Origin of the sequence: Aurantiacibacter hainanensis, from assembly GCF_036321025.1 — a bacterium.
In the GTDB taxonomy this organism is placed as follows: Bacteria; Pseudomonadota; Alphaproteobacteria; order Sphingomonadales; family Sphingomonadaceae; genus Alteraurantiacibacter; species Alteraurantiacibacter hainanensis.
This window is the reverse complement of the sequence record NZ_JAZAPB010000002.1, coordinates 838,388-894,585: the sequence shown is the minus strand read 5'-3', so window position 1 is coordinate 894,585 and position 56,198 is coordinate 838,388. Positions and strand designations below refer to the sequence as shown.

Below are 56,198 nucleotides of genomic sequence, written 5' to 3'. Positions count from 1 at the left end.
CGCGGATCGTCTCCCTTGTCCAGAGCGGCGACGGTCCGCCACCCCTGTCCGCGCAGTTCCGCTGCCGCGGCAAGATCGTGATCCAGCGGCAGGAACAGCTTGTCGCCCAGCTGCTCGTCGGCCTTCACCGATTCCACCAGTTCTTCCGGGTAAAGGGAAAAGCCCGTGGCAGGCTCCTCGCTGCCGCCGATGCAGTAGGTGCCGCCCCGGCCAAGTTCGCCGCGCACCCCTTCGGCATAGAGGGTGAAACCGAACCAGCTCTGGTATTCGAAACCGTGCCGCTCGCTGGGGTCCAGCGTCAGGCGCGCGCGCTGGCCGATGCGGCTGGCGATCTGGCGCAGGCCGTCGATACGGGACTCGAGAACGCCGGTGCTGTCCAGCGCTGCCAGCTTGTCCGCCGCTTCGGGGAACGGGCCGGTCGCGTGGATCAGCGGCAGGTAGGCCTCACCGCCCGCTTCCACCAGTCCGCCCGCATCCTTGGTATCCAGCTCGCGGCGCACGCGCGCACGCTGATCGGGGGTAAGCGGCAGGGGGCCGTCGGCCAGGGTATCGACCAGGTCGGGGAGCGTGAAATCGACCGAGATGCCTGTCGCGCCCGACGCCTCCAGCGCGGCGATGGCCAGTTCCACGATCTCGCCCGCGGCGGCCACGGTATCGCGGCCGATCAGCTCGGCGCCGATCTGCAGGTTCTCGCGGCGCGGCTCCAGCTTGCTGCCGGTGATGCGGGCGACCTGACCGGCATAGCACAGCCGCAGCGGGCGCGGCGCGTCCGCCAGGCCGGTGGCGGCGATGCGGCCGACCTGCACCGTCATGTCGCTGCGCAGCGCAAGGGTGCGCAGGCTTGCCGGATCGACGAAGCGGAACAGGTGGCGCGTCATCACCCCGTCCATGCGGCGACCCATCGAGCGTTCGAACTCGATCAGCGGCGGGCGCACGCGGTCGTAACCGTGCGCGCCCATCACTTCCAGCATCGCGCGTTCGATACGGGTGGCCGCCGCCGCGCTTTGCGGCAGGCGGTCTTCCAGCCCCTCGGGCAACAGGTCCTGCGTCGGATCGGTCATGCGCGAGGCCCTAGTCCGAAAGGCGTCAGAACGAAAGCGCCCTGACCACCTTCACGCCGTCCAGCTTGCAGGCCTTGTCGATCACTTCCTGCGGGATCGGCTGATCGACGCTGAGCAGGATGATCGCCTCGGAGCCGCTGTCGCGCCGACCCAGGTGGAAGGTGCCGATGTTGATGTCGTATTCGCCCATCAGCGCGCCGACGCGGCCGATGAAGCCGGGTGCGTCCTGATTGACGATGTAGAGCATCTCGCCGGCAAGCTCGGCCTCGATACCGATGCCGAAGATTTCCACCAGCCGGGGATCGGAGTTGCCGAACAGCGTGCCAGCGACCGAGCGATTGCCCTGGCTCGTTGCCACGGTAACGCGCACCAGCGTCTGGAAGGTGCCCTCGCGCTCGTTGCGGATCTCGCGCACCTCGATCCCGCGTTCCTTCGCCATGAAGGGCGCGTTGACCATGTTCACGCTTTGCGAATAGCGCTTCATCAGGCCGGCCAGCACCGCGCCGACGATGGGCTTCTGGTTCAGTTCGGCCGCGTGACCTTCGGTCTCGATGCTGATCTTGGGCAGTTCGCCGTGGGCCAGCTGGCCAACCAGCGAACCGAGGTTTTCCGCCAACGCCATGTAGGGCTTCAGCTTCGGCGCTTCCTCGGCGGACAGGCTGGGCATGTTGAGCGCGTTGGTGACGCCTCCGTCGACCAGGTAGTCGCTCATCTGCTCCGCCACCTGCAGCGCCACGTTCACCTGCGCTTCGGTGGTGGATGCGCCCAGGTGCGGGGTGCAGATGAAGTTGGGCGCGTCGAACAGCGGGTTGTCCTTCGCCGGTTCCTCCAGGAACACGTCGAGCGCGGCGCCTGCCACGTGGCCGCTTTCCAGCATGTCCTTCAGCGCGACCTCGTCGATCAGGCCGCCGCGCGCGCAGTTGATGATGCGCACGCCGGACTTGGCCGCTTCCAGCCGCTCGCGCGAGAGGATGTTGCGCGTCTCGTCGGTCAGCGGGGTGTGCAGGGTGATGAAGTCGGCCCTTTCCAGAAGCTTGCCGAGGTCCACCTTCTCCACGCCCAGTTCAACCGCGCGTTCGGGGGTCAGGAAGGGATCGTAGGCGATCACCTTCATGCGCAGGCCCAGAGCGCGGCTGGCGACGATGGCACCGATGTTGCCCGCGCCGATCAGGCCCAGCACCTTGCCGGTGACTTCCACGCCCATGAAACCGCTCTTGGGCCATTCGCCCGCCTTTGTGCGGGTGTTGGCCTCGGGAATCTGGCGGGCCAGCGCCATCATGAGGGCGATGGCGTGTTCGGCGGTGGTGATCGAGTTGCCGAAAGGCGTGTTCATCACCACCACGCCGCGTGCGGAGGCGGCGGCGATATCCACGTTGTCCACGCCGATGCCGGCGCGGCCGATCACCTTCAGGTTGGTGGCAGCCTCGAGGATATCGGCAGTCACCTTGGTGGACGAGCGGATGGCGAGGCCATCGTATTCGCCGATGATTTCCTTCAGTTCTTCCGGCGTCTTGCCGGTGATCACGTCGACGTCGCAGCCACGCTCGCGGAAGATGCGGGCGGCGTTTTCGTCCATCTTGTCGGAAATGAGGACTTTGGGCTTGGTCATGTGTTGCACTCCGTCATCCCGGACGGACCGGGACCTTTGGCCGCATCGGGCCAGTCATGGGGAAAGCGGTCCCGGACCTGGCGTCCGGGACTTCGCCAATTCAGAGGCTGCCGGCCTTGAGCTCTTCGTAGGCCCATTCGATCCACGGCAGCAGGCGCTTGATGTCCTCGCTCTCCAGAGAGCCGCCGCACCAGATGCGCAGGCCCGGAGGGGCATCGCGGTAGCCGTTGAAGTCGTAGCCGATGTCCATCTCTTCGAGTTTCGAAGCGATCTTCTTCGGCACGGCGGCGGCATCCTCGGCTGAAAGGCCGTCGATGTAGTCGCCCTGGAATACCATGCACACGCCGGTGTTGGTCTGCTTGGCCGGATCGCTCACCATGTTGCGCAGCCAGGGCGTCGCTTCAATCCAGTCCTTGACGATCCTGGCGTTGGCATTGGCGCGCTCGATCATCGCCTTGCGGCCGCCGATCGACTTGGCCCATTCCAGCGCCCAGATGTAATCCTCTGTCGCCAGCATGGAGGGGGTGTTGATCGTGGCCCCTTCGAAGATGGAGCGGTTCAGCTTGTCGCCCTTCTTCAGGCGGAACAGCTTGGGAAGCGGCCACGGGGGATCGTAGCTCTCGATCCGCTCCACCGCCTTGGGCGAGAGGATCAGCATGCCGTGCTGGGCTTCGGAGCCCATCACCTTCTGCCAGGAATAGGTCGTGGCATCGAGTTTCGGCCAGTCCATTTCCTGCGCGAAGATGGCACTGGTGGCGTCGTTGATCGCCAGCCCTTCCCTGCCCGGTGCCAGCCAGTCGGTGTTCGGGATCCTGGCACCCGAGGTCGTGCCGTTCCAGGTGAAGACCACGTCGTTTTCCTGCGGCACCTGCGACAGGTCGGGGATCTCGCCATAGTCGGCGTCCAGCACCTGCAGGTCCTTCAGCTTCAGCTGCTTGACCGCATCCTGGATCCACACGTTGCCGAAGCTCTCCCATGCGGCCACCGTCGCGGGTCGCGCGCCCAGCATGGTCCACATGGCGCATTCCAGCGCGCCGGTATCGGAACCGGGCATGATGCCGACGAGATAGTCGTCGGGGATGCCGAGCAGTTCCTTCGAAAGGTCGATGGCGTACTTCAGCCGGCCCTTGGCATATTTGGAGCGGTGCGAGCGGCCCAGGCTCTTGGTGCTCAGCTTGTCGAGCGACCAGCCGGGAGGCTTGCAGGTGGGTCCGGATGAAAAGAAAGGGCGCTCCGGACGGAGCGTCGGTTGTGCAGTCATGTATTCTCTCCTTGCAGAGAGCTCGCGCGGCGTTGGGACCGCGTGGCCCGGAGCGCGAACTAGAGATTGCCCGGCCCGAGTCAAACGAAATTGCGGTTTCTCGTGTAACCGGTGGGGTGGATGCCGTGCATCCGAGGGGTTGCCGGCATTGCCGTATTCACCGGGTGTTAGGTATAAGCATTTACGCTCATCGATGATGGAGACCGCGATGAAACGGACAGTCGTTCTGGCGCTGGCGACGCTGGGCCTATCCGCCTGTTCGCTCGTGCCTCAGGGGTCGGGCGACGACTACGGCTCCACCAACCGCTCCGACACCACCGCCCGGTCCGCCACGGTGAACGCGCCGCCTCCCCTTGCCCGCGATGCGACAGAGCGCCAGTGCCTTTCGGAACTGGGCGCGGCGGGGGCGTCGTTCGATGCCCTGCCCGATCGTTACCTGGGCCAGGGGTGCAGCAACCTCAACACCGTGCAGATGCATGCCCTGGCGCGCGACGATGGCCGGCTGGACGTTCGCAACCTCGGGCCGGTCACCTGCCCGGTCAGCGCCGCCTTTGCCGCCTGGGCCCGCTTCGGCGTCGACCGCGCGGCGCAGCAGGTGTTCGGATCGCCGCTGGCCAGCATCCAGACCATGGGCAGCTTTTCCTGCCGGAACGTTGCCGGCACCTCGCGCCGATCCGCCCACGCCAGCGCCGATGCCATCGACATCGGCGGCTTCGTGCTGGCCGATGGACGACGGATCAGCGTGAAGGACGGCTGGCGCGGAAGCGCGCAGGAGCGGGAGTTCCTGCGCATCGTCCAGCGCAGCGCGTGCCGCCGCTTCGACACGGTGCTGGGGCCGGACTACAATTCCGACCACAGCGACCATTTGCACGTGGAAGGCGTGATCAAGGGCAATTCCTACTGCCGGTAGCACCCTGGCGCTTCAAACCCCTCGATCGACCATGCCGGAAGCCGCCGCTCGCCCGGTAGAGGCGGTGCCGGTGCGGGTCGCTTCGGGCTTTTCTGGCCCGCTCCGCTTTCCCCTGCCTGCGCCGTCTGGAAAGGCCGCTTCCAGTCTCAGCCGCACCGCGTCCGCCGCGTGGCTGGCGCCGAGCTTGTCCATCATGTTGGCGCGGTGAATTTCCACCGTCCGCGGGCTGATCTTGAGGTTGCGGGCGATGGCCTTGTTCGAACACCCTTCCGCCAGCCAGTCGAGCACCTCGCGCTCCCGTTTCGACAGGGCACCGATGCGCAGGCGCGCCTCGATCAGGCGGCGACGCGCTTCTGCGTGCTGTCCGGCATCGGTTTCGAGATGGGCGATCATGCGTTCAAGCTCTCCCTCCGACAGCGGAAGGGTCACGAAGTCGAGCGCTCCGGCCTGGATCGCCGCAACGACTTCGTCGACTCCGGGATCGGTCTTGGCGGCGACCAGCGGCGTCCAGATGCCGCCCCTGGCAAGTTCGTCGAGCAAGGCGGAGACACCGTTTTCCAGCACGTCCTCGCTGGCGATGATGACCCCCGAGCGCGGTGGCCTGTCGATCAGCTCCACGAGGTCGGAATAGACTTCCGCATGGTGCCCCATGTCCATGACGAGGCGGGATTGCTGGGCGCGCGAGCGGCTGTTTCCGCCCACGATGTGGATAGAAATACGCTGTTCCATGGACCAGCTTCTGCGCAGGAATCCCGCATGGAACCAATCCGTAGTACTTCGGAATCCCACCTATAACGGATTGATGTATCGTGAAATGTCCGCCCGCGCGCCGCGTGGTTAACATCCATTTACGATGTTTCTCCGGGGCCGTTGCCGCAATGCGGGCAATTCCCGACCCTCCGGCCCTGCCCCTATCCGCGCAAACGGCTAGGTAGTTTCCCCCTGGTAGAAGCTGTAATCGGGCAGCGAGTGGAAAGCGGCGCGCAGCGCCTCGCTCCAGCTGTCGCTGATTGCGTTGAAATAGGAGTCGGTGCTTTCGATGCGCCGCTCGTGCTTGGCCGCGAAGCCATCGCGCTCGATCACCATCAGATCCAGCGGCAGGCCGACCGAGAGATTAGCCTTGAGGGTGGAATCGAAGCTGACCATCAGCAGCTTCACCGCGTCCTCGAAACTCATCTGCCGGTCATATCCGCGAAGGATGATCGGTCGACCGTACTTGGTCTCGCCGATCTGGAAGAAGGGGGTGTCGAAACTGGCCTCGATGAAGTTGCCTTCGGGGTAGATCATGAACAGGCGGGGTTCCATGCCCTTGATCTGCCCGGCCAGGATGATGGAGGCCGTGAAGCGTCCCTTGCCGCGCTGGGCGTTATCGTCCTGCGTTTCGGCGATCACCTCGCGCAGCAGCTTGCCCGTCTCACTGGCCACCTGGAACATGGTCTGCAGTTCCATCAGCGAATTCTGCCGTTCCGACGGTGCCTTCGTCCGCTCCTCCAGCCGGCTGATCACCGCCTGCGTCGTGGCAAGGTTGCCCGCCGTCATCAGGGTGATGATCCGCTCTCCCGGAACGGTCCAGTGAAACATCTTGCGGAACACGGATATATTGTCGACGCCCGAATTGGTCCGGGTATCGCTCATCAGAACGAGGCCCTTGTCGAGCACCATTCCCACGCAATAGGTCATTGTTGTTGTTGCTCTTCCGTTTGCTGTTCGACGGCCAGATCGACCGACAGGTCTTCCGTTACCGCACCATAGCTGATTCCGGTAACAGGGGCGGCATCGCGATAATCGCGCCCGGTTGCAACGCGCACGTAGCGCGGATCGGGACTGATGCCGTTCGAGATGTCGAAACCGACCCAGCCGAGACCCTGCACGTAGGCTTCCGCCCAGGCGTGCGTCGCCTCCTGCTCGATACGGTCGTTCATCATCAGGTATCCGCTGACGTAGCGCGCCGGTATGTCAAGCGAACGCGCGGCGGCGATGAAGATATGCGCGTGGTCCTGGCAGACGCCCATGCCTTCCTCCACCGCTTCTTCGCCGGTGGTGGCGACGCCGGTGCTGCCGGTGCCGTACTCCACGTTGTCGCGGATCACGTTGGAAAGGTTGTGCAACGTTTCCACCATGCCCTCCTCGCTGCGTTCCACGTCGGCGATCAGCGCCTTGATCCGGGGGCCCGGGCGGGTGAGCTCGGTCTGGCTGAGAAAGGCCCACAGCGGCAGGTGCCCGGCGTGCTGGCCGATGACTCCCGCGTGGTCCTGCGTATCAACCCTGCCGGTGCACGACACGACCACTTCCGTCGCGCCCTCGTCCACCGATACCAGCGTGACGTGGTTGAAGTTCTGGTCGTCGTAGGTCAGCTGCTCGCGCGCGCCCTGGAATTCCATGTTCCATTCCAGGATTTTCTGGCCCTGCGTTTCCTTCGGCGTCAACCGCAGGCGCTGGATCCCGTGCGCCACGGGACTGGCGAAGCGGTAACGGGTGGTATGGCGGATCGAAAGGCGCATGGTTTTTTCCCGTCAGGAGACGAAGCGATAATCCTCGGCCACGGCACCGGCCAGCGCCTGGTTGCCGGCGATGAACTCGAGCAGGAACTGGTGCAGCCCCTGGTCGAAGATGTCTTCCACCGTTTTGCCGCTCAGTTGCAGATCGGCCTCGCGCATGGCGGCGTGGCAGGTGCCTTCCTCGCCGTGTATCTGAGCAAGGTCCGACAGGTTGGTACGCATCGCGGAATAGCAGAAAACCAGGCTGCGGGGAAAGCGGCCGTCCAGGATCAGGAAATCGGCGATGGAGCGGGCGTCCATGCGCCCGGCGTTGAGCCACCGGTAGGCGCGCTCCGCCGACAGCGAACGCAGCACGTTGTCCCACTGCCCGGTGTCAAGCGGAGTGCCGACGTAGGACAGCGAGGGCAGCAGCAGGTAATACTTCACGTCGAGGATGCGGGCGGTGTTGTCGGCCCGCTCGAGGAACGTGCCCAGGCGCGAGAAGCTGTAGGTCTCGTTGCGCAGCATCGAGCCGTGCGAGGCACCGCGTGCCAGTGTGCTCTCGCGGCGGATGGCAGCCAGCGACATGTTGAGGTTGGAATTGCGAACCGGGCGCGCCAGCAGGTCGCGCAGGGTCATCCAACCCTCGTTCACCGCTTCCCACACCTCGCCCGTGATTGCCGAGCGGCAGGCGCGGGCGTTGGTTCGCGCGCGCTCCACCATCGACAGCACGCTTTCGGAATTGTGCTTGGATCGCAGAACGAAGTCGCAGACGTGGGCGCCTTCGTAATCGTCGAAGTGCTCCTCGTAAGGCTTGCGCAGGCCCAGGGTGGTCAGGATCGATTTCCATTCCTGGTCGGCCATGTCCTGACCGCGGGTCAGTGCCATGCGCTGCCCGGCGGCGAGCAGGCGCGCGGTGTTCTCCGCACGCTCAAGATAGCGGTACATCCAGAAGATGCCGTGGGCGACGCGTCCCAGCATTACGAGGTTTCTCCGCTGTGCATCAGTCCTCCAGCACCCAGCTGTCCTTGGTTCCGCCACCCTGGCTGGAATTGACCACCAGCGATCCCTTCTTCAGCGCAACGCGCGTCAGGCCGCCGGGCGTGATGTCCACGCCATCGGGCGAGCAAAGCACGAAGGGCCGCAGGTCCACGTGGCGGGGGGCAAGCCCCTTCTTGGTGAAGATCGGGCAGGTCGACAGCGACAGCGTGGGCTGCGCGATGTAGTTATCCGGCCTCGCTTCAAGCTTGGCGCGAAACTCGGCGATTTCCTTTTTCGAGGCGGCCGGCCCGATCAGCATGCCGTATCCGCCCGAGCCGTGGACTTCCTTCACCACCAGCTCCGCCAGGTTGTCGAGCACGTATTTCAGCGCGTCCGGATCGGCGCAGCGGAAGGTTTCCACGTTGGGCAGCAGGGGTTGCTCCCCGGTGTAGAATTCCACGATCTCCGGCATGAAGGAATAGATCGCCTTGTCGTCCGCCACCCCGGTGCCGGGGGCGTTGGCGATGGTGATGTTGCCCGCGCGGTAGACGTCCATGATACCCGGCACGCCCAGCACGCTGTCGCGGTTGAACGTCAACGGATCGAGGAAATCGTCGTCCACCCGGCGGTAGAGCACGTCGACAGGGCGAAAGCCGACGGTGGTACGCATCTGCACCTTGCCGTTCACCACGCGAAGGTCGCTGCCCTCCACCAGCTCGGCGCCCATCTGGTCGGCCAGAAAGGCGTGTTCGTAGTAGGCGGAATTGTAGATGCCCGGCGTGAGCACGGCGATGCTGGGATTGCCATCCACTCCCTCGGGAGCGCAGGCGGCAAGACTCTTGGCCAGGCGACGCGGATAATCGGAAACGTCGCAGACCTTCACCTTGCTGAACAGCTCGGGGAACATGGCCATCATCGTCTCGCGGTTCTCCAGCATGTAGGAGACGCCGCTGGGCGTGCGGGCATTGTCTTCCAGCACCATGAACTCGTCCGGCCCGGTACGGACCAGGTCGATGCCGACGATGTGGGTGTAGACCCCGCCGGGCGGCGTGAAACCGACCATTTCCGCAAGCCAGGCGGCATTGTCGCGGAACAGGCGTTCGGGCAGGCGACCGGACCGGATGATTTCCTGCCGGTGGTAGAGATCGTGCATGAACGCGTTCAGTGCCCGTACGCGCTGCTCGATCCCGCGTGCCAGCCGACGCCATTCGCCGCCGGAAATGATGCGCGGCACCATGTCGAAGGGGATCAGACGCTCTTCCGCGTCATCCTCTCCATAGACGTTGAAGGTGATGCCCGTCTTGCGGAAGAAGCTCTCGGCCTCGAACGCCTTGCGGCGCATCCAGCCGTCGTCCTGCTGCTCCAGCCATTCGTTGTAGCCGCTGTAGGCCTCTCGCACCGAACCGTCGGGCTGGTGCATTTCGTCGAACTTGTCCGTGTCGGACGCGGTCACATGGGTCCCCTCGCTTGTGCCGGAATCAGCAGCCTTCGCAATCGCAGCATGCGCGAAAGCTGGCCAGTAATCAAAGCCTGATTACCGCTTGAGTTCCTGATCAAGCGCGATGATGACCTCGCTGGAGTTGCAAAAACCCATGTGCGTGCAACGCAACGCCACCGTGCGATCGCGCTCGCCGGGCAGGCCGCAGGCGCTGCGGCGCGAGATTGCTCCGTCGCGCGGACTCCAGAAGGCGACCGTTTCCATCGGCGGCTTTTCGGCCGTGTTCGCCTTTATCGGCGGCTGTTCCACATGGTGCCCGGCGGTGAACTGGTAGATGCGCCACATGTTGTTGGAATAGGGAGTGTGACTGAAGGGCGTGCCCATCGTCACGACCTTGGCCACGCAATGCGGATGCAGCTTGGCCACTTCGCGCGCGAAGATGCCGCCCAGGCTCCAGCCCACCAGCACCACCCTCTGCCCATAGCGCTCGCGCACCGAACACACGCGGTTTGCAAGTTGCTCGAAGTTCTCGGGCGTCGGTCCGTAGTTGTAACCCAGGCCCCAGCGCTTCACCGTGTGGCCGGCGCGCTCCAGTTCCTTGGCCATGTACTTCATGCGCCAGGGATGGGTGGCGAAGCCCGGCAGCAGGATCACGACCTTGGGATTTTCCGCCTTCTCGATAGGGATCGGCGGCTTGAAGAGCCGGAATGCCGGCGCGAACAACTGGCCGAATTCCGCGAAGAACAGGCGCAACGGTGGAGCATGGGCATCGGGCGGCGGTTCTCCGCGCAGCAATTCCAGCCGGCGGCGCACCGAATAGATCGCGCCGCGAACGGCATCCAGGATGCGCCCGGAGAACGGCGAGAAGAGGGATCCGACGGATGACATTGCGCTCACTGTAACAATTCCGACTTGTTACACAATGAACGCGGCAGGCCGCTCAGGTTCCCGGCTCGCCCTCGCCCCCGGTTTGCGGACATTCGCCGAACCGCTGCGTTTCCACAGCCAGCGTGAATTGCAGCTCGCCGCCCGGCAGGGCGGCAGAGCGCTGCACGACTCTCGTTTCGAGCCGCGACGACTGCCTGCCCGCCTCGCCCCGCAGCGCAACGTCGGATGTCGTCCCCCCGTCCGCTTCGCAGCGCATCGAGGCGTCCAGCCTATCCTCGCTCGTCTCGAAGCGGGAGAACGTGCAATTCCCGTCCTTCATCGCCTCGATCAAGGGAAGGAAACCGCGCACGGCCTCGCGTCGCGACAGGCAGCGCTGCGCCTCCTGCGGTTCCGCGAAACCGAGTTGCGCACGGACGCGCGCGGCCTCCTGCTCGCTGGCACCCGGCATTTCGAAAGCGCCCAGGCTGGTGGTGGTTCGGTATAGCCCCGGCTCGGGCGTCACCAGGCGTTCGGCCCGCGTCAGGATTTCCGCCTCGTCGAGCGGCTGCTCCGGCCCTGCCGAACAGGCCGCGAGTGCCAGCACGGATACCACACACGAAATCAAACGTTTCGACAGGAGCATTTCACCGCTCCTATCGAGTGCGGATATCAGCCGCAATCGCCGGTGCGCTGGGTCTCCACGGTCATCACGACATTGGCGTCACCCATGCCGGGGATCGGCTGGGTGAAGGTCATCTCGAGGTCGGAATAGGTCTCTCCGGCGGTGCCGGTCATCACGATGCGACCCTGCGGCCCCTCTTCCGCCTCGCATGTCATGGAGAGATCGAGCGCATCGCCTTCGGCAGTTAGCGAGGAGATCGTGCAGCTGTTGTCGGTCATCGCGGAAATCCACGATTCACGGTCCATCGCGTCGGTCACGCAGAAGCTGGTCTGCTCCTGCGCGCCCTCGGCGAAAGCGGCTTCGAGCGCGGCCATGTCGCGCACCTGGCCTTCCACCATGTCGAAAGAGACAAGGTCGTAGGAGGCGCTGTATTCGCCTGGCTGCGGCATCACGCCGTTGTCGCGGAAGTCCGCCATCACCTCGTCCATCGACAGGGCTTCGTCGGAGAGATCCTCGTCCGAATTGTTGCAAGCGGCCAGCGCCAGGCCGACGGCCAGTGGCAGGCAATGGATCAGGCGCATGGTTTTCCCCTGTATTCGATGGCGGCCATGCCGCCGGAAATGCGGGCACGGATACCAAGCGGCCAGGGGCCTGCCAATTGCGGGAGGGCGAGCGCAAGAGGCCCGTCCCATTTCGGGTCGGGCCGCAAGCGCACGGGTTAGCCGGCCTGTTCGGCGCAGTCGCCGATGCGTTCGGACGTGGTGCGCATGACCATGCGCACGCTCTGCCCCTCCATCGCGCTATCCATGTCCATGCTGACGGTCATGTCCTGCGAGGTTTCGCTGATGGTGCCGGCAAAGCCCATGGTGCCGGTGGAGCCGGAGCCGTCGTCGCAGCTCATCGTGGCGTTTAGCGAATTGCCCGACACGGTGAACTCGGTGAATTCGCACTCGTCGGAGCCTTGCTGAAGGTTCTCGAGAAATTCGCGATAGCCGCTGTCCGCTTCTTCCTGCGTCATGCAGAAGGTGCGTTCCTGCGTGGCGCTCGTTTCCATGAAGCCGCGCAGCATCTGCATCTCCTCTTCCGATGCGCCGGGCATCTGGAATTCCACCAGTTCGCCGCTGGTGCGGTATTCGCCCGCCTGCGGCTTGGGCAGGTCGCGCGTCGCGGCCTCGATCTGGGCGGGATCGGACGGGTCCTCGACCGTGCCGGAATCGCCGCAGGCGACAAGGGCGAGGCCCGCGATCAGCGGGGCGGTATGGATCAGGCGCATGCGGAATTCCTTCGCTGGCGGGGGCTCGCAGCCTCCCGTTGGGTTCAGGTGCCCCGTGTAACGGCTTGATCCCGATATGCCAATCCGCCCGGGGCGTTCGCTCAGCAATCGCCGGTGCGGGCGCCCTCCTGAACCGCGATGATCTTAAGGTAGTGCGTGCCCTGGCCGGGGATTTCGGCAGAGCCCTCCATGCTCACCACCATCCGATACGATAGTTCGCGCTGGACGACGGAGGCATCGAACCTGGGGTTGAAGGTGGCCATGTTGCCCACGCGCTCGCAGCGACCCGCGGCGGTGATGCGCGCCCCGTTCACGTCGTAGGTTTCGAACGCGCAGTCGCCACCCGCACGCCAGTCCAGCACGTCCTGCTGCTTGTCGCGATCGGTGAACACCGGCTCGCCGCATTGGCTGGCCGACTGCTCCAGGTTGCGGATTTCGGGCGGAAGCTGTTCCGGCGGCACGATGGTGCCGTCGATGGTCAGGCTGTCGAGCTTGGTGGTCATCTGCCAGTTGCCGCGCAACGGGATGTTGTCGGGGTTGTCGGAAAAGCACGACGCCAGCAGCGGGGCGGCCAGCAACAGCAGAACGGGTGTGCGCATCGAAATCCCCCTCGAACACGGATGCAGCATGATAGCGGCGATTGGTAAAGATCGGGCAAACCGCGTTGCCAATCCGTTCCGCTGCTCCCATATCTCCGCGCATGGCCGAACTCGTAATCCGTCGCGGACTGGAGGAACCCGATACCTCCGGCGAATTCACCCCCCACAAGCCCGCGAGGCCGGAGAAATCCGACGACCAGAAACCGTTCAAGCTGGTTTCCGAATACGAACCCGCCGGTGACCAGCCAACGGCCATCGCCGAACTGGTGAAGGCAGCGAAGGACGACGAGCAGACGCAGGTGCTGCTGGGCGTGACCGGCAGCGGCAAGACCTTCACCATGGCCAAGGTGGTGGAGCAGTTGCAGCGCCCCGCCCTCGTGCTGGCCCCGAACAAGATCCTCGCCGCGCAGCTCTACGGCGAATTCAAGAGCTTCTTTCCCGAGAACGCGGTCGAGTATTTCGTATCCTATTACGATTACTACCAACCCGAAGCCTACGTCCCCCGCTCCGACACCTACATCGAGAAGGAAAGCTCGGTGAACGAGGCGATCGACCGGATGCGCCACTCGGCCACGCGCGCCCTGCTGGAGCGGGACGACGTGCTGATCGTCGCCTCGGTCTCGTGCCTCTACGGCATCGGTTCGGTCGAGACCTATTCGGCCATGGTGTTCGACATCAAGGCCGGCGAAACGGTCGACCAGCGCGAACTGATCCGCAAGCTGGTCGCCCTGCAGTACAAACGCAACGACACCGCCTTCGCGCGCGGCTGTTTCCGGGTGCGCGGCGACAACCTGGAAATCTTTCCCAGCCATCTGGAAGACACGGCCTGGCGCATCAGCTTCTTCGGCGACGAGATCGAGGACATCGCCGAGTTCGACCCGCTGACAGGCAAGAAGGGCGAGAACCTCGGCAAGGTGCGCGTCTATGCAAACTCGCACTACGTCACGCCCGGCCCGACGATGAAACAGGCGAGCGAGGCCATCAAGTTCGAGCTGCAGGAACGGCTGAAGGAACTGCACGAGGAAGGCCGTCTGCTGGAAGCCCAGCGGCTTGAACAGCGCACCAATTTCGACCTCGAGATGATCGCCGCCACCGGCAGCTGCAACGGGATCGAGAACTACTCACGCTTCCTGACCGGTCGCCTGCCCGGCGAACCGCCGCCCACGCTGTTCGAGTACCTGCCCGAGAACGCGCTGCTGTTCGTGGACGAGAGCCACCAGACCATTCCGCAGATCGGCGCGATGGCGCGCGGCGACCACCGCCGCAAGCTGACGCTGGCCGAGTACGGCTTCCGCCTGCCCAGCTGCATCGACAATCGCCCGCTGCGCTTCAACGAATGGGACGCGATGCGCCCGCAGACCGTCGCCGTTTCCGCCACGCCCGGGCCGTGGGAACTGGAAAGGACCGGCGGCGTGTTTGCCGAGCAGGTGATCCGTCCCACCGGCCTGATCGACCCGCCGGTCGAGATCAAGCCGGTCGAGGACCAGGTGCAGGATTGCATCGCCGAGGCAAAGGCCACCGCGCAGAAGGGCTATCGCACACTCGTCACCACCCTCACCAAGCGCATGGCGGAGGACCTGACCGAATTCATGCACGAGCAGGGCGTTCGCGTGCGCTACATGCACTCCGACGTGGAGACGCTGGAGCGTATCGAGCTGATCCGCGACCTGCGCCTTGGCGTGTACGACGTGCTGGTGGGCATCAACCTGCTTCGCGAGGGGCTCGACATTCCCGAATGCGGCCTCGTGGCCATCCTGGATGCCGACAAGGAAGGCTTCCTGCGGTCCGAAACCAGCCTGATCCAGACCATCGGCCGCGCCGCGCGCAACGTCGATGGCCGGGTCATCCTCTATGCCGACCGGGTGACCGGCAGCATGGAACGCGCCATGGCGGAAACCGAGCGTCGGCGCGAGAAGCAGCGCGCCTACAACGAGGAACACGGCATCACGCCGCAGACCATCCGCCGGGCCATCGCCGACATCGTGGCCCACACGGCCTCGCAGGACGGGGTGACGGTGGATACCGGCGACGAGGACGTGAACAACCTCGTCGGCCACAACCTGCGCGCCTATATCGAGGACCTGGAAAAGCGGATGCGCGACGCCGCCGCCAACCTCGAATTCGAGGAAGCAGGCCGCCTGCGCGACGAGATCCGCCGCCTGGAGAACGACGAACTCGGCCTCGGCGATGCCGAGAAGAAGGCTCCCGTCGTGGGCCGGTCCAACGAAGGCAGGCCGGGCACGCGCAAGCTGCGGTACGGCAAGACCCAGCGCAAGTTCGGGAAGAAGTAGGGCCGAGCATATCGGAACGGCGCAAGGGGCGCATCCGTTGGCGCGGGAGAAGGAGGTTTCCCTTGCGTCACTATCTCACCCCGCTCGCCGCAGTCTCCATGCTGACCCTCGCCGCCTGCTCCGGCGATGCCCCTGCCGATGGCCCCGAGGATGAAAGCACGCAGGTTGCCGCGGACCCGACCCCTTCCCCCGCCGGCGACGAAGCGGTGCGAGAGCCCGCCGGCGACATGGAGGGAGAGCCCGATGCCGAGGGCAACCGCTGGTTCTACAAGGCGGACAGCCGCATGGCGTTGTTCGGACCACCTCAAAGCGAGGGCGTCCTTGGCATCACCTGCGGCCAGTCAGCCGCCGGCAACCCGGCCGTCCGCGTGACCCGCTATACCGCCGCCGAGGAAAGCGGCACGCAAGCGCTGCAATTCATCGGCCCGGACGCCGATTTCACCATGCAGGTTTCCGCGGAGGGGATGGAGCTTGGCCCCGACTTCGTCTGGCAGGGGACCGTGCCGCTTCCGGCCACCGGCCTTCGCGACGTTTTCGCCGGGGACGAGGGGCCCATCAGCGTGCAGCTCGAATCCGGCAACGCGCTCGAGGTACCGGCATCCGAGGAAGTGGTGCGGGCGATCGACGCGTGCTCGTGACCGGCAAAGATCAGGCCTCGGAGCGCGTGATCCCCAGACTATAGCGCAAGGCCGCTTGCCTGCCGGGCGTTTTGCGGACTAGCGGTGCAGACATGCGCGCCCTCGCCATCACATTGATTTTGGCCCTCACCGCCTGCGAGCGGCAGGACGCCGCCCCGCAGAACGTGCAGCGCGTCGAACTGGATTCGACCGGATCTCGCCCCGCGCCCGCCGATCCATCGCCCGATACCTCCGCCGCGCGCTGGACGGTGTCCGACGATGGCCAGGCGATCCGTTTCGGCAACGCCGACGAGGCGTCGCTGATGTCGCTGGCCTGCGACGTCGAGGCAGAGCCGCCGCAGCTGGTGATCATCCGCCACGCCCGCGCCTATCCCGGACAAGGCGCGCTGTTCCCGGTCATCGGCAACGGGATGACCAGCCGCTTCCTGGTGGATGCCGTTCTGGCCGACGGGGAATGGCACTGGGAAGCGCGGCTGCCGGCCGACGATCCGCAGCTGGACGTCTTCGGCGGCACGCGCGACCTGATCGCGACCCTTCCCGGCCGCGGCATGCTGGAAATCGAAGGAAGCCGGATCACCGGCGAATTCGTGGAGTGGTGCCAGGCCGGCGGCACGCCGGATGCCGTCGAGAGCGACATCCCGGAGGACGAGGCCGAGGGCGAACCCGAAGCCTAGTCCGTGCCAGCGGCCAGATCGCCCAGAAGGTCCGGCGTCAGCACCTGCGGCAGCTTCTCCCCCTCGCCCCCGCCGGGATACCAAACGTAAAGCGGAACGCCCGCCGATTCCCATTCCTCCAGATACCGCGTGATTTCCGGGTCGCGCCGGGTCCAGTCGCCGCGCATGGCCACGACGCCCGCCTCCTCGAAGGCCGCCCGCGTTGCGTCGCGCTCGATGGCGACCTGTTCGTTGACCTTGCAGGTCAGGCACCAGTCGGCGGTGAACCACAGGAATACAGGCGCGCCGGAAGCGCGCGCCTCGGCCAGCGCCGCTTCGGAATAGGCGACGGGTTCCAACACGCTCTCGCTGCCGTCCGCCACCTGCTCCACCTCGCGGAAGGGGAGCGATGCGGCGAAATAGAGCGCGGCGACCACCGCGATCGCGGCCACCAGTCGGTTGCCGTTGCGCCGCGCGGTCAGGGCGACGACCGGCAGGATGGCCAGCGCTGCGGCGGCAAAGGCGAAGCTCGCTCCGCCAAGGCGCCACGAAAGCCACACGAGGGCCAGCGCCGTCAGCCCCATGGGAATGGCCAGCAGGCGGCGGAACGTCGCCATCCACGCGCCGGGCCTGGGCAATATGCGCCGCAGCGCGGGCACGAAGCCCAACAGCAGGAATGGCAGCGCAAGGCCAAGCCCCAGCGCCCCGAACAGCAGCAGCGCCTGCGCGGCGGGAAGCAGCAGCGCGGCCCCCAGCGCAGCGGCCATGAAGGGACCGGTGCAAGGCGTCGCCACCACGGCGGCCAGCAGGCCCGTAGCAAAGGCCCCGCCCTCCCCGCGCGTGCGGATGGGAAGGTTCGGGATCTCGAACAGGCCCATGAAATTGGCGGTAATCAGCGTGGCGATCACCAGCAGGCCGGCGACCACCAGCGGCTCCTGCAACTGGAAGGCCCAGCCCACCTGCGTACCGCCCGCCCGCAACGCCAGCACCAGCGCGCCCAGCGCAAGGCAGGCAAGGACGACGCCGGCGGTATAGGCCAGCCCCTCGATCCGCGCCTGCTTCTCCTCACCCCCGGCGCGCGCCAGAGTCAGCGCCTTGAGGCTGAGGATGGGGAACACGCAGGGCATCAGGTTCAGCAGCAGGCCGCCCAGCAGCGCGCCGCCCAGCAGCAGGGCCAGCGGGGTATCGACCGTGCGCGGGCCGATCCGCGTGCCGCCTGCGGGCACCTCTCCCGGTACGGCCTCGAAACGCACGCCCTCGCCCTCGTCGGCAAAGGCCAGGATACCGCGCAGTTCGCCGGGCTCGACGCGAAGGCCGCCGCGCGCGATCTCGGCGACAAGCATGTCGCCCTGGCGGTAGAAGGTCTGCGGCGCGGCATAGTCGATCACGTCCTTCTGCTCGATGAAGACGTGCGGATCGGCCAGGTCGAGGCTGGCGGGCAGCGGGATGGCGAGGCGCAGCGTGTCGGACCGAACCTCGAAGCTTCCCGGGGAGTCGATCAGCGCCGGGATCGCCGCGCGATGCTCGTCGAACTGCGCGGCAAGTTCCGGCGTCTCCTGCGGGAAGCGCAGGGTGAGCGTGGCCTGTTCCGGCACGCAGAGCCTGTCGGAACAGGCGAGCCACTGGGCATCGACCGTGATCGGCGCGATGTTGGCGACACCAGCCGATTGCGGCACCTCGATCGGCACCAGCACCGCATAGGGATCGGAGTAGGTGTGATTGATGAGGCCGAGCAGCTCCAGCTCCTCCGGCACGGGATAGAGCGGTTCGCCAGCCTCCCACCCATCCGGCAGTTGCCAGTCCAGCCGCATCCCCTCGCCCGCGTCGCCGGGATTGGCCCAGTATCCGTGCCAGCCTTCCTGGGGCCGGAAGCGCAGCGCCACGGTCAACGTTTCGCCGGGAACGGGGTCGCCCTCGGCCACCAGGTCGGCGGCGATGTAATTCTCGCGCTGCGCCGTGACCGGTGCCGCCAGCAATGCAGCCACCAGGACACATATGCCCGCGAGATACCGGAAAAGGGCCAGATAGTGTGATGGCGTGCTTGCCTGCATATCGCCGGACAACTAGTGACCGATGATATGGCGGACAAGCGCGATCTCCTCATTCTTGGCGGCGGCCTCGTAGGCATGACGCTGGCCCTCGCTGCGGCGAAAAAGGGCATGTCCAGCCACGTGGTCGACCGGGCCGACCCGGCAGACCTGACGGCGGAAGGCTTCGACGGGCGCGCGTCGGCCATTTCCACGGCCAGCTGGAACCTGTTCACCAACATCGGCCTGGCGCAGGCGCTGGAGCCGCACGGCTGCGCCATCGCCTCCATCGCGGTGACCGACGGGATGAAGCCTGGTCGCATCGATTTCCAGCCCGAGCCGCACGAGGGCACCCTGGGCCGCATGTTCCCCAATCGGCAACTGCGCCTGTCGCTGTTCGAGGCGGCGAAGGACGAGCCGCTGATCGCCTGGCATTCCAAGGCGAACGTGGTCAGCCGCGATCGCAAGGAGCACGGCGTCACCGCCACGCTGGACGATAGCATGGTGCTGGAGGCCGCGCTGCTGGTGGGTGCGGAAGGTCGCGGCTCGCCCACGCGCGAGGATGCGGGCTTCACCATGGCGCAGTGGGAATACCGCCACCGCGCGATCATCGTGGGCCTCACCCACGAAAAGCCGCACGAGAACGTGGCCTGGGAAATCTTCTATCCCGACGGACCCTTCGCCCTGCTGCCGCTGCTGGATGACGAGCAGGGGCGTCATCGTTCCGCGCTGGTCTGGACGGTCGACGAAAAGGATGCCGAAGGCGTGATGGCGCTGGGCGAGCGCGCCTTCCAGCGCGAGGTTGAGAAGCGCATGCACGGGATTTTCGGCGACATCTCGGTCGTCGGGCAGCGGTCGTCCTATCCGCTGGGATTCCAGCACACCGCGTCCATCGTCGATCACAGGCTGGCGCTGGTCGGCGATGCCGCGCACGGCATGCACCCCATCGCGGGACAGGGCCTGAACCTGGGCCTGCGCGATGTCGGGGCGCTGGTGGACGTGCTGGCCGAAGGTCGCCGTCTGGGCCTGGACCCCGGCGATGCGCAGATGCTGGCGAAATACGAGAAGTGGCGGGCGATGGATTCGCTGATGGTGATGGGCGCGACCGATACCCTCACCCGGCTGTTCGGCGTACCCGGCAAGCTGGCGAGCGCAGCGCGCCGTTTCGGCATGGCGGGTGTCCAGCGCACCCCGGCGCTGAAAAGCTGGTTCATGGACGAAGCCCGCGGGATGAGCGGCGACCTGCCCGAATTGCTGAAGGGCTAGTTCACGCCTTCGCGCCCGGGCAGCGCCGGGCTCAATTGCTGCACCTGTTCGCCTTCGCTGTCGCGCAGGCCCCGCGGATCGAGCACGGCCGCGGTCTCCAGCGTCTCGAGCGCGCGCTGGGCTGCGGCGAAGCGTTCAGCATCGGCAATCCAGCCTTCGGCGACAGGAGCGTTGGGCATGCTGCGAACTTCCTGCACGGCAGCCTCTATCCGGCCGCTTTCCAGGAACAGGCGTGCACGCTCCAGCCGTCGTTCGGCCAGGGGCGAAGGGGTGTCCTCGCGGCGTACGACGAACAGTGAGGAAAGCTCACGACCCAGGCGGGTGAATACGTCCTCGCTCTCGGGCGCGTCGTCCAGTTCAGGGGCAATCCCTTCCAGACGGGCGATCAGTCGGTCCAGCGTCACGGGTTCCTGCGCCGCGTCGATCACGGTTTCAACCGCATTGGGGCGCGCTTCACCGAACCGCAGCCGCAACTGGTCTGCCAGATATCCCAGCGGCGCCCCGCGCTCGATGGCGCGGCGGCTGGCAAAGGCAATCAGGAGCCCTTCGGCACGGGCGGCATTGCCGGCTGCGGCCTGCGACTGGAGATCCAGCCGGGTCAGGCGCTGTTCCATGGCCGCAACGCGGCTGTCGAGACCGCCCTGCTGTTCCACCACCTCCTCCACGCGCTGCACCGCCTCGCGGGCTTCCTCCGCCACGGCGCCGGCGCTTTGCGACGCACTGGGCGTGGGCTGCGGACTCTCCATGCCTTGTCCCGCAAGGGCGACCCCGTCTGTCGACGGCGCACTGGTGGTGGTGGCACTATCGTCGCTGCGTACGCTGAAGAGATCGCCAAGACCGAGACCGCCGTCGCGGGCGAACATCAGGGTCAGCGAAATTCCGAGGACGAAGGCGAGAGCGAGCGCAATCAGCGCCGAGCGCACGGAAATGCTGTGCTTCCGGGCCCCGACACGGGAAAACTGGTGGCTCTGGTCCATATAGTCCTTCGGGCGGCCCGTCGCAGGCTTCGCTCGGCCTGTCCTATGGGCTTGTCAGATTAATGGCACATGTCGCGCGCCAACGCCAATAAGGCACTATCGCTAGGTTGTGGAGCAGATTCCACCGAGGCCCAACCGCTGCCGGCGGCATCGGCCACCCGCTGGCCGATACAGGCGAGGTGGATGGCGCCGCGATCGAGGCCCGTGCGATCGATCTCTGCCGCGAAATGCCGCGCGGCGGCGGCGCTGTGCAGCAGGATGCACGATTTGCCCGTTCGCAGTCCAACCTGCGAACTGCCGGTGATCGGCAGGGGGCGCACCTCGTATACGTCGCGCTCCGCCACCGTGTGGATGCCGGGCTTCAGCGCAACCTTTTCCACTCCGCCCAGCCGCAGGTACCGGGTCGGCGTGTCGTTGGCATCCAGCACGGCTTGCAAGCCGCCCTCGCCCACCCGTTCGACGGTGAAACCCGCCTCGCGCGCAGCCTCGGCCGTGGCTTCGCCCACCGCGTGCACCGGCAGGCTCTGGTATCGTTCCAGCGCGGCGCCGCCGTGGCGCACGGCATTGGCGCTGCCCAGCAGCAGGGCGTCGAAACCGTCCGCATCGGGCGCGTCCCACCGGCGCGGCATGACTTCGAACAGGGGCAGTCCGATTGCCGCCAGCCCCATGTCCCGCGCGCCCTGCAGGGTGGATTGCAATCCGGGTTCGGGCCGGATGACGAAGATCATCGCGCGCCCTTCATTGCGGCCCGGCGAACACGGCGGCGATGCCGGAACCCGCGCGCTTCAGCAGATCGGCGGCCAGCTCGGCGGGAGCGTGCATGTCTCCCGCGGCGAATTCCGCCTCGCCTTCCACCCGCTCCTGCCCGGCGGGGCTGAATATGGCCGCCCGCATCGAAAGCCGCCCGTCGGCAAAGGTGCAGCGCACCGCCACGGGCGAATGGCAGCTGCCTCCCAGCGCCAGCAGCAGGGCGCGTTCGGCCATGACTTCGGCATGGCTGGGCGCGTGGTCCAGAGGATCCAGCAAGGCGCGGACACGCTCATCGTCCGTCCGGCATTCCACCGCGATGGCACCCTGCGCGGGGGCAGGCAGCCATTCTTCGGGATCGAGCACGGTGCCCACGTCGTCCTGTCCCAGCCGCGATAGGCCCGCGGCGGCGAGGAAGGTGGCGTCGGCTTCTCCCGCTTCCAGCTTGGCAAGCCGCGTGGCGACATTGCCGCGGAAGGTCACGACACTGCAGTCCGGCCGCACGTGGAGCGCCTGCGCCGCGCGGCGCGGGGCGCTGGTGCCGATCACCGCGCCTGTCGGCAGGTCGGCCAGGCTCTTCGCACCGATCAGCCGGTCGCGCTTGTCGGCACGCGGCAGAATGGCGGCCAGGGTGAAGGCGGCGGGGCGGATAGTCTCGACATCCTTCAGCGAATGCACCGCTGCGTCGATGTGGCCATCAGCCAGCCAGACATCGAGTTCCTTCGTCCACAGCGCCTTGCCGCCGATTTCGGCCAGAGGGCGATCCTGCACCTTGTCGCCGCTCGCCTCGACGAGGACGAGTTCGACGGCATTTGCGTCCCAGCCGTGCGCCGCGCACAGCCGCGCGCGGGTCTCTTCCGCCTGTGCGAGTGCCAGCGGCGATCGCCTGGTTCCGAGCTTGAGTAGGGGTTGCTGGGTCATGCGTCTGCTTGCCCTAGCGGCGTGAAAGTCTAAGGGGAAGCGGGATGACTGTGGTTCTGGGGATCGAAAGCAGCTGCGACGAGACGGCAGCGGCGCTGGTGACGGACGGACGCGCCATTCTTGCACAGGCCGTGGCCGGGCAGGAGGCGGAGCATTCGCCCTATGGCGGCGTCGTGCCCGAAATCGCTGCGCGTGCCCACGCCGAACGGCTTGCCCCGCTGGTGGAAAAGGTGCTTGCCGAAGGCGGCGTGACGCTGGCCGAATGCGATGCGATTGCAGCCACCGCCGGGCCAGGCCTGATCGGCGGCGTGATGGTTGGCCTTGTCACCGCCAAGGCCCTGGCAATGGCCAGCGACACACCGCTGATGGCGATCAACCACCTTGAGGGCCACGCACTGTCGCCGCGCCTTGCCGACGCGAGCCTGGAATTTCCCTACGCGCTGCTGCTGGTGAGCGGCGGACACTGCCAGATCCTGCGGGTCGAGGGCGTGGGCCGGTATCGGCGCCTTGCCACCACCATCGACGATGCACTGGGAGAGGCCTTCGACAAGACCGCCAAGATCCTGGGCCTGGGCTATCCCGGCGGTCCGGCGGTGGAGAGGCTGGCGCGCGAAGGCGATCCGCAGGCCGTTCCCCTGCCCCGCCCGCTCGTGCACAGCAAGGAGCCGCACTTCAGCTTCGCCGGTCTCAAGAGCGCCGTCCTGCGCGCGCACGACGCTGGCGAACATTCCGACGCGGACATTGCCGCCAGCTTCCAGCAGGCCGCGCTCGACTGCATCCTCGAGCGCACGCGCCGGGCGCTGCGCTCGATGGAGCCTGTCAGCGCGCTGGTGGTGGCGGGCGGCGTCGCGGCGAACCAGACGATCCGCACCGGGCTGGAAGGTCTGGCAGGCGAATTCGCTCTGCCGTTCACCGCTCCGCCACTGCAGCTCTGTACCGATAACGCCGCGATGATCGCCTGGGCGGGCGTGGAGCGCATGGCGGCGGGCTTCGGGTCCGATCCGCTGGACCTGAAGGCGCGGCCGCGCTGGCCGCTCGATCCCGACGCAGAGCCCGCACGCGGCGCAGGAGTGAAGGCATGAAACAGGTTGGCGTTGTTGGAGCAGGCGCCTGGGGAACGGCGCTGGCGCAGATGCTGGCATCCGACGGTCGCGACGTGATGCTCTGGGCGCTTGAAGATGGCCTCGCCGATGCCATCAACACCACACACCGCAACGAGCTGTTCCTGCCGTCCGCCGACCTTTCCCCTTCCGTGCGCGCGACCGGCGACCTCGCCGATATGGCGGCCTGCGACATCCTGCTGATGGTGACCCCGGCACAGCACCTGGGCAACGTGCTGGGTCAGATGACCCGCTTTCCGCGCGACATCGTGCTGTGTTCCAAGGGTATCGAGCAGAGCACCGGCCGCATGATGAACGACGTCGCGCAAGAAGCCGCTCCCGAGGCCGACATCGCCGTGCTGTCCGGCCCCACCTTCGCGCACGAGGTTGCCGCCGGTCTGCCCGCCGCCGTCACCCTGGCCTGTGGCGGGGCCGATGCCCAGTGGGACCGGCTTGCCCCGGAGATCGCCCGCCCCAACTTCCGGCCCTATTACTCCGAGGACGTTATCGGAGCGGAGATCGGCGGAGCGGTGAAGAACGTGCTCGCCATCGCCTGCGGCGTGGTGGACGGGCTTGGCCTTGGCCAGAATGCCCGCAACGCGCTGATCACCAGGGGCTTTGCCGAGATGCTGCGCTTCGGCGTGGCGCTGGGTGGCCGGGCCGAGACGCTGAACGGCCTGTGCGGCCTGGGCGACCTGGTGCTCACCTGCTCGTCCACCTCCAGCCGCAATTTTTCCCTCGGCAAGGCGCTGGGCGAAGGGATGAGCGCGGCCGAGGCGCTGTCGGACAAGCGCACGGTCGCCGAAGGAGCGCACACCGCGCCGGTGCTGTGCGATCTGGCAGCCAGACACGGCGTTTCCATGCCGATCACCGATGCCGTCAACGCGCTGCTGGGCGGCAAGCCCGCGCGCGATGTCGTGCAGGCCCTGCTCGCCCGTCCGCTGAAGGCCGAGGGACATAGCGCTTGAGCCGCCCGAATACGACCGACGAGGAAGCCAGCAAGCCCGGCGGCGATATCGCCGCGCTGGCCAAGGGAGGACGGACCAATTTCTTCGGCTTCGTGCTGCGCCTGTTGGCGCGGCTGCCGTTCCTCTTCATCGCCGGCCAGCTTTACGGGGCCGAAGCGCTGGGGGTCTATGCCTATGCCCTGCTGGTGGTGGAACTGACCGCGCTGGTCTGCTCCATCGGCGAAAAACGCGGCCTCGCCCAGCGTCTGCGCGAAGGGGACGCAGATGAAACCGGCCTGATCGCCGATTCCATGCTGGTGGCACTGGTCTTCTCGGGACTGGCGGCAGCCGTCTACTTCGCCTTCCCCGCGCCGCTGTTTCCCAACGGCATGTCGAGCGAACTCGACCGCTGGATCGTGCTGGCAATACCCGGCTATGCCCTGACCGAGATCGTGCTGGCCGCGCAGGCCTACAAGTACGATATCGGCACCACCGTGCGGGCGCGCGCCGTGGTGGAGCCGTGGACGATATCCATTCTCGCCGGGGCGTTCTGGTTCGTGCCCACGATCGGCGATGGCGGCCTGATCCTGGCCTACATCGCCTCCATCTTCGCCGGACTGGTGACGGCGCTGGTGCCCTTCTTCCGAACCTACGGTCTGCCACGCGGATGGTCGCCCCGCCCATCCCGCATCGGCCCGATGGTGGCGCGCGCCCTGCCGCTGGCGGTGACGGATGCCATCGAATGGGGCACCCGCCGCGTCGACCTGCTGATCCTGGGCCTGTTCGCAGGGCCGGTGGCGCTGGGCATCTACTGGATGGCGCAGCAGGTCGCCAGCCTGCCGCAGAAGCTGAAGACCAGTTTCGAGCCGATCCTTGGCCCGGTCATCACTGCCAAGCTGAAGGTGAAGGACTACGCCGCCATCGCCCGGCAGGTGTGCCAGGTCGGCTTCTGGATCGTCGCCGCGCAGGCGGGCATCGCGCTGGCCCTTGGCATTCCGGGCGAGGCGCTGATGGGCCTGATGGGGGACGACGGCGAATTCGTGCCGGGCACGGCCGCGCTGGCATTCCTGCTGGCGGCGGAAGTGGTTGCAGCGACGGCCGTCGTGTCAGAGGCGGCACTGATCTACGTCGCCCGCGTGCGCAATCTCTGGGTCTCCATCGGCACCATCGGCTTGCAGGCGCTGCTGACCGTGGGCGCCATGCTGGTGATCGACTCGATGGATTTCGCCGATCCGCAGCGCGCCGATTTCTGGCGCGCGGCCGCGGCGGCGGGATCACTGATGGTGGCGCTGGGCGTGGCCTCGGTCGTGAAGGCGATGATGCTGAGCCGAATTCTGGGCCACTCGATCAACAACTGGCGCTGGGCGCTGGTATGGGCCGCCGCCGCTGCCGTGCTGGTCGGCCAGGTGGCCATCCTGCTGCCAGAGTGGGCCGAACTGGCGCTGGGCATTCCCGCGATCATCGGCGTGTACGGCTACATCATCTGGACGCGCGGCTTCGGGCCTGAGGACCGCGTGCTGTTCAGCCGTACGCCCAAAGCCGCAAGGGAAGCTGAAGGGCCGCCACACCCGCCTCCGCTGTAGGCCCCGCAGACCATCTGGAATCGAGAATTTGACCGGCGGGCGCAAATAAGGCAGACCCGCCTTAATTTCGCCACAATTCAGCCACGATTAATGTTGTAACATCACCTTAATCTCATCGATCTGACCCGGATCGGTGAACAGAAGGGGAGATGTTATGACTAACAAGGCCCGACTTACCGGCATGACCGGCGCGGTATCCGCCACTGCCATGCTGCTTACCCTCGTCGCCTGCGCGCAGAACGAGGGGACCACCCAGGCCGAGAGCGTGACCACCGTCGACGTGCAGGAACCGCCGCAGAACCAGTTCGGATTCCACGAGGCGACCGCCGACGCCGAATACGCCATGGCCCCGCCCCCGCCCGTCGCCATGCGATACATGCCGCAGGCCAATACCGAACGCTACGATGGCGAGGCGGTCGGCGCGGTGAAGCTGGTGGCAGCGGAACCGGTCTCCACCTTCTCGGTCGATGTCGATACCGGGGCCTATGCCAATGTCCGCCGGTTCCTTTCCCAGGGCCAGATGCCGCCGCAGGCCGCCGTCCGCACCGAGGAACTGATCAACTACTTCCGCTACGACTATCCCGTGCCGGAAAACCGCAGCCAACCGTTTTCAGTTACCACCGACGTGGCCATCACGCCGTGGAACCCCGATACCCGCATCCTGCGCGTGGGGCTGCGCGGTTACGACCTGCCGCGCGCACAGCGCCCGGCAGCCAATCTTGTATTCCTGCTCGATGTTTCCGGCAGCATGGCCGAGCCGGACAAGCTCCCGCTGGTCAAGACCGCCATGCGCCAGCTCGCCGGCGAACTGGGGAGGCAGGAGAGGGTTTCCATCGTCGTCTACGCCGGGGCCACCGGCGTGGTGCTGGAGCCGACCAACGACGAACGCGCCATCCGCAGGGCGCTCAACCGGCTGGAAGCGGGCGGTTCCACCGCCGGCGCGGCAGGCCTGCGCCTCGCCTACGACATGGCGCGCAAGAGCTTCATCGAAGGCGGCGTGAACCGCGTCATCCTGGCGACCGACGGCGACTTCAACGTCGGCATTTCGGACCGCGACCAGCTTGTCGCCATGATCGAGGACCAGCGCGACAGCGGCATCACGCTGACCACGCTGGGCTTCGGCCAGGGCAACTACAACGAAGCGATGATGGAGCAGATTGCCAACCACGGAAACGGCAACTACGCCTACATCGACAGCGCGATGGAAGCGCGAAAGGTGCTGTCCGAGGAAATGGAATCGACGCTGTTCACGATCGCCCACGACGTGAAGATACAGGTGGAGTTCAATCCGGCCCACGTCTCGCAATACAGGCTGATCGGCTACGAGAACCGCATCCTTGCCGAGGAGGATTTCAACAACGACACGGTGGATGCAGGCGACATCGGCGCAGGGCACCAGGTTACCGCTTTGTATGAAATCGTGCCCGCTGGCGCAGACGGCTGGATCGATCCGCGTCGCTACGCAGGCAACCGGGCGACCGCGCCACGCGAAGGTTCATCGGGCAGCGAGGTCGCCTTCGTGCAGCTGCGCTACAAGCTGCCGGGGCAGGACCGTTCGCGCCTCATCCAGCGGCCCGTGTCCGCTCGCATGTTGGCCAGTGCCGGGCCGGCGCGCGGCGACATGGCCTTCGTCGCTGCGGTGGCTGCCTACGGCCAGGGCCTGCGCGGCGACAGCTTGCTGAACGGTTTCGGCTACGGCGACGCCGCGGCCCTTGCCGGCCGGCAGCGGGGATACTGGCGGGAGGAGTTCCTGCAACTGGCCGGACTTGCGGAAACACTCGACGCGCGTTGAACCTGCGCGCTAAGACGCGCGCATGGATTTCCTTCGCAAACCGCAAGTTGCCCTGGCAGCAGGAGTGCTGGCCTGTATCGCCCTGGCCTACTTCGTCGGCGGGGCCAGCGCACCCGGCATTGCCCAGCGCCTGGCCGCCACCGCCCCCGCCGCCATCGAGCAGGCAGGCGGCGGCGGCCAGGTTGAGGCGCAGTTCCGCTCTCCCAACGGTGCCCCCAGCCGTCATCCCGTGCTGGTCGGCGCGGAATCGCTGGACGAGACGACCCGCGCGCGCATCGCCCGCGCCGTCGCCTCGCTGCCGGGCGTCGGCGGCATCCGCTGGGCCGATGGCGACCTCATGGTGGAACAGCACTACAGCCCGCTGCATTGCCAGGAGGACGTGCAGGCCCTGCTGCGCGCCCGCACCATCCGGTTCGAGGAAGGCTCCGCCCGCATCGACGTGGCCAGCCGTTCGCTGGTCGACGAGGTGGCATCCGCGCTTCGTCCCTGCCTGGGCGCGGTGATCCAGATCAGCGGGCACACCGATCGCTCGGGATCGGAAGAGACCAATGTCGCACTCTCCACGGAGCGTGCGCAGGCCGTGCGCCAGGCGCTTGTTCAACGGGGCATTCCCGGCGACAGGCTGCGGGTCGCTGGCGAAGGATCCTCGCACCCGGTCGAGGGGCTGGATCCAACCGATCCGGCGAACAGGCGCATCGAGTTCTCGGTCATTTCGGTGGAACCGCTGCTGCCCACACCCGTCGATACGCCCGGACCCCGCTGAATTCTCGCAGGGGCATTTGCCCGAATCGCGCAACCTGCTGCAAAGGGTCTCGCGCAAGGACACACGCAAGGAGTCGCAATGCCGATCTGGATGGAAGTGCTCGTACTGATGCTGGTCGCCTATGCGATCGGGCTGGGTATGGGTTGGGCCATCTGGGGCCGCGACGCATGATTTTTCGGAGAACTGGACATGGTTGAACTGTTGCAGGCGAACTGGATCCTCGTGGTCGCCGCGCTGGTGATCGGGCTGCTGGTCGCCTGGTGGATCTTCGTCGCCTCGCGCCGCACCAAGGTACAGCTTGAAGACCGCGACGAGGCGGCCGGCACCGCCGCAAAACGCAACCAGGCGCTGATCGATTCTCCGCCGTCCGCTTCACGGGACGCGGCCCCGCCTGCCGAGGCCGATCCGCAGGACAGGGAGGCCGCGCGGACCGCCGCCTCGCCCGGTCCGGTCTCGGCCGCTGCCAACGCCGATACCACCGCCGCAGCGCCGCTGGGCACCGATGCCGAAACCGGCGATGGCAAGCCGCTGCGCGAAGCGATGAAGGAAGCGCCGTCCGAGCGCGCCGAGACCCCGGCACCGGCGGCAACGCCGGGGCCTGCGCCCCAGTCCGGCGAAGACGACCTGCGCCGCATCAAGGGGGTAGGCCCCAAGCTGGTGACGATGCTGCACGATGAAGGCATCACCTCCTTCGCCCAGATCGCCAGCTGGAGCGAGGCCGACATCGACCGGATCGATGCCCGCCTTGGCCGGTTCCAGGGGCGTATCCGCCGCGACAACTGGGTGGAGCAGGCCACCCTGCTGCAAGGGGGGGACACGGCCGCCTACGAGGCGCGGTTCGGGCGCACGTCCTGAAACGGACCGTGCCATCGGGGAACCCAACCCGGATTTTGCGCGTATAAGGCTATTGCACGAAACCGAAACCGACGTCCGAGGATGAGTTATGGCAAGCCAGGCAAGAGCCCCGAAGGATCAGCCCACCGTACTGGTGGTCGAGGACGAGGTCATCATTGCGCTCGACCTGTCGGAGACCGTGCGCGACATGGGATACCGTGTCGAAGGCCCCTATGCCAACAACAGTCACGCCATGATCGCGATCGACCAGGAACTCCCCGATTTCGCCATTCTGGACGTGATGACGGCGGATGGAGAGGTTTTTCCCCTGGCCGACGCCCTGACCGACGCTGGCGTGCCGATCATCTTTCATTCCGGTCATTTCACGAGCCGCGAGATCGCGGAACGCTATCCTGACGCCCAGGCCGCCGAAAAACCGTGCCCGCCCAGCGAGCTTATCGCCATGATGAGCAAGGCGAAGAACAAGGCTCACTAGGGCCGCAGTTCCGCCGGGCTCCCTTCTCCTTGCCGCGCCGGGCGTGAATGCCTAGGGCGGTTTCAAAGGAGACTAATCGCAATGGCCGACATGGTGCCCTTCGACTGGGCAGATCCGTTCAATCTCGACGATCAGCTTACTGAAGACGAACGCATGGTGCGCGACGCGGCGCATTCCTTCGCGCAAGGCGTGCTGCAACCGCGCGTTATAGAAGATTTCGCCAACGAGGCAGACGCCAGCGAGCTGTTCCCGATGATGGGAGAGGCCGGCATGCTGGGCGTCACGATACCCGAGGAATTGGGCGGCTCCGGCGCGAGCTACGTCGCCTATGGCCTGGTCGCCCGCGAGATAGAGCGGGTGGACAGCGGATACCGTTCGATGGCCAGCGTGCAGTCCTCGCTCGTGATGTATCCCATCCACGCCTACGGCTCCGAGGAACATCATGCGAAGTACCTGCCCGGCCTCGCGTCCGGCGAACTGATCGGCTGCTTCGGACTGACCGAGCCCGACGCCGGCTCCGACCCTGGCGGCATGCGCACCTATGCGAAGAAGGATGGCGACGGCTACTCGCTGTCGGGCGCCAAGACCTGGATTTCCAACTCGCCCTTCGCCGACGTCTTCGTGGTCTGGGCCAAGTCCGAAGCGCATGGAGACAAGGTGCGCGGCTTCGTTCTCGAAAAGGGCATGAAGGGACTGGAAGCACCCAAGATCGGCGGCAAGCTGAGCCTGCGCGCCAGCACCACAGGCATGATCCAGATGGACGAGGTAAAGCTGCCCGCAGACGCGCTGTTGCCGAACGTCGAGGGCATGAAAGGCCCGTTCGGCTGCCTCAACCGTGCGCGTTACGGCATTTCCTGGGGCAGCATGGGGGCTGCGCAGTTCTGCTACGATGCCGCGCGCCAGTACGGCCTCGACCGCAAGCAGTTCGGCGTGCCGCTGGCGTCGAAGCAGCTCTATCAGCTGAAGCTGGCCGACATGGCGAGCGAGATCGCGCTGGGCCTCCAGGCATCGCTGAGGGTCGGGCGCTTGATGGACGAGGGGCGTTTTGCGCCGGAAATGATCTCGATCGTGAAGCGGAACAATGTCGGCAAGGCGCTCGACATCGCCCGGAAAGCAAGGGACATGCACGGCGGAAACGGCATTTCCGAGGAATATCAGGTGTTTCGTCACATGGTGAACCTCGAGACGGTGAATACCTACGAGGGAACCCACGACGTGCACGCCCTGATACTGGGACGCGCGATTACCGGCCTGTCGGCTTTCTGACACGCCTTGCCCCTCGCGCTACGGACTTTCGGCGGTGTTTTATGTGGTTTTTGCGCAACAGTTGTTCGCGAACGACCGGATTTGTTCCCTGCAATGGAACTATGGTGTAGAACCGAGATTGACCAAGGGATGCGGGGGGACGTCTCCCCGTAGGTCGTAATGAGGACGAATATGAAAAAGCTTTTGATCAGCGCCTCGATGGTCGCGCTTGCCTTTCCGGCAACCGCCCATGCGCAGGCCTATATCGGCGTCAGTGGTGGCGTGGTGAAGAACCAGGACATGGACAATGAAGGCGACTTCAGCACCCGTGTCCCCGCCAACGGTGCGGTTCCCGCCATTCCGTCGGGCACGCCCCTTTCCTGGGAAACTGAGACCGACCTCGGCTGGACCGTTGGTGCCCAGCTTGGCTACGCTTTCGAAAACGGTTTCCGTCTCGAGCTGGACGGCAACTACCAGTCGATGGATATCGATTCCCACCGCGATCTCGTGGTCGGTGGCTCGAACATCGACGGTGCCGATCTCGGCTCCGTCATCCTTCGCGGTGCCCCCACCGGCACCACCGTCGGATCGTTCCTTGCCGACGCGCAGGGCGATGTCGAATCCTACGGCGTCTTCCTGAATGCCCTCTATGATTTCCAGCTCGGCGCGATCGAGCCCTACGTGGGCGTCGGTGGTGGTATTTTCGTCACCGATCTCGACTACGTGCCCAGCGGCACCCGTCTCGTGAACGACGCGGACCCGGTGTGGGCCTATCAGGGCATCGCCGGTATTTCGGGCAACCTGTCCGACAACGTGCAGCTGTTCGCCGAATACAAGTATCGCGGCCTCTTCGACGAGCCCGATTTCACGGTTTCCGGCCCTCTGCCGATCGGCATCACGACCGACTATGCGCAGCACACCGGCGTTCTCGGCCTGAGGTTCATGCTCGGTGGTGAAGAGGCTCCGCCGCCTCCCCCGCCGCCGCCGCCTCCGCCCCCGCCGCCTCCGCCTCCGCCGCCTCCCCCGCCGCCCCCGCCGCCTCCGCCGGCGCCGGTCTGCGAGCAGGGCCCCTACATCGTGTTCTTCGATTGGGACGAGTCGACCATCACGCCGGAAGCGGCCACGGTGCTCAACTCCGCCATCACCGCCTACGGCGATTGCGGTGCGGCCTCGATCATGCTGGCCGGTCACACCGACCGTTCGGGTACGGTCGAATACAACATGGGCCTGGCAGAGCGTCGCAACGACTCGGTGCAGGAATACCTCACCGGTCGCGGCATCCCGGGTGCCCGCATTTCGACCGAAGCCTTTGGCGAGAGCATGCCCCGCGTGCCGACCGCCGACGGTGTTCGCGAACTGCAGAACCGCCGCGTGGAAATCACTTACGGTCCGGGTTCGGGCATGTAAGTCCAAACGGACTGAACAACGAGAAGGGCCGGGAGCAATCCCGGCCCTTTTTGTTTGCGCTGGAAGCGGTTGAATATCGCGGGCATGACTGACAGTGAGAGTTCATCGCCACCGGCCTAGACCCTCCGACAACGCTGCAGGACCGCTTCGCCATCGCCTCGCCCGACCAAACCAGATTGCAGGATCCGTGGTGGCGCGCTCCCGGACGCCTGATACCGGCTGACCTGTCGCGGCGCGGGGCCGGGCTTGCCCTGGCGATCGGCATAGAATTGCTGATCATCCTGTTGCTGCTGTCGCTCAGCTTCGGTCGCTCCGAGCCGGAACCGGATTTCGTGCCCATCGCCAGTTTCGACGTCAGCAATCCGCCCGCTCCGGACGAGGCGCCGGAACAGGAGACCGAAGCGGCCGCCGACAGCGCGCCGCAGCCGACAGAGCCCGAGCTCGAGCAAACCGAGACGCAGGCACCTCCGGTCACACCGCTGCCATCGGCCCTTCCCGCTCCGCGCGTGACGGTACCGCCACAGCCGGTTCCAACCCCGCGCCCCACGCCCCGCCCCTCGCCTTCGCCGAGCATCGGCGCAGTGGTGCGTTCGGACAGGAACTACGGCCCGGCCGACACCGGTTCGAGCAGGGGTGAGGACAGTCCCGTGGTGGGCACCGCGCCCGACGGCTCGCCGCTTTACGCAGCGCGCTGGTATCGCGAACCCACCGACCTCGAACTGTCCGGCTATCTCTCCACCGCGTCCAGCACGGGCTGGGGTCTGATCGCATGCAAGACGGCGCCCAACTGGCGGGTGGAGGATTGCGCGATCATCGACGAATACCCCACCGGTTCGGGGATCGCCCGGGCCACCCAGGCGGCCGCCTGGCAGTTCAAGGTGCGCCCGCCCCGCCTTGCCGGGCAATACCAGGTCGGCAGCTGGGTGCGGATCCGGATCGACTACACCAGGGGCGGCGCGGACCGCCGGTACTAGGCCCGTCAGTCCACCAGCATTAGCGCGTCCAGCGCCATCACGCCCTTGCCTTTCGGGTAGACGATAACCGGGTTGAGATCGACCTCGCGGATCGAGGGGTTGCCCTGCATGATCCGGCCCATGGTCACGATCAGCTGCGCCAGCGCATCCACGTCAAGCGCGGGCGATCCGCGCCAGCCGGTCAGCAGCGGGGCCTGCTTCAGCTGCAACAGGCCGTCCTTCACCTGCTCCACGCCCAGGTCGGGGGTGAAGAGCTTCACGTCCTTCAGGATTTCCGCGGTCACGCCGCCAAAGCCTGCCAGCACCACCGGTCCCCATTCGGGATCGTGCTTGGCGCCGACGATCATCTCGGTGCCCATCGTGCCCATCGCCTCGACCAGCACGCCGTCCAGCGTAATGGTGGAATCGTATGCCGCGACATTGTCGTGCATCCGCGCGAAGGCATCGCGAACCTCGTCGGCGCTCCTGAGGTTCAGGATCACGCCGCCCGCATCGCTCTTGTGACCAAGCGCAGCGGCCTGCGCCTTCATCACCACGGGATAGCCGAGCGCCTCGGCCGCCGCGGCGGCATCGTCCGCACTGGCGGCGAACCTGCTTTCGGGGAACGGCACGCCCAGCGGGCGCAGCAGGTCCTTCGCGCGGTATTCGGGGATCACGCCGCTTTCGCTGGCGATGCCGGGCACTTCAAGGCCGTCGCCCGGACGGTCTTCAAGGTCGCGCTTGGCGAGATCGGCCAGCCGGGCAATCGCGCGATAGGCGCGCTCGGTGCTGGGGAACCACGGGATCCCCACCTGGCGCAGGCCTTCGATATATTCTTCCGGCACCGTCGCGCCTTCGTCCACCCCGGCGAAGACCAGCGGCTTTTCGAAGCTGTGCCCGTCGAGCACCTTCTGGATCGCGGGAAACTTGATCTTGCTGGTGATCGGATCGGACTGGATGATGCTCGCGACCACCGATCCCACGCGATCGTCCTCCAGCAGCGCGGTGAGCAGCTTGGTGTAGATCTCCGGCTCGGAAAGGCCGATCGCGGTGATGTCCGTCGGGTTGGAGACGGGCACGAAATCGGGCAGCACCTCGCGCAGCTTCGGGCTGTTTTCGTCGTCGAGAGGAAGCAGGTCGAGACCGATTTCCTCTGCAAGGTCGAAGGCAAGGCCGCGCAACGCGCCGCTTTCGCCCAGCACCACCATGTTGGTACCCGGCAGGGTGGGACAGGTCAGCGCAATCGTGGTGATGTCGGCCAGTTCCTCCAGCGTCTCGGCAAAGATCACGCCCTCGCGCGCCAGCTTCGCGCGCATCAGCTTGTAGTTGCCGGCCATGGCGCCGGTGTGGGTGGCGGCGCTTTCCTGGGCCTTGTCGCTCTTGCCCGGATGCAGCAGCACGATGGGCTTGCCCGCGGCGCGCGCCCGGCGGGCGGCGGCCATGAAGGCCTGCGGGCGGCGGAAGGTCTCGACGTACATGGCGATGACGTGGGTGGCGGGATCGTCCACCAGCCACTCGACATAGTCCTCCACCCCCGATGCCGCCTCGTTCCCGGTGGAAACCGAGGTGGAGACGTAGCAGCCGCGCGGGTGCAGCGTGGTAGCCAGCACCGCCGCCAGTGCGCCGGACTGGCTGGCGATCCCCACCGCCCGCGCGCCCTCGGGCGGGGTCTGCATGTTCGTCTCGACGAAGGTGAGCGGGATCCGCTCGACGTAGTTGGTGCAGCCCAGGCAGTTGGGGCCTTCGATGATGATGCCGTGCTCCTCGGCGATCCTCGCCAGTTCGGCCTGGTCCTTCGCGCCTTCCTCTCCCGCTTCGGAGAAGCCGGCGGCGTAGATCACCACCGCGCCGCAGCCGTTCTTCGCCAGCTCGCGCACGGTATCGATCACGAAGGCGCGCGGGATCGCCAGCACGGCGCAGTCCACGCCCTCGGGAAGGTCCGCGGCGGACTTGTGGACCTTCAGGCCCTGCAACTCGTCGCGCTTGGGATTCACCGGGTAGATGTCGCCGTCGAATTCGTACTGCACCAGGTTGTTGAGCAGCGTGCAGCCGAGCGCGCCGTGGCGATCCGAGGCGCCGATCACGGCGACCGATTTCGGGCGCAGCAGGCGGTCGATCTGGGCATTGGTGAAACGGCGGGTGGTCATCGGTGTCATCCCCTCGGACATGACGAGCCCCGGTCTTGCCGGGGCCGCTTCTCTCGCGAATTTCCTAGATGGCTGGCGGCGCGAACAAGAGCAAGCGCCGCCAGCGACTGTTCGGGCAATCAGTCCTTGCTGACCTTGCTCTTGTCGAATGCGCCAAGGCCGGGCTTGAAGGTCTTCTCGTCGAGGAACTGCTTGGTGGCTTCCTTGCGGGTTTCCCAGCCGCCGAAGTCGTTCAGCGCTTCCTGGGCCCGGATCAGGTAATCCTCGGCATTGTCGTAGGTCATTTCCATCACTCGGCGCATGGCCCACTTGGTGGCGCGCAGGGCCTGGCTGTCCTTGGCCTTCAGCTTGTCGGCCACTTCGGTGACGCGGGCCTTCAGCTTGTCGTCGGGCACGCATTCGGTGACGAGGCCCTGCGCCTCTGCCTGCCGGCCGGTCAGGTTCTCGCCCATCATGGCGTGGTACATGGCCTTGCGATAGGGCATCAGGTCGGCCGCCACTTTCGACGCGCCGCCGCCGGGCAGGATGGCCCAGTTGATCTCGGAAAGGCCGAACTGCGCGCTCTCTCCCGCGATGGCGATGTCGCAGGCGAACAGCGGGCCGTAGGCACCGCCGAAGCACCAGCCGTTGATCATGCCGATCGTGGCCTTCTCGTACCAGCGCAGGCGTTCCCACCAGCCATAGGCCTCGCGCTGCGCCTTGCGGATGGCGCCCAGCCCCTTCTGCTCGTTCTCGCGGAAGTATTCGAGCAGGTCCATGCCCGCCGACCAGGCATCGCCTTCGCCGGTGAGGACGAGCACCTGCACGTCGTCGCGGAATTCCAGTTCGTCGAGCACAACCATCATCTGGCGGTTGAGCTTGGGGCTCTGGCAGTTCTTCTTGTCGGGGCGGTTCAGCGACACCCAGGCGACACCGTCGATCACCTCGTACTTGACGGTTTCTTCCTGCGGACGCGGATCGGGTTTCGACGGGCCTTTGCCATCCTGAGCCATGACGGTCTCTCCTGTTTCGGCACGAATCGCACCGGTTGACTAATTGTTATGCGCTATAGCGATCCCAATTGCTATGAGCAACAACAATAGCTAGGCTTCGGGCATGAACGATCCGCTGACCCGATTCCCCGGCTATTCGCTGCGACGCGCGGCAAACGCGGCCGGAGCGGAACTGTCCGGTCGCCTGGCGGAACTGGACCTGCGCCAGGCCGATGCGTCTGTCTTGCTGCTGATCGGTGACAGCCCCGACATCACCGCCAGCGCGCTTGGCCGGCAGCTCGATATCCAGCGCGCCAACATGGTTCCGCTGCTGAAACGGCTGGAGGCCGCCGGGCTGATCGAACGGCACGCCATCGACGGAAAGTCGCAGGGTCTTGTGCTGACCGCCAGCGGAGAAAGGACGCGCAAGGCCGCGCTCGGCGTGATCGAGGCGTTCGAGGCGGAGCTGCTCTCGCGCGTCCCCTCCCCCCACCGCGAACACCTGCTGCCCGCGCTCAATTCGCTGTGGCAGAGCGAGGGCGAGCAATAGCCGCGCACGAGTGCTGGCCATCCGCCGGGAAATTGATAAAGTCCGGTCAGATCCACGGTCGAGCATAGGGCCGGGGGGGGAGGAAAACCGATGTTCCGAACGATAGCCATGTCTGCTGCCGGGGCCGTACTGGCACTAGCCGCTCCGGCGTCCGCTCAGGTGGGCGGTGTGCCGCTGGAAGAATTCGAATGCCAGCGCGAATGCCTGGAAAGCTACGTAGAGCGATACCTGCAGGCGATGAGCGACGGCGAGGTTACGGATGCGCTGTTCGCCCGCAACGTGCGCTTCACCGAGAACGGCGTCGAATTGCCGCTGGGCAATGAGGGGCTCTGGGCCACGACGGTCTCGCCCGAGGGCTACCGGCTGATCGTGCCCGACGTGGAAACCCAACAGGTCGGCGCCCTGGTAACGGTGCAGGAATCGGCGACCAGCTCCGCCGCCGGAGAGCAGATGGATCCCGAAGCCGTCGGCGTCAGCCTGCGCCTGAGGATCGATGCCGATGGCCGCATCAGCGAAGTGGAACAGATCGCCGCACGCCCCGATCGCCCGCTGGGCGGCGGAGAGGTGGAGCCGGGCGTGTTCGGCAATACCGGCGAGATGGTGGAAGCGATGGGGCAGCCGTGGGAAGGCTACTCGACCGCGATCCCGGAGGGCGAGCGCGCCAGCCGCGCCGAACTGGTGGAAGTCGCCAACGCCTATTTCGAGGCGATCCAGCGCAACGACGGCACCGGCTACTATCCCTTCACCGACGATTGCCTGCGCTACGAGAACGGCATCATCGCCGCCGCTCCCGAAGGGGCACCGGTCGGCACACTGGGCCCGAGGCTGGGTTGCCGCGAGCAGCTGGAAACCTCGCTGTTCGACGTGGTGACCAGCATCCGCGACCGCCGCTTCGTGGCGGTGGACCGTGAGCGCGGCGTGGTGTTCTCCTTCGCCTTCTTCGATCACCGCAACATCAACTGGACGTGGCAACTGGGCGAGCTGTTCAAGATCGAGAACGACCAGATCAGCCGGATCGAGGCGATCTTCATCCGAGGCCCCTATGGCATGTGTTCGGGCTGGAGCACCTATAGCCAGTGCCGCAGCGAGGAGATCCAGGATGTTCGCTAGGACCCTGCCAGCCCTCGCCGCTGTCGGCCTCGCCCTTTCCGCCAGTCCCGCACAGGCGCAGCAGACCGGGGCCGAACCCACCTTCGCCCCGCGGGTGGATCGTCCCACCTGCACGCGCGACGAATTGAAAGCGGCCACCGCCGCATATGTCGCGGCGCAGGAAGCGGGCGACATTTCCGCCCTGCCCATCGTGGAGAATGCGCACTTCCTCGAAAACATGGAAACCGTCGCGCGCGAGGACGGGATGTGGAACACCGCCCTGCCCGTCGCCAACGCGATCAGCGTTCACGACGATACCCGCTGCAAGACCTTCACCGAGATCATCGTGACCGAGGGCGGCAAGCCCTATGTCATCGGCACGCGCCTGTTCATGCACGAGGGCGAGATCATCCGGGTGGACAGCCTGGTGACGACCGAAGGCGACTGGCTGTTCAACGCCCATGCCTACCTGCGCTATGCCCGGGCGGAGGACTGGGAGCCGCTGCATCCCTACCAGCGCACGCCGGCATCCGAGATGATCCGCGGCGCGAACGCCTATCTCGACGGGTTTGCCGACAAGTTCACCGACATTCCGTGGGGCGTGCCCTGCGCCCGGCTGGAAGGCGGGGCCTATACCAACCCGACAACGACCCGGATGCCAGCTGCGAGATCGGCATGCCGCCGGGCGTGCTCTATATTACCGAGCGGGACTATCTGGTGGACGAGGAAATGGGCGTCATCAACGTCTTCTGCCGCTTCGGCGGGTCGGACGGCGGGCCTGACAGCCACATGTTCCGCTATATCGACGGGAAGTTCCGCCAGATCCACACGATCACGGCGATTCCCGGCCCGCAGGCCAACGACGATGGCAGCATCAGCGGGTTCAATCCCAACGCCGAGGACACCTGACGGGGCGTTTCCCCAATTTTAACCGTGGCGCTCTAGGCTTTCGAGGCGATGAGTGCAGAATTGACCATGCCGGGCGGCCGTCGCCGCAGTGGACGCTTGCGGGGGGAACTGGCCGCAAGCTTCGATACCCTGTCGGGCAAGTTGCGCCTGGGCATCGTCGATCTCTCGCAGGCCGGTGCGCGGCTGCGCCCCCACTCCGAAGTGAAGGTGGGCACGCAGGGCGTTCTCAGGTGGCTGGATTTCGAGGCGTTCGGCGAGGTCGCCTGGAAGCGCAAGGGGTTTATCGGCCTCAAGTTCGACAAGCCGATCCGCCCCACGCAGCTTCACGAGACGCGCAAGGCCATCGAGCTGGGAGAAGCGCCACGCGAAGACGACTGGGAGGAACGCCTGGTCCGGCAATGGTACCAGGGTAAGCGCTGACGGCCATCTTGCCGGCGAAAGGGTTTGGAAACGCAGGTGGCGCTGCTAGACCGGCAGGATGCCCCGCACACGACTCTACCCGCTGGAAGACCTGGAAGACATTCCCGGCACCAAGGTCTTCAACGCCCGCCGCAGCCGTGAGGCCTATCACCTGCACAAGTTCTGCATGAGCCTGATGAAGGCCGAGAACCGCGAGGAATTCAAGGCGGACGAGCGCGCCTATCTCGACAAGTTCGCGATGACGGAGGAGCAGAAGCAGGGCGTGCTGGAGCGCGACCTGACGCGGCTGATCGAACTGGGCGGAAACATGTATTTCCTCGTCAAGATCGCCAGCACCGACGGATGGAGCGCGCTGAAGGCCGTCAGTTCCATGAGCGGCATGAGCGCCGAGGAATATTCCAAGATGATGCTGGAGGGCGGACGCTCGCCCAAGGGCATGCGATCGATCCGGGACAAGAACTGATGGCGCGCATCACCGCAGGCATCGCCACCAGCCACGTGCCCGCCATCGGGGCGGCAATGGACCTCGGCAAGACCGGGGAAGACTACTGGAAGCCGGTTTTCGAAGGCTACGAATTCGTCAAGGAATGGGTGAAGGATCACACGCCCGACGTGGTGGTCCTGATCTACAACGATCATGCCTCGTCGCTGATGCTGGACATCGTGCCCACCTTCGCCCTTGGCTTTGCCGAGGAATTCCAGAGTTCCGACGAGGGATGGGGCCGCCGCCCGGTGCCGGTGGTGAAGAACCACCTCGACCTGGCCGCCCACATTGCCGAGCAGCTGGTCATCGACGAATTCGACCTGACGCTGATCAACGAGATGGACGTCGATCACGGCTGCACCGTGCCGCTCAGCCTGGTGTTCGGCGACGTGGAGGAATGGCCCTGCAAGGTCATTCCCATCGCCGTGAACGTCACCCAGTTCCCCACCCCCAGCGGAGAGCGCTGCTGGAAGCTGGGCGAGGCGATCCGCAACGCGGTGAAGACCTTCCCGGAAGACCTCGACGTGCAGGTTTGGGGCACCGGAGGCATGAGCCACCAGTTGCAGGGCACCCGCGCGGGCCTGATCAACGAGGAATTCGACCGCCGCTTCCTCGAACTGCTGGCGCACGAGCCGGAGGAGCTGAAATACATCACGCGCCTCGAATACCTGCGCGAGGCAGGCACCGAGGGGATCGAGCTGATCATGTGGCTGATCATGCGCGCCGCGCTGGGCTACGGCGTGGAGGAAAAGCACCGCTTCTACCGCGTGCCCGCCAGCAACACCGCCGTCGGTCACGTGGTCTACGAAACGAAGAGCTGATCGTGCGGGTAGCCGGGATTGCGCTTTCTTCGGTGCTTTTCGGCCTCGCGGCTCCGGCGCTGGCGCAAGCCGACCTGGTGATCGAAGACGTCAGCGTGATCGACGTCGAGACCGGCCAGATCGCGACGGGGCAGACCGTGGCGGTCGAGGACGGTCGCATCGTGTCGGTCGGCGCCGGGGACCCGGTGGCCGAACCCGACGCCATCTTCATCTCCGGCGAAGGGCGCTTCCTGATCCCCGGACTATGGGATGCCCACGTCCATTCCGCCTACAATGCAGACTGGCATTTCCCGCTCTTCCTCGCTCACGGCGTCACCAGCGTGCGCAACATGCACACGACGGACGAGAACGGCTTCGAACAGGTCCAGCGCCTCAGGTCGGAAACCCGGGGCGGCGCGATCCTGGGACCGCGCTTCATCGCCAACGGTTTCATCGTCGATGGCGGCGAAGGCGCATGGCCGCAGTCGATCATCGCCAGTGACGTGGAAACCGCGCGGGCGGCGGTTGATGCGCATGTCGCGAACGGCATGGACTTCGTGAAAGTCTACAATTCGCTCTCGGCCGATGCCTACCGAGCGATACTGGAGCGCGCCCGGGAACGCGGAATTGCGGTCGACGGGCACCTGCCGGAATCGATGTACGACCAGATCGATTTCTCGCTTGGCCAACGCACTTTCGAGCATGCCATCGAGATGGCCCAGGGCTGCACGGACTGGGATAGCGCTCCCGATGCCCCACCCGATGACCTTGCGCCATATACGGAACGTGTCTTCTGGTTCGGGGTGTACGACGAGTTTCTCGACACCGACATGTGCCGCGATACGGCCAGGGCGATGGCCGCTAACGGGGCCGTCGCGGTCCCCACCTTCATCAACACGCTGACCTTCAGCCACGCTGCGGAGCTGATGGCTGGTGAAAACACCGCGGCGATGCTTCCGAGAGCCGTCGGCGAGGAATGGGCCGCGATGGCGGCTTCGCCCGAAGCAGGGGAAATGCTCGCAAGCCGGCCCGACCCCTGGATCGCATCACGCGCGTACGTGCAGCTCTGGCAGGATGCCGGAGTGACCTTGCTCGCCGGAACCGACGTGGGCAATCCCTTCATGGTTCCGGGCGACTCCCTGCTTCGCGAACTCGAACTCATGGTCGAACTGGGGATGCCGGAGGATCGGGCGCTGGCCACGGCGACGATCAATCCGGCCCGTGTCTTCGCAATCGAGAAACTCGGGCTTGTCGCGCCGGGTTACGATGCCGACCTAGTATTGCTCGACGCGAACCCGCTGGACGACATTGCAAACATCCGACAGATCGTCGGTGTCGTGCGGCAAGGAGTCTATTACCCGCGAGAGACGTTGAACAGGAACGTGACCATGGCGTTGGAGCGCGCCAACCAGGATCAGGATGAATGACATGACCGACCAACCCACCGCCGCAGACCTTTCCGCCGATATCAAGCGCGTGTTCGAAGCGCAGCAGGCGCACCAGTGGGAAGTGAAGGCATCCGATGCCGCAACCCGCAAGGCCAAGCTGCAGAAGCTCAAGGATGCCGTCGAGCGCCATGCGGACGACATCGTCGCCGCTGTCGAAAGGGACACCCGCAAGCCCGAGAGCGAGGTCCGCACGACCGAGGTGATGGGGATCATGGGCAACATCCAGCTCAACATCGACAACCTCGAGGAGTGGATGAAGCCGACCGAGGTGACGCCCACCAACAATCCCGACGACAAGGCCATGATCGTGCCCGAAGCGCGCGGCGTGTGCCTGATCCTGGGGCCGTGGAACTTCCCGATGGGCCTCACCTTCGGCCCGATCGCGGCGGCGGTGGCCGCGGGCAACACGTGCATGGTGAAGCTGACCGACCTGTGCCCCAACGTGGCCAAGATGGCCAAGACCATCGTCGAGGAAGCCTTCGACGAGAACGAGGTGGCGGTGTTCGAAGGCGACGTCTCCGTGGCGGAGGCGCTGCTGGACTTGCCCTTCAACCACATCTTCTTCACCGGCAGCACGCGGGTGGGCAAGATCGTGATGGCGGCCGCGGCAAAGCACCTGTCCACCGTCACGCTGGAACTGGGCGGCAAGAGCCCAGTGATCATCGACCAGGGCACGCCGATCGCGCCCGTCGCTGCCGCGCTGGCCGGGGCCAAGCAGTTCAACGGCGGACAGGCCTGCATCTGCCCGGATTACGTGTTCGTGCCGCAGGACAAGCAGGACGAGCTGGTCGAGGGCTTCCGCGCCAACGTGCAGAAGAATCTCTACGAGAGCGGCGAGCTCGACAAGTCGTCGATCGCGCAGATCGTGAACCAGAGCAATTTCAAGCGCGTGAAAGGGCTGGTGGACGATGCCGTCGACAAGGGCGCGACCATCGCCGTGGGCGGCGAGATGGAAGAGGACGATCTCACCATCCACCCCACCATGCTGACCGACGTCACCCCGCAGATGAAGATCCTGCAGGAGGAAATCTTCGCTCCCGTCCTGCCGGTGATGACCTACGACAACCTCGACCAGGTGATCGATTACATCGCCGCGCGCGACAAGCCGCTGGCGCTCTACATGTTCTCGGGCAACGAGGAGAACATGGACAAGGTGCTGAGGCGCACCAGTTCGGGTGGCACCACGCTAAACGGCGTGTTCTCGCACTATCTCGAAAACCGCCTGCCTTTCGGCGGCGTCAATGGCAGCGGCATGGGCAGCTACCACGGCAAGTTCGGGTTCGAGGAATTCAGCCACCACCGCGCGGTGTACCGGCACATGGCCTGACAGGCGCGGCGGAGCGCAAGCGGCGCCCCGCCCGCAATGTCAGCGGATGAAGTAGCCGACCACTTTCAGGTCGTCGCCGTCCTCGTGCAGGATCACGGTCTCTATTGCGGCGGGCGCGTTCTCGAACGCCGCCGTGAACTGCATCACGACATATTCGCCGTCGGGCGCGCCGGGCAGGTTTTCCGTCTTCTGGATGGCCAGGACTTCTCGGGATACCAGGTCGCCAAGCGGGCCTCGCGCAGCGGTCGCGGCCTGGGCCCACTGCGCCGCAGTCAGCTCGCTGCGGAACATCGCGCCGGCTTCTTCCCAGGCCTCCTGCCATTCCCCGGCGTCGGCCAGGGCCAGCCATTCGGCGGCGGCCTGTCTGGCACGGGAATCTTCTGCGGAAGGCGCGGCCGTTGCAGCCTGGGGCGCGGTTTCGTTGGCGGGTGTGAGCGCCAGCATGGCGGCGGCGACGACGATGGCTATCATGGCAAGTCCTCCTGCTATCCAGACCGGCAAGGGAATGCCGGACCGGGCGGGTTTCGATTGCCCAGATGGTGGCGCCTGCTGCGCGGTGTCGGCCACCCCCAATTGTGGGGGTGCAGAAATTTGGGGTGTCCCGCCCTCGGCATCCCCCAGAATTCTTGCGGCCTCGCGGCTGCTGGTAACGCCAAGCTTGCGCCGCGCAGACCGCAGGCGATCGTTGATCGTGTAGACCGACAGACCCAGTTCGGCAGCGGTGGACTTCGTGTCGTGCCCGGCGAGCAGGAGGTGCAGGGCCTCCTTCTCCTTCTCGGTCAGATCGCCCAGCCCCTCGCGCATGGTCAGAACCCGGTCACCTTCACCCGCGCCTTCAGGTCCGTGCGGCAGAAGGCGTGGAGGAAGCAGGTCTGCTCCCCCATATCCAGCGCGGCGCGGGCAAATTCGGCGTTCTCGTCGCTGTGGAGGTAGACGTGGGTCTCGACCGGGTCGGCCTCGCCCGCCCGGCCCGTTCCGCCCGACGCGCCGCCCTTGGAGAAGTGGATGTCCTGCACGATGTTGTAGGCGGCAAGGTGCTTCTTCGCGATCTTCGCGTAACGGCCCAGCTGGGTCATGAAGCAGAAGCCGATGCCGGCCGCCATGTAGCTGATCGCGTCGGGCGCGCGGCCTTCCTCGTCGCAGAGAAAGTGGAAGATCGAACCGTGCGGGTTGAAGAGCTGCTGCTCGACCTGCTTCACACCGTCCTCGCGCAGGGTGCAGATGCCGCGAATGTGCAGCACGCGGTCCTGCTCCTCCGCCAGTGAAGAGCTCTGCGAAGACGTGGCCTCGTCGGTCAGCGGGCTCATCCCCGCGCGGCGAACGATCGGTTCGGCGGTCTGCGGATGCACGCCCTCGATCGCATCGGCGGGATCGGGCGGCACGTCGCCGCCCACGCCCTTCGCCTTGTCGGGGATCACCTGCCTGCCCTTGTGGGTCAGCGTGAACAGCGAATCCTTTTCACCGCGCATCAGCCCGTTGAGGGGCGAGGCCGCCACCGCATCGCAGACCAGCGCGCGCAGCGTCTCCGCATCGGCGTCGCTATCGATCCGGGCCTCCAACTCGATATCCTTCGCGCCGCCGGTCATCGTGCCTTTCAGCGCGCTGCCCTTCATCGTGTAGTAATTGTCCTGCACCAGTTCCACGCGATCCAGCGCGATGCCGCGCTGCCGGGCCAGGGCCAGCAGTTCGGTCATGGTGGCGGAAACCATGCCCACGGTAAGGAAGCTGAGCGGACACGGGGCCTCGTCGAAGCCGTCCAGATATGCGCCCTCGTCGGATACGAGGCGCCATACCTTGTCGCTGGCGGACGAGGCGACCAGTCCTTCCTTCTGCATGACGGAAAGCGAGCGGGCGGCCAGGCGTACCGACTGGCCCAGACGGACCGGCGGAGCGGAGAGCAGGTCCGCACCGCCCTCTACGGGAAAGAACGAGGGGCGGGCATCCGCACCAAGGACATTCTCGTGACCCGCCATCAATCCTCTTCCTTCCTCGGCAGCATCGGCGATGGGCGGCCAAGAGAGAGGTCCGCATCGGAAAAGCGGATGGGCGTGCGCAAGCCCTTGAGGCCCTCCTCCTCGAGGTCGAAAACCATTCCGCGCGCCTCGATCTGCGGATCGGTCAGCGCCTGCCTCACGGTGTTGATGGGGCCTGCGGGAATGCCGCGATTTTCCATCTTCAGCAGCACGTCCTCGCGCTTAATCTCGCCGATGCGCTTGGCGATGGAGGCGGATAGCGAGACGCGGTTCTTCACCCGCCGGGCATTGCTCGTCCATTCCTCGCGCGTGGGCAGGTCGATCGCCTCGGCAAAGCGCTGGAACTGCCGGTCGTTGCCCACCGCCACGATCAGCCAGCCGTCCTTCGCTTCGTAGGCTTCGTAAGGCACGATGTTGGGATGCGAGTTGCCCATGCGCTTGGGACTGCGACCCGATGCGAGATAGTTGGTGGCCTGGTTGGCCAGCGTGCCCACCATCACGTCGAACAGAGCCATGTCCACCAATTGCCCGCGTCCCGTGCTCTCGCGCTGGCGCAGGGCCGCCTGGATGCCGATCACGGCGTAGAGGCCGGTCATGATGTCGGCATAGGCCACGCCGATCTTGGTAGGTTCGCCGTCGGGCGGCCCGGTCAGGTCCATGATCCCGCTCATGCCCTGGACGATGAAATCGTACCCGGCGCGCGAGGCGTAGGGGCCGTCCCTGCCGAACCCGGTGATCGAGCAGTAGACGAGGCGCGGGTTCTTTTCCTTCAGGCTCTCGTAGTCGAGGCCGAACTTGGCGAGGCTGCCGACCTTGAAGTTCTCGATCACGACGTCCGCCTCGGCGATCAGCGCCTTTACTTCGCTCAGATCGCCCGCGCGCTTGAAGTCGGCGACTACCGACTCCTTGCCGCGGTTGGCCGCGTGGAAGTAGGCGGCATCCTTGCTGCCGTCGGGCCTGTCGATGAACGGCGGGCCCCAGGTGCGCGTGTCGTCCCCCTCGGGGCTTTCGACCTTGGTGACTTCGGCTCCCAGGTCGGCCAGCACCTGGCCGGCCCATGGCCCCGCCAGAATGCGTGCAAGTTCGACAACCTTGATACCCTTGAGTGGTGCTTCGCTCATGCCCCATCGCCTACGCGCTGACAGGCGGCAGGTAAACGCCCGTTTCGGGCGACGGGCAACAACCTGGGCGGAACGTTATTGCGGCGCGATATGGAATACCCGCTCGGCATTGCCGTGGCACAGCGCGTTGCGTTCCTCGTCGGTGCAGTCGAAGCTCTCGATGAATTTCACCGCGGGTTCCATCGGCTGGTAAGGATAGTCGATGGCCCAGATGACGTTATCGATTCCCATGCGCTCGATGGAGTAGCGCAGCGCCATGTGGTCCTCCACGCCGCTGGTGGTGAAGACGAAGTTGTCGCGGAAATATTCCTCCATGCTGCGCTGCGTCTTCGGCGCGCGGCCCACGGTCTGCGCGCGGCTGTTCATGAAATTGATCCGCCAGATGAAGAAGGGCACCATTTCGCCCATGTGGCCGACGCAGATCTTCAGCTTCGGAAAACGATCGAACACGCCGCCCGCCATCATCCGCAGCATCATCGTGCCCACTTCCACGCCGTAGCCCCACATGGCGCTGTCCATCGCGTAATCCTGCAACGGACCTTTCAGGCTGTCGGAGGGTGCGCGCGGGTGGATGTAGATGCAGGCATCGTGCGCCTCTGCCGCCTCCAGGATGGGCCAGAAACGATAGTCGTCGAAGTAATCGCCGTGGGTGTGGCTGTTCACGACCAGCCCGTTCAGCTTCAGCTCGGTCATGGCGCGCTCCACCTCTTTCGCGGCGCGCTTTGGCGAATGGGGGGCGAAGCTGGCCAGCCCGGCGAAGCGGTCCGGCCGCTTGGCGCAGATCTCCGCCATCCGGTCGTTGCTGAGGGCTGCCAGGTCAGTGGCGGTGTCGGCATCGAACATCTGCACGCCCGGCGCGGTGAGCGTGAGCAGGTGCATGTCGACGTCGTACCTGTCCATCTGCGGCAGGCGCTGTTTCTCGATATCCAGCAGGCCCTGCAGGAAGTTCATCTTGCCGTAGCCGCTGGTATCCTCCTCCGCATCGTAGATGCCCTTCACCAGCAGCTTGTCCAGGCTCTGGCTGGGGCTGCGCGCCACGTTCTTCAGTTCGGCGGCGACCTCGGGGATCGTCCAGGCTTCCTCGCACGCGATCAGACGGCACTTGCTTCCCATGAAATTCCTTTCCTCAGGATGTCAGGCATACCAGGCGAAATCGCCCAGCCAGAATATGAATTCGCGCCACGCCTGCGTGCCCGATACGGGCCGGTTGAGCAGTTGCGGCACCACCACGATGGCGCTGGCGATCCACGTCGCGCGCGAGATGGAGCCCAGCTTGCGGCGCTGCTGCCACAGGATGGCGGCCAGCAGCACGTCCATCGTCAGGTACGTTTCCATGACAGGCACCCGGTCGATACCGAGCCCGAGCATGTAGACGCGGTTGATCCCCGGCATCAGGATGGCGATGGTCGCGATCAGGATCAGGTCGCGGTGCACCTGCGGCCTGCGCACCGCCCGGATGGCGAGGGCGAAGATGATCGCAAAGCTGGGCGGCGCGACCACCGACAGGAAGAACACCGCCGGGCCGCTGCCCGAAAGATCGGTGATGGATGCCCCGGCGATGGTGATGAAGGCGCCCATCGTCACCACCAGCGTGCCCACGGCGATGCCGAAAGTGCCCAGCGACCGATGCAGTTTCACGTTGCCCACGTTCACCAGCAGCGACTGCGCCAGCAACAGCAGCATCCAGCTGAAGAATACCGCGCCGTGCAGGTGAACGATCGGGGCGTCGCCCGTTCGGGTGCCCATCGCGACCGGCCCCAGGTAGCTGAGGCCGAAACCCGTGAACACGAAGGCGCACATCACCAGCACCATTGCCAGGTGAAAGCTTGGCAATCTGCCCGCCGTCACGCCCGGTCTTGCCGTGCTTGCCATCTGTCGTCTCCCTCTCCCCGAAGACCCTTCCCGCAAGCTAGCACGACTGCGCGATTGCCATAGGAGATTTTTGCAGGTTAAATCGTCACATGGCGACGTCGCACGAAAAGGACATGGAAAGCTGGACATCGGCCGGGCTCGACCGGCCGGAAGCGCTGCGCGAGTGGCGCGAGTGGGCGGCCAGCACCATTGCGCCGATCGAGGTGGAGGTTTTCGATACCGATGCCTTCGCCGCGCGCTGGGTTGCCCACGGCATCGGGCAGCTGCGGCTGCTGCACCTCCACGCCCCTGCCCAGCGCGTGACGCACACCGGCGCGGAAGGCAGCGCGGGCCGGGCCGCGCCGTCGATCCAGCTCGTCTATTCCCGCCGCGGGGCGTTGAAGACCCTGATGGGCGGCAAGAGCTTCGTCGTCGAGCCTGGCCAGTTCGTGCTGCTTGACAACACGCGGTTCTACCAGATGGAAATGCGCACGGAGCACGAAGCCCTCGACCTGATGATGCCGCAGGCCTGGCTCGAGAGGCACCTGCCCGATCCCGGCGCGCTGCTGGCGCGGCCCATCGACACCCGCACCGGCTGGGGCAGGCCGCTCGGCGCGCTGCTGGAAACCATGCTGGACCAGCTGGACGAGGCACCCCTGCCCCGTCCGCTGATCGCGGAGCAGGTGGGCAGCCTGCTGGCGATGGCGACGGGGTTCGAGGAAACGGCAGTGGGCACGCGCCATCGCGGGCAGATGGCACGCCGCATCCTGCGCCGGATCGAAAGCAACTATGCCGACCCCTCGCTTTCTCCCGAACGGGTGGCGAAGGACTGCGGCATCTCCAAGCGCTATCTGCAGACGCTGCTGGCGGGCAGCGGCACCAGTTTCGTGCAGGAACTGAATGCCATGCGGCTGGACCGCGCGAGCGACATGCTGGGCGATCATCGCGCGGCGGGTCTGCCGATTGCCGACATTGCCTTTCGCAACGGGTTCCTCGATCCCGGCTATTTCACCCGGCTGTTCCGCAAGCGCTTTGGCATAACCCCCACCGCCTGGCGCAGCGGGCATGCGCCGCAAAGCTGACCGATTGCGCACCGTGACAGTTATCCTGGTCGCCCTGCCCGTGCTTGCCGTGCTGGCGCTGGGCGTGGCCTACTGGGTATCGCCGCTGCACACCTTCAACACGCTGGTGCCGAAGGACGCGGGTGCCCGCAAGATGGCCGAGGGGCTGGCCTATGGCGAGAACCCGCGGCAGCGGCTGGACATCTATGCCCCGCTGGAATCGCCCGACGTTCGCCTTCCGGTGATCGTGTTCTTCTATGGCGGCAGCTGGAACAGCGGCACGCGCGAAGGATACGACTTTGCCGGACGCGCGCTGGCGGCGCAGGGCTTTGTCGTCGTGGTGCCCGACTACCGGCTGGTGCCGGAGGTCCGCTACCCCGGCTTCGTGGAAGACGGCGCGGAGGCGCTGCGCTGGGTGAGCGCCAACATCGCGGATCATGGCGGCGACCCGGAAAGGGTGGTGCTGAGCGGCCATTCCGCAGGCGCCCACATTGCCGCCCTGCTGTCCTACGATGCGCGCTGGCTAGAAGAGGAGCACGACATGCTGCGCGGCTTCGTCGGCCTTGCCGGGCCGTACGATTTCCTGCCGCTCGATACCCACTCCAGCAGGGCCGCATTCGGCGAATGGCCGGATCTGCCGGAAACCCAGCCGGTTACCTGGGCCAGGTCGGAGGCGAGCCCCGGCCATCCCCCCGCCCTGCTGCTGACCGGTGCCGACGACACCACCGTGAAGCCTCGCAATAGCGAAGCCCTGGCCGCCGCGCTGGAGAATGCCGGCGTCGACGCGCAAGTCATCGCCTATGACGAGGTGGACCATATCGACATCCTGATCCATCTTGCACGGCCACTGCGCTCTCGCAGTCCGGTGCTCCGCGATCTGATCGCATTCGCCCATGCCCGCACGCGGATCGAATAGGCCGCCAACAAGACAAATTGTCCTGCGCTTATGTCTTATAGGGCTTGCGCGGGAATCCTTTGCCTTTCGCGCTGCGTTCAATACCCTTCGCGATTGAACGCCCGTCGTGGATGAGCCCGAAAAAGGGACGGCACGGCGGCGCACGCATTTGAGAGGATGCAGCTAACATGTCGCAGGACGCAAAGAGCTTTCCGCTCCCAAGTTCGCTGGAAGTGACTCCCGGCACGGAGGAGGCGCAGGCCGCCTACCCCTACTACTGCCAGTTCCAGCCGGGCGACGACGAACGCTTCTGGTTCTACAACTCGATGCATTTCCCCGAGCCGATGCATCACTTCGACATGATCACTGCGGAAGCGGCCTATTGCGCGCTGGGGGCCTTCAACACCCGCGTCCACGTGCTGCCCACCACCAAGGGGATCGACCACCGCATCATCAACGGCCGCGTCTACATCGGCGGCGTGCCGGTGACCGACCCGGAAGAGGTGGAAGCACGCGCGGCCGAATTCCAGAAGCGCGGGTTCTACTACTACGAGAACTGGGAAAGGCTCTACGACCAGTGGAAGGACAAGATGAAGGCCCTGATCGCCGAGGCGCAGGCCCTTCCCAAGCCCCATCTACCCGATCTTGAGCCGATCGAGACGACCCACACCGGCAAGGGCATCGCGGCCAATCACGCGCTGATCGACACCTATCGCACGCAGCTCAACGGCTATTACACGATGTGGCACCACCACTTCGAATTCCTGCTGCTGGGCTACGGCGCCTACATGACCTTCTTCGATTTCTGCAAGAAGGCCTTCCCGGAGATTTCCGACCAGGCGATCAGCCGCATGGTCGCGGGCATGGAGGCAGAGATCTTCAAGCCCGACGAGGAAGTGAAACGCCTCGCCCGCCGCGCCGTGGAACTGGGCGTGGACCAGCACTTCACGGCCGAAATGGATATCGACCAGGTGCTGGCCGATCTCGACAACGTGGGCAACGCCGGCAAGGAATGGCTGGGCGAGCTGGAGGAAAGCCGCAACCCGTGGTTCAACGTGAACGTGGGCGACGGCTTCTACCACTATCACCGCAGCTGGAACGACGACCTGTCGATGCCGTTCGCCGCGCTTCCCGGCTATATCGAGAAGATCAAGGCGGGCGAGAATATCGAGCGCCCGATGGAGCGGCTGATCGCGGAGCGCGACCAGATGGTGGCGGACTACCGCGAGCTGCTCGACACCGAGGAGGACAAGGCGACCTACGACCAGCTGATCGAGCTGGCGCACCGCGTGTTCCCCTACGTGGAGGGTCACAAGTTCTACTGCGAGCACTGGTACACCAACCTGTTCTTCAACAAGATCCGCGAATACGGCGCGCTTCTGGCGGAGTACGGCTTCTGGGAGAAGGAGGAGGATGTCTTCCACCTCACCCATTACGAGCTGGAAAGCGCCATCATCGACCTGATGCTGAGTTGGTCCTCCGGGTCGCCCCCGATGGGGCCGTCTCGCTGGCCCGCGATTGTCGAACAACGTCAAAAGGCGATCGACACGTGGGCCAGCGAGATTGTTCCGCCAGCGCTGGGCCAGGTGCCCGACGCGATCGACGATCCGGCCATCGTCATGCTGTGGGGCATTACCCGCGAGAGCCTCGATACCTGGCTGTCCGACGGCGAAGGCGATCCCAACGAACTGCGCGGCTTTGCCGCCTGCAACGGGGTGGTGGAAGGCACTGCCCGCGTCATCAAGTCGGTGAAGGAAATCGACCGCATCCAGCAGGGCGACATCCTGGTGTGCCAGGTGACGAACCCCACATGGTCGCCGCTGTTCCAGAAGATCAGCGCGGCGGTGTCGGACATCGGCGGTTCCATGTCGCACATGGCCATCGTGGCGCGCGAGTATAACCTGCCCGCCGTGGTCGGCACCGGCAATGCAACGCAGAAGATCGCCGACGGCGCGACCATTCGCGTGGATGGCGGCAAGGGCACCGTCACCATCCTCGAACAGCCTGCCGACGCGCGCGTACTGGAGGATGCCTAGGCCATGGAAGCTGTCGCCTGGTTCGCCGATGTCGGCATCGTCGACCGCCCGACCGTCGGCGGCAAGGGCGGTTCGCTGGGTGAACTGACACAGGCCGGCATCGACGTGCCGCCCGGCTTCGTCGTCACCGTGGCCGCTTTCGAGAGCTTTCTCGAAAAGCTGGAAGCGAAGGAGCCGATCCGCCCGCAGGTCGAGGCGCTCGACCCGCAGGACCTCGGCGCGGCGACCAGGCTTTCCGAACGGCTGCGCGCCCGCGTGATGGAAGAAGCCATGCCCGCAGACGTGCGCGATGCGCTGAAGGCGGCGCATGACCAGCTGTGCGAGGACGGTCAGCCCGTCGCCGTGCGCAGTTCCGCCACCACCGAAGATGCCGACGATGCCAGCTTTGCCGGTCTGCAGGACACCTTCCTGTGGGTTCTGGATGCCGAGAACATGCTGGAGCGCGTGCGGGAATGCTGGTCCTCGCTCTACTCGGTGGAATCGATGACCTATCGCCGCAAGCACGGCCTGCCCGAAAGCGGCGTCGCCATGGCCGTGGTGGTTCAGCGCATGGTCGATGCGCGGTGCGCGGGCGTGATGTTCACGCGCAGCCCCACCAGCGGCGACAAGTCTGTGATCACCATCGAAGGTGCCTGGGGCCTTGGCAGCGCCGTCGTCTCCGGCGAAGTAACGCCGGACAAGTGGGTGGTGGGCAAGATCACCGGCGAGATTTCCAGCCGCGAGATTTCCGACAAGCACGCGCGGCAGATTCCCGCCGAGGGCGGCGGCATCGTGGAGGTCGAGAACGAGGACGACAAGCGCAAGGTCCCCTGCCTGACCGACGAGGAACTGATGGCCCTGCGCGAGGTCGGTCGGCGGATCGAGCGCCACTACGGCAAGCCGCAGGATATCGAGTGGGCGCTCGACAAGGACGGCAAGGTGCTGCTGCTGCAATCGCGCCCGGAAACGGTGTGGGCGCAGAAGGATGCCGAAAGCACGCCGGTGAAGAAGCCCGAGGGCAAGGCCTACGACCACGTCATGTCGATCTTCGGCGGAGGCTCGAAGAAGTGAGCCTGACCGGCAGGGACGTGGCCGAGATATCCCGGCTGCTGGGCGATTCCCATTTTACCTCGCTGGACCTCAAGATGGGCGATTTCCGCCTCCGCATCCGCCGCGATGGTGGCAGCGGTGGCGGCGGCCGCTGGGTCCGCGAGGCGGATGACGAAGAGGACGAGGAAGGCACCGCCCAAGCCTCGCCCGGAGTCGAGCCTCCGCCCTCCCCGCCGCCTTCGGGAACTGCCGAGGCGCACGCCGAAGCCAAAGAGGGCGAAGTCGACGTGCCCGCACCGCTGCTGGGCAATTTCTACGCCGCGCCGCGTCCGGGAGAGGACCCCTTCGTGGCCGTCGGCGACCGGGTGGAACCCGATACCATTGTCGGCATCATCGAGGTGATGAAGCTGATGAACTCGGTCCGGGCCAGGGTCGCCGGAACGGTCACCGCCGTGCTGGCCGAAAACGGCAGCGCGATCGAAAAGGGCCAGGCCATCGTGCGGGTGAAGGTGGACTGATGGCGGATATCCAGATCGTCGAGACGTCCCTGCGCGACGGAAACCAGTGCCTGTGGGGCGCGACCGGCATCGATACCGCCAAGACGCTGACCATCGCCCCGGCGATGGAGCGCGCCGGCTATCGCGCTATCGATTTCACCACCTCCACCCACATGGGCGTGGCCGTGCGCTACAAGCAGGAAGACCCGTGGGAACGCATTCGCGCCATGGCAGAGATCTGCCGGGACACGCCGCTGCAGTTTCTCTCCACCGGCTTTCGCTTCATCGCCTGGGAAACCGCCACTCCCGGCTTCATGGAACTGGCATTCCGCACGCTGGCCACCAACGGCATCCGCCGCTTCGCCCTCGCCGACCCGATGAACGATGCGAAATCGAACGTCGAAGTGGCAAAGATGGTGAAGCGCGCTGGCGGCGAGCAGGTGGTTGGCGCGCTGGTGTTCTCCATCAGCCCCATTCACGACGATGCCCATTATGCCGAGGCCGCGCGGACGATGGCGGCGAGCAAGGATATCGACGCGCTCTACATCAAGGATCCCGGCGGCCTGCTTAGCCCGAAACGCGCGCAGACGCTGATCCCCGCCATACTGGCCGAGATCGGGGACACCCCGCTGGAACTGCACAACCACTGCACCATCGGTCTGGCCGAACCCGCCTGCCTCGAGGCCGCCGACCTCGGCGTGGCCGCCGTGCAATGCGCCAGCGGCGGCGCGGCGGACGGCACCAGCAATCCGCCCATCACCCGCATGATCGCGAACCTTCGCGCGCAGGGACATACCGTCGACATCGACGACGAGGCCGTGGCCGAGGTCGCCGACTACTTCACCGCGCTGGCCGAGGCGGAGGACCTGCCCACCGGCAGCCCGATGCCGTTCGATGCCGCCTACTACCAGCACAACCTGCCCGGCGGCATGGTGGGCACCATGCGCCGTCACCTGGCCGATCAGGGCGTGCCCGAACTGGAAGGCGCGGTGATCGAGGAAATGGGCCGCGTGCGGCAGGAACTGGGCTGGCCCATCGTGATGACGCCGTTTGCCCAGATGCTGCAGACCCAGGCGGTGATGAACGTGACGGGAGAGGAACGCTGGGGCGTGATCCCCGACGAGATCATCCGCTTCGCCATCGGCAAGTTCGGCAGGCCCAACGCACCCGTCGATCCCGAGGTGATGGACCGCATCATGGCCAACCCGCGCACCAAGGAACTGGAAGCCGAAACCGGCATGGCCGAGGTGGAGACGCTGCGAAAGAAGCTGGGCGCAAACCTCTCGGACGAGGAATTCCTGCTGCGTGCCACCATGCCGCAGAACCTTGTCGATGCCATGCAGGCCGCCGGCCCGGCGGAGCGCACCTATGACCCGCGCAAGGTCCCGCTGATGAACCTGCTGCGCGAAGTGCTGGCACGCACCGATATCGACCAGTTCAGCATCGAGAAGGAGGGCTTCTCGCTGGAGGTGGAGGCGTGATCCCTGCCAGGCCTGGCAGAGTGTCCTACATCCCCTGGCCGCAGATAGACCAGGCCCCATGACCTTGCCGTTTCTTTCTGAAAAATCGCCATTTTCCGACCCATTGCAGGGGCGGATGTTTCCTTCTCCTGGACAGTGTTCCATGTGTTCCAAGTTAGGTGACCTGTAGATGCGCACGCCGAAGGGCTTCATGTTCGACCTCGACGGGACGCTGATCCTCTCCAACCGCGCGCTCGGCAGCTACGAGGCCATTGCCGGCGCGGCGGAGGCCCTCCAGGAACTGGACGCTCTGGGCGTGCCGTGGATCGCGCTGACCAACGGCAGCGCCTACGCATCGCGCGTGCAGGCGCCGCGGCTGCGCAAGGTCGGCC

53 protein-coding genes and 1 pseudogene (2 of these 54 running past the window's edge) are annotated in these 56,198 nt (G+C 65.9%); 30 read left to right on the top strand and 24 right to left on the bottom strand.

The window, feature by feature from the left end; all coding sequences use genetic code 11:
• From AAA989_RS11615 to AAA989_RS11605, 3 genes are all read right to left on the bottom strand, one after another.
• Positions 1 to 1,061, bottom strand: the 5' portion of a protein-coding gene (locus tag AAA989_RS11615) for an ATP phosphoribosyltransferase regulatory subunit (protein ID WP_338243731.1). 52 nt of this gene lie to the left of the window's left edge; 1,061 of the gene's 1,113 nt are visible here — the first part of the coding sequence; it begins with the start codon at positions 1,059 to 1,061; the stop codon falls past the left edge of the window.
• Between the two features lie 25 nt (positions 1,062 to 1,086).
• Positions 1,087 to 2,670: a phosphoglycerate dehydrogenase gene (gene serA / locus AAA989_RS11610; RefSeq protein WP_338243729.1), complete on the bottom strand. Its 1,584-nt coding sequence runs from the start codon at positions 2,668 to 2,670 to the stop codon at positions 1,087 to 1,089.
• 100 nt (positions 2,671 to 2,770) lie between these two features.
• On the bottom strand, positions 2,771 to 3,931 hold the full coding sequence (locus AAA989_RS11605) for a phosphoserine transaminase (protein ID WP_338243727.1): 1,161 nt from the start codon (positions 3,929 to 3,931) through the stop codon (positions 2,771 to 2,773).
• 208 nt (positions 3,932 to 4,139) lie between these two features.
• Between AAA989_RS11605 and AAA989_RS11600 the strand changes: the two genes are divergently transcribed.
• A complete protein-coding gene (locus AAA989_RS11600; protein WP_338243725.1) occupies positions 4,140 to 4,841 on the top strand; it encodes an extensin family protein in 702 nt (233 codons plus the stop codon).
• Positions 4,842 to 4,853: 12 nt separating this feature from the next.
• Here AAA989_RS11600 and AAA989_RS11595 read toward each other — a convergent pair whose 3' ends face one another.
• The 10 genes from AAA989_RS11595 to AAA989_RS11550 form a co-directional block, all read right to left on the bottom strand.
• Entirely contained in the window at positions 4,854 to 5,570 is a 717-nt protein-coding gene (locus tag AAA989_RS11595; RefSeq protein ID WP_338243723.1) for a response regulator transcription factor, read from the bottom strand.
• Between the two features lie 198 nt (positions 5,571 to 5,768).
• Entirely contained in the window at positions 5,769 to 6,521 is a 753-nt protein-coding gene (locus AAA989_RS11590) for a proteasome-type protease (RefSeq protein ID WP_338243722.1), read from the bottom strand.
• Complete coding sequence (locus tag AAA989_RS11585) at positions 6,518 to 7,342, bottom strand: transglutaminase family protein (protein ID WP_338243720.1); 825 nt, start codon at positions 7,340 to 7,342, stop codon at positions 6,518 to 6,520. The genes AAA989_RS11590 and AAA989_RS11585 overlap by 4 nt, the downstream gene beginning before the upstream one ends.
• A 12-nt stretch (positions 7,343 to 7,354) precedes the next feature.
• Positions 7,355 to 8,299, bottom strand: a complete 945-nt coding sequence (locus AAA989_RS11580; RefSeq protein ID WP_338243718.1) for an alpha-E domain-containing protein — start codon at positions 8,297 to 8,299, stop codon at positions 7,355 to 7,357.
• A gap of 22 nt (positions 8,300 to 8,321) precedes the next feature.
• A complete protein-coding gene (locus AAA989_RS11575; RefSeq protein ID WP_338245517.1) occupies positions 8,322 to 9,719 on the bottom strand; it encodes a circularly permuted type 2 ATP-grasp protein in 1,398 nt (465 codons plus the stop codon).
• A 114-nt stretch (positions 9,720 to 9,833) separates the two neighbouring features.
• Positions 9,834 to 10,625, bottom strand: a complete 792-nt coding sequence (locus AAA989_RS11570; protein WP_338243716.1) for an esterase/lipase family protein — start codon at positions 10,623 to 10,625, stop codon at positions 9,834 to 9,836.
• A gap of 52 nt (positions 10,626 to 10,677) precedes the next feature.
• On the bottom strand, positions 10,678 to 11,247 hold the full coding sequence (locus tag AAA989_RS11565; RefSeq protein WP_338243714.1) for a DUF3617 domain-containing protein: 570 nt from the start codon (positions 11,245 to 11,247) through the stop codon (positions 10,678 to 10,680).
• A 26-nt stretch (positions 11,248 to 11,273) separates the two neighbouring features.
• On the bottom strand, positions 11,274 to 11,807 hold the full coding sequence (locus AAA989_RS11560; protein WP_338243712.1) for a DUF3617 domain-containing protein: 534 nt from the start codon (positions 11,805 to 11,807) through the stop codon (positions 11,274 to 11,276).
• Positions 11,808 to 11,944: 137 nt separating this feature from the next.
• The gene (locus tag AAA989_RS11555) at positions 11,945 to 12,499 is read right to left on the bottom strand and encodes a DUF3617 domain-containing protein (RefSeq protein WP_338243709.1); all 555 of its coding nucleotides are present in this window, start codon (positions 12,497 to 12,499) and stop codon (positions 11,945 to 11,947) included.
• 101 nt (positions 12,500 to 12,600) lie between these two features.
• The gene (locus AAA989_RS11550; RefSeq protein WP_338243708.1) at positions 12,601 to 13,098 is read right to left on the bottom strand and encodes a DUF3617 domain-containing protein; all 498 of its coding nucleotides are present in this window, start codon (positions 13,096 to 13,098) and stop codon (positions 12,601 to 12,603) included.
• Positions 13,099 to 13,199: 101 nt separating this feature from the next.
• Between AAA989_RS11550 and uvrB the strand changes: the two genes are divergently transcribed.
• The 3 genes from uvrB (at position 13,200) to AAA989_RS11535 (ending at position 16,701) form a co-directional block, all read left to right on the top strand.
• The gene (gene uvrB / locus AAA989_RS11545) at positions 13,200 to 15,389 is read left to right on the top strand and encodes an excinuclease ABC subunit UvrB (RefSeq protein ID WP_338243706.1); all 2,190 of its coding nucleotides are present in this window, start codon (positions 13,200 to 13,202) and stop codon (positions 15,387 to 15,389) included.
• 62 nt (positions 15,390 to 15,451) lie between these two features.
• Positions 15,452 to 16,027 (top strand): hypothetical protein, encoded by a 576-nt coding sequence (locus AAA989_RS11540; RefSeq protein ID WP_338243704.1) that lies wholly within the window; start codon positions 15,452 to 15,454, stop codon positions 16,025 to 16,027.
• 92 nt (positions 16,028 to 16,119) lie between these two features.
• A complete protein-coding gene (locus AAA989_RS11535; RefSeq protein ID WP_338243703.1) occupies positions 16,120 to 16,701 on the top strand; it encodes a hypothetical protein in 582 nt (193 codons plus the stop codon).
• Here AAA989_RS11535 and AAA989_RS11530 read toward each other — a convergent pair.
• Positions 16,698 to 18,665: a protein-disulfide reductase DsbD family protein gene (locus AAA989_RS11530; protein WP_338243701.1), complete on the bottom strand. Its 1,968-nt coding sequence runs from the start codon at positions 18,663 to 18,665 to the stop codon at positions 16,698 to 16,700. The genes AAA989_RS11535 and AAA989_RS11530 overlap by 4 nt on opposite strands.
• A 93-nt stretch (positions 18,666 to 18,758) precedes the next feature.
• On the opposite strand from AAA989_RS11530, the gene AAA989_RS11525 reads away from it, so the two are divergent.
• Positions 18,759 to 19,973, top strand: a complete 1,215-nt coding sequence (locus tag AAA989_RS11525) for an FAD-dependent monooxygenase (protein WP_338243699.1) — start codon at positions 18,759 to 18,761, stop codon at positions 19,971 to 19,973.
• On the opposite strand, the gene AAA989_RS11520 is transcribed toward AAA989_RS11525, so the two are convergent.
• Genes AAA989_RS11520 through hemC form a run of 3 tightly spaced genes read right to left on the bottom strand, consistent with a single transcriptional unit; the run spans position 19,970 to position 22,618 of the window.
• Positions 19,970 to 20,950 carry a hypothetical protein gene (locus AAA989_RS11520; protein ID WP_338243697.1) on the bottom strand — a complete coding sequence of 327 codons (981 nt, stop codon included), beginning with the start codon at positions 20,948 to 20,950 and terminating at the stop codon, positions 19,970 to 19,972. The genes AAA989_RS11525 and AAA989_RS11520 overlap by 4 nt on opposite strands.
• 59 nt (positions 20,951 to 21,009) lie before the next feature.
• A complete protein-coding gene (locus AAA989_RS11515) occupies positions 21,010 to 21,678 on the bottom strand; it encodes a uroporphyrinogen-III synthase (protein WP_338243695.1) in 669 nt (222 codons plus the stop codon).
• 10 nt (positions 21,679 to 21,688) lie between these two features.
• Positions 21,689 to 22,618 (bottom strand): hydroxymethylbilane synthase, encoded by a 930-nt coding sequence (gene hemC, locus AAA989_RS11510; protein ID WP_338243693.1) that lies wholly within the window; start codon positions 22,616 to 22,618, stop codon positions 21,689 to 21,691.
• 44 nt (positions 22,619 to 22,662) lie between these two features.
• On the opposite strand from hemC, the gene tsaD reads away from it, so the two are divergent.
• The 10 genes from tsaD (at position 22,663) to AAA989_RS11460 (ending at position 33,759) form a co-directional block, all read left to right on the top strand.
• On the top strand, positions 22,663 to 23,700 hold the full coding sequence (gene tsaD, locus AAA989_RS11505) for a tRNA (adenosine(37)-N6)-threonylcarbamoyltransferase complex transferase subunit TsaD (protein ID WP_338243691.1): 1,038 nt from the start codon (positions 22,663 to 22,665) through the stop codon (positions 23,698 to 23,700).
• Complete coding sequence (locus AAA989_RS11500; protein ID WP_338243689.1) at positions 23,697 to 24,686, top strand: NAD(P)H-dependent glycerol-3-phosphate dehydrogenase; 990 nt, start codon at positions 23,697 to 23,699, stop codon at positions 24,684 to 24,686. Before tsaD ends, AAA989_RS11500 begins: the two co-directional genes overlap by 4 nt.
• Complete coding sequence (locus AAA989_RS11495; RefSeq protein WP_338243687.1) at positions 24,683 to 26,248, top strand: lipopolysaccharide biosynthesis protein; 1,566 nt, start codon at positions 24,683 to 24,685, stop codon at positions 26,246 to 26,248. Before AAA989_RS11500 ends, AAA989_RS11495 begins: the two co-directional genes overlap by 4 nt.
• Before the next feature lie 154 nt (positions 26,249 to 26,402).
• Positions 26,403 to 28,040, top strand: coding sequence for a vWA domain-containing protein (locus tag AAA989_RS11490; protein ID WP_338243685.1), 1,638 nt, complete (start codon positions 26,403 to 26,405; stop codon positions 28,038 to 28,040).
• A 22-nt stretch (positions 28,041 to 28,062) separates the two neighbouring features.
• Positions 28,063 to 28,803: an OmpA family protein gene (locus AAA989_RS11485; RefSeq protein ID WP_338243683.1), complete on the top strand. Its 741-nt coding sequence runs from the start codon at positions 28,063 to 28,065 to the stop codon at positions 28,801 to 28,803.
• A gap of 189 nt (positions 28,804 to 28,992) precedes the next feature.
• Positions 28,993 to 29,658: a helix-hairpin-helix domain-containing protein gene (locus AAA989_RS11480; protein ID WP_338243681.1), complete on the top strand. Its 666-nt coding sequence runs from the start codon at positions 28,993 to 28,995 to the stop codon at positions 29,656 to 29,658.
• 88 nt (positions 29,659 to 29,746) lie between these two features.
• Positions 29,747 to 30,133, top strand: coding sequence for a response regulator (locus AAA989_RS11475; protein ID WP_338243678.1), 387 nt, complete (start codon positions 29,747 to 29,749; stop codon positions 30,131 to 30,133).
• Between the two features lie 81 nt (positions 30,134 to 30,214).
• On the top strand, positions 30,215 to 31,399 hold the full coding sequence (locus AAA989_RS11470) for an acyl-CoA dehydrogenase (protein ID WP_338243676.1): 1,185 nt from the start codon (positions 30,215 to 30,217) through the stop codon (positions 31,397 to 31,399).
• Between the two features lie 171 nt (positions 31,400 to 31,570).
• Positions 31,571 to 32,785, top strand: a complete 1,215-nt coding sequence (locus AAA989_RS11465; RefSeq protein WP_338243674.1) for an OmpA family protein — start codon at positions 31,571 to 31,573, stop codon at positions 32,783 to 32,785.
• Positions 32,786 to 32,961: 176 nt separating this feature from the next.
• A complete protein-coding gene (locus AAA989_RS11460) occupies positions 32,962 to 33,759 on the top strand; it encodes a hypothetical protein (protein WP_338243673.1) in 798 nt (265 codons plus the stop codon).
• Between the two features lie 5 nt (positions 33,760 to 33,764).
• Here AAA989_RS11460 and AAA989_RS11455 read toward each other — a convergent pair whose 3' ends face one another.
• Together AAA989_RS11455 and AAA989_RS11450 are read right to left on the bottom strand one after the other, a co-directional pair.
• Entirely contained in the window at positions 33,765 to 35,885 is a 2,121-nt protein-coding gene (locus AAA989_RS11455) for an acetate--CoA ligase family protein (protein ID WP_338243671.1), read from the bottom strand.
• 119 nt (positions 35,886 to 36,004) lie between these two features.
• On the bottom strand, positions 36,005 to 36,877 hold the full coding sequence (locus AAA989_RS11450; RefSeq protein ID WP_338243670.1) for a p-hydroxycinnamoyl CoA hydratase/lyase: 873 nt from the start codon (positions 36,875 to 36,877) through the stop codon (positions 36,005 to 36,007).
• Positions 36,878 to 36,980: 103 nt separating this feature from the next.
• Between AAA989_RS11450 and AAA989_RS11445 the strand changes: the two genes are divergently transcribed.
• The 8 genes and pseudogenes from AAA989_RS11445 (at position 36,981) to AAA989_RS11410 (ending at position 43,883) form a co-directional block, all read left to right on the top strand.
• On the top strand, positions 36,981 to 37,406 hold the full coding sequence (locus AAA989_RS11445; RefSeq protein WP_338243669.1) for a MarR family winged helix-turn-helix transcriptional regulator: 426 nt from the start codon (positions 36,981 to 36,983) through the stop codon (positions 37,404 to 37,406).
• Positions 37,407 to 37,496: 90 nt separating this feature from the next.
• Positions 37,497 to 38,516 (top strand): DUF8021 domain-containing protein, encoded by a 1,020-nt coding sequence (locus AAA989_RS11440; RefSeq protein ID WP_338243668.1) that lies wholly within the window; start codon positions 37,497 to 37,499, stop codon positions 38,514 to 38,516.
• A pseudogene (locus tag AAA989_RS11435) lies at positions 38,449 to 39,404 on the top strand (DUF8021 domain-containing protein). The gene AAA989_RS11440 and the pseudogene AAA989_RS11435 overlap by 68 nt, the downstream one beginning before the upstream one ends.
• A 48-nt stretch (positions 39,405 to 39,452) precedes the next feature.
• Positions 39,453 to 39,824, top strand: a complete 372-nt coding sequence (locus tag AAA989_RS11430) for a hypothetical protein (RefSeq protein ID WP_338243664.1) — start codon at positions 39,453 to 39,455, stop codon at positions 39,822 to 39,824.
• Between the two features lie 58 nt (positions 39,825 to 39,882).
• On the top strand, positions 39,883 to 40,287 hold the full coding sequence (gene ligA, locus AAA989_RS11425; protein ID WP_338243662.1) for a protocatechuate 4,5-dioxygenase subunit alpha: 405 nt from the start codon (positions 39,883 to 39,885) through the stop codon (positions 40,285 to 40,287).
• A complete protein-coding gene (locus tag AAA989_RS11420; protein ID WP_338243661.1) occupies positions 40,287 to 41,129 on the top strand; it encodes a class III extradiol dioxygenase subunit beta in 843 nt (280 codons plus the stop codon). The genes ligA and AAA989_RS11420 overlap by 1 nt, the downstream gene beginning before the upstream one ends.
• A 32-nt stretch (positions 41,130 to 41,161) precedes the next feature.
• A complete protein-coding gene (locus AAA989_RS11415) occupies positions 41,162 to 42,535 on the top strand; it encodes an amidohydrolase family protein (protein ID WP_338243660.1) in 1,374 nt (457 codons plus the stop codon).
• Position 42,536: 1 nt separating this feature from the next.
• A complete protein-coding gene (locus tag AAA989_RS11410; RefSeq protein WP_338243658.1) occupies positions 42,537 to 43,883 on the top strand; it encodes an aldehyde dehydrogenase family protein in 1,347 nt (448 codons plus the stop codon).
• Positions 43,884 to 43,922: 39 nt separating this feature from the next.
• On the opposite strand, the gene AAA989_RS11405 is transcribed toward AAA989_RS11410, so the two are convergent.
• From AAA989_RS11405 to AAA989_RS11385, 5 genes are all read right to left on the bottom strand, one after another.
• Positions 43,923 to 44,687: a helix-turn-helix domain-containing protein gene (locus AAA989_RS11405; protein ID WP_338243656.1), complete on the bottom strand. Its 765-nt coding sequence runs from the start codon at positions 44,685 to 44,687 to the stop codon at positions 43,923 to 43,925.
• Between the two features lie 2 nt (positions 44,688 to 44,689).
• Positions 44,690 to 45,856, bottom strand: a complete 1,167-nt coding sequence (locus AAA989_RS11400; protein ID WP_338243654.1) for a hypothetical protein — start codon at positions 45,854 to 45,856, stop codon at positions 44,690 to 44,692.
• Positions 45,856 to 46,977: a CaiB/BaiF CoA transferase family protein gene (locus AAA989_RS11395; RefSeq protein WP_338243652.1), complete on the bottom strand. Its 1,122-nt coding sequence runs from the start codon at positions 46,975 to 46,977 to the stop codon at positions 45,856 to 45,858. Before AAA989_RS11395 ends, AAA989_RS11400 begins: the two co-directional genes overlap by 1 nt.
• A 75-nt stretch (positions 46,978 to 47,052) precedes the next feature.
• Positions 47,053 to 48,090 (bottom strand): amidohydrolase family protein, encoded by a 1,038-nt coding sequence (locus AAA989_RS11390; RefSeq protein ID WP_338243651.1) that lies wholly within the window; start codon positions 48,088 to 48,090, stop codon positions 47,053 to 47,055.
• A gap of 21 nt (positions 48,091 to 48,111) precedes the next feature.
• Positions 48,112 to 48,849: a hypothetical protein gene (locus AAA989_RS11385; RefSeq protein WP_338243649.1), complete on the bottom strand. Its 738-nt coding sequence runs from the start codon at positions 48,847 to 48,849 to the stop codon at positions 48,112 to 48,114.
• An 89-nt stretch (positions 48,850 to 48,938) separates the two neighbouring features.
• Here AAA989_RS11385 and AAA989_RS11380 point away from each other — a divergent pair, with 89 nt between their 5' ends.
• The 7 genes from AAA989_RS11380 to AAA989_RS11350 all read left to right on the top strand — a co-directional run.
• On the top strand, positions 48,939 to 49,910 hold the full coding sequence (locus AAA989_RS11380) for an AraC-like ligand-binding domain-containing protein (RefSeq protein ID WP_338243647.1): 972 nt from the start codon (positions 48,939 to 48,941) through the stop codon (positions 49,908 to 49,910).
• Positions 49,894 to 50,805 (top strand): alpha/beta hydrolase, encoded by a 912-nt coding sequence (locus AAA989_RS11375; RefSeq protein WP_338243646.1) that lies wholly within the window; start codon positions 49,894 to 49,896, stop codon positions 50,803 to 50,805. Before AAA989_RS11380 ends, AAA989_RS11375 begins: the two co-directional genes overlap by 17 nt.
• A 167-nt stretch (positions 50,806 to 50,972) precedes the next feature.
• Positions 50,973 to 52,820: a PEP-utilizing enzyme gene (locus tag AAA989_RS11370; protein WP_338243645.1), complete on the top strand. Its 1,848-nt coding sequence runs from the start codon at positions 50,973 to 50,975 to the stop codon at positions 52,818 to 52,820.
• Between the two features lie 3 nt (positions 52,821 to 52,823).
• Entirely contained in the window at positions 52,824 to 53,870 is a 1,047-nt protein-coding gene (locus tag AAA989_RS11365) for a PEP/pyruvate-binding domain-containing protein (protein ID WP_338243644.1), read from the top strand.
• On the top strand, positions 53,867 to 54,367 hold the full coding sequence (locus AAA989_RS11360) for an acetyl-CoA carboxylase biotin carboxyl carrier protein (protein ID WP_338243643.1): 501 nt from the start codon (positions 53,867 to 53,869) through the stop codon (positions 54,365 to 54,367). The genes AAA989_RS11365 and AAA989_RS11360 overlap by 4 nt, the downstream gene beginning before the upstream one ends.
• A complete protein-coding gene (locus AAA989_RS11355) occupies positions 54,367 to 55,827 on the top strand; it encodes a hydroxymethylglutaryl-CoA lyase-like TIM-barrel protein (RefSeq protein ID WP_338243642.1) in 1,461 nt (486 codons plus the stop codon). The genes AAA989_RS11360 and AAA989_RS11355 overlap by 1 nt, the downstream gene beginning before the upstream one ends.
• Positions 55,828 to 55,996: 169 nt before the next feature.
• Positions 55,997 to 56,198 carry the beginning of an HAD-IIA family hydrolase gene (locus AAA989_RS11350; protein WP_338243641.1) on the top strand. Its footprint extends 620 nt past the window's final position, so the window shows 202 of its 822 coding nt (coding positions 1-202); the start codon lies at positions 55,997 to 55,999; the stop codon falls past the right edge of the window.

Excerpts from the sequence above, each read along its gene's own strand:
- serA (WP_338243729.1), bottom strand. The coding sequence starts at position 2,670 with ATGACCAAGCCCAAAGTCCTCATTTCCGACAAGATGGACGAAAACGCC.
- AAA989_RS11605 (WP_338243727.1), bottom strand. The coding sequence starts at position 3,931 with ATGACTGCACAACCGACGCTCCGTCCGGAGCGCCCTTTCTTTTCATCC.
- AAA989_RS11600 (WP_338243725.1), top strand. The coding sequence starts at position 4,140 with ATGAAACGGACAGTCGTTCTGGCGCTGGCGACGCTGGGCCTATCCGCC.
- AAA989_RS11595 (WP_338243723.1), bottom strand. The coding sequence starts at position 5,570 with ATGGAACAGCGTATTTCTATCCACATCGTGGGCGGAAACAGCCGCTCG.
- AAA989_RS11590 (WP_338243722.1), bottom strand. The coding sequence starts at position 6,521 with ATGACCTATTGCGTGGGAATGGTGCTCGACAAGGGCCTCGTTCTGATG.
- AAA989_RS11585 (WP_338243720.1), bottom strand. The coding sequence starts at position 7,342 with ATGCGCCTTTCGATCCGCCATACCACCCGTTACCGCTTCGCCAGTCCC.
- AAA989_RS11580 (WP_338243718.1), bottom strand. The coding sequence starts at position 8,299 with ATGCTGGGACGCGTCGCCCACGGCATCTTCTGGATGTACCGCTATCTT.
- AAA989_RS11575 (WP_338245517.1), bottom strand. The coding sequence starts at position 9,719 with ATGCACCAGCCCGACGGTTCGGTGCGAGAGGCCTACAGCGGCTACAAC.
- AAA989_RS11570 (WP_338243716.1), bottom strand. The coding sequence starts at position 10,625 with ATGTCATCCGTCGGATCCCTCTTCTCGCCGTTCTCCGGGCGCATCCTG.
- AAA989_RS11565 (WP_338243714.1), bottom strand. The coding sequence starts at position 11,247 with ATGCTCCTGTCGAAACGTTTGATTTCGTGTGTGGTATCCGTGCTGGCA.
- AAA989_RS11560 (WP_338243712.1), bottom strand. The coding sequence starts at position 11,807 with ATGCGCCTGATCCATTGCCTGCCACTGGCCGTCGGCCTGGCGCTGGCC.
- AAA989_RS11555 (WP_338243709.1), bottom strand. The coding sequence starts at position 12,499 with ATGCGCCTGATCCATACCGCCCCGCTGATCGCGGGCCTCGCCCTTGTC.
- AAA989_RS11550 (WP_338243708.1), bottom strand. The coding sequence starts at position 13,098 with ATGCGCACACCCGTTCTGCTGTTGCTGGCCGCCCCGCTGCTGGCGTCG.
- uvrB (WP_338243706.1), top strand. The coding sequence starts at position 13,200 with ATGGCCGAACTCGTAATCCGTCGCGGACTGGAGGAACCCGATACCTCC.
- AAA989_RS11535 (WP_338243703.1), top strand. The coding sequence starts at position 16,120 with ATGCGCGCCCTCGCCATCACATTGATTTTGGCCCTCACCGCCTGCGAG.
- AAA989_RS11525 (WP_338243699.1), top strand. The coding sequence starts at position 18,759 with ATGGCGGACAAGCGCGATCTCCTCATTCTTGGCGGCGGCCTCGTAGGC.
- AAA989_RS11520 (WP_338243697.1), bottom strand. The coding sequence starts at position 20,950 with ATGGACCAGAGCCACCAGTTTTCCCGTGTCGGGGCCCGGAAGCACAGC.
- AAA989_RS11515 (WP_338243695.1), bottom strand. The coding sequence starts at position 21,678 with ATGATCTTCGTCATCCGGCCCGAACCCGGATTGCAATCCACCCTGCAG.
- hemC (WP_338243693.1), bottom strand. The coding sequence starts at position 22,618 with ATGACCCAGCAACCCCTACTCAAGCTCGGAACCAGGCGATCGCCGCTG.
- tsaD (WP_338243691.1), top strand. The coding sequence starts at position 22,663 with ATGACTGTGGTTCTGGGGATCGAAAGCAGCTGCGACGAGACGGCAGCG.
- AAA989_RS11500 (WP_338243689.1), top strand. The coding sequence starts at position 23,697 with ATGAAACAGGTTGGCGTTGTTGGAGCAGGCGCCTGGGGAACGGCGCTG.
- AAA989_RS11490 (WP_338243685.1), top strand. The coding sequence starts at position 26,403 with ATGACTAACAAGGCCCGACTTACCGGCATGACCGGCGCGGTATCCGCC.
- AAA989_RS11485 (WP_338243683.1), top strand. The coding sequence starts at position 28,063 with ATGGATTTCCTTCGCAAACCGCAAGTTGCCCTGGCAGCAGGAGTGCTG.
- AAA989_RS11480 (WP_338243681.1), top strand. The coding sequence starts at position 28,993 with ATGGTTGAACTGTTGCAGGCGAACTGGATCCTCGTGGTCGCCGCGCTG.
- AAA989_RS11475 (WP_338243678.1), top strand. The coding sequence starts at position 29,747 with ATGGCAAGCCAGGCAAGAGCCCCGAAGGATCAGCCCACCGTACTGGTG.
- AAA989_RS11470 (WP_338243676.1), top strand. The coding sequence starts at position 30,215 with ATGGCCGACATGGTGCCCTTCGACTGGGCAGATCCGTTCAATCTCGAC.
- AAA989_RS11465 (WP_338243674.1), top strand. The coding sequence starts at position 31,571 with ATGAAAAAGCTTTTGATCAGCGCCTCGATGGTCGCGCTTGCCTTTCCG.
- AAA989_RS11455 (WP_338243671.1), bottom strand. The coding sequence starts at position 35,885 with ATGACCACCCGCCGTTTCACCAATGCCCAGATCGACCGCCTGCTGCGC.
- AAA989_RS11450 (WP_338243670.1), bottom strand. The coding sequence starts at position 36,877 with ATGGCTCAGGATGGCAAAGGCCCGTCGAAACCCGATCCGCGTCCGCAG.
- AAA989_RS11445 (WP_338243669.1), top strand. The coding sequence starts at position 36,981 with ATGAACGATCCGCTGACCCGATTCCCCGGCTATTCGCTGCGACGCGCG.
- AAA989_RS11440 (WP_338243668.1), top strand. The coding sequence starts at position 37,497 with ATGTTCCGAACGATAGCCATGTCTGCTGCCGGGGCCGTACTGGCACTA.
- AAA989_RS11430 (WP_338243664.1), top strand. The coding sequence starts at position 39,453 with ATGAGTGCAGAATTGACCATGCCGGGCGGCCGTCGCCGCAGTGGACGC.
- ligA (WP_338243662.1), top strand. The coding sequence starts at position 39,883 with ATGCCCCGCACACGACTCTACCCGCTGGAAGACCTGGAAGACATTCCC.
- AAA989_RS11420 (WP_338243661.1), top strand. The coding sequence starts at position 40,287 with ATGGCGCGCATCACCGCAGGCATCGCCACCAGCCACGTGCCCGCCATC.
- AAA989_RS11410 (WP_338243658.1), top strand. The coding sequence starts at position 42,537 with ATGACCGACCAACCCACCGCCGCAGACCTTTCCGCCGATATCAAGCGC.
- AAA989_RS11405 (WP_338243656.1), bottom strand. The coding sequence starts at position 44,687 with ATGCGCGAGGGGCTGGGCGATCTGACCGAGAAGGAGAAGGAGGCCCTG.
- AAA989_RS11400 (WP_338243654.1), bottom strand. The coding sequence starts at position 45,856 with ATGGCGGGTCACGAGAATGTCCTTGGTGCGGATGCCCGCCCCTCGTTC.
- AAA989_RS11395 (WP_338243652.1), bottom strand. The coding sequence starts at position 46,977 with ATGAGCGAAGCACCACTCAAGGGTATCAAGGTTGTCGAACTTGCACGC.
- AAA989_RS11390 (WP_338243651.1), bottom strand. The coding sequence starts at position 48,090 with ATGGGAAGCAAGTGCCGTCTGATCGCGTGCGAGGAAGCCTGGACGATC.
- AAA989_RS11385 (WP_338243649.1), bottom strand. The coding sequence starts at position 48,849 with ATGGCAAGCACGGCAAGACCGGGCGTGACGGCGGGCAGATTGCCAAGC.
- AAA989_RS11380 (WP_338243647.1), top strand. The coding sequence starts at position 48,939 with ATGGCGACGTCGCACGAAAAGGACATGGAAAGCTGGACATCGGCCGGG.
- AAA989_RS11375 (WP_338243646.1), top strand. The coding sequence starts at position 49,894 with ATGCGCCGCAAAGCTGACCGATTGCGCACCGTGACAGTTATCCTGGTC.
- AAA989_RS11370 (WP_338243645.1), top strand. The coding sequence starts at position 50,973 with ATGTCGCAGGACGCAAAGAGCTTTCCGCTCCCAAGTTCGCTGGAAGTG.
- AAA989_RS11365 (WP_338243644.1), top strand. The coding sequence starts at position 52,824 with ATGGAAGCTGTCGCCTGGTTCGCCGATGTCGGCATCGTCGACCGCCCG.
- AAA989_RS11355 (WP_338243642.1), top strand. The coding sequence starts at position 54,367 with ATGGCGGATATCCAGATCGTCGAGACGTCCCTGCGCGACGGAAACCAG.